Origin of the sequence: Variovorax sp. YR216, from assembly GCF_900107745.1 — a bacterium.
Taxonomy (GTDB): Bacteria; Pseudomonadota; Gammaproteobacteria; order Burkholderiales; family Burkholderiaceae_C; genus Variovorax.
This window is the reverse complement of sequence record NZ_FNRO01000003.1, coordinates 443,637-501,307: the sequence shown is the minus strand read 5'-3', so window position 1 is coordinate 501,307 and position 57,671 is coordinate 443,637. Positions and strand designations below refer to the sequence as shown.

At 64.8% G+C, this 57,671-nt stretch carries 47 protein-coding genes and 1 tRNA gene (2 of these 48 cut by a window edge); 20 read left to right on the top strand and 28 right to left on the bottom strand.

The annotated features are described in order from the left end of the window. The 8 genes from BLW05_RS12225 to BLW05_RS12190 form a co-directional block, all read left to right on the top strand. Positions 1-544, top strand: the 3' portion of a protein-coding gene (locus tag BLW05_RS12225) for an AAA family ATPase (protein WP_093162817.1). Its footprint begins 299 nt before the window's first position; 544 of the gene's 843 nt are visible here — the last part of the coding sequence; the start codon falls outside the window, past its left edge; its stop codon occupies positions 542-544. A 9-nt stretch (positions 545-553) separates the two neighbouring features. Further along, positions 554-1,162: a GNAT family N-acetyltransferase gene (locus BLW05_RS12220; protein ID WP_093162815.1), complete on the top strand. Its 609-nt coding sequence runs from the start codon at positions 554-556 to the stop codon at positions 1,160-1,162. Between the two features lie 6 nt (positions 1,163-1,168). Beyond that, complete coding sequence (locus BLW05_RS12215; RefSeq protein WP_093162814.1) at positions 1,169-2,356, top strand: vWA domain-containing protein; 1,188 nt, start codon at positions 1,169-1,171, stop codon at positions 2,354-2,356. Between the two features lie 77 nt (positions 2,357-2,433). Then, positions 2,434-4,287, top strand: a complete 1,854-nt coding sequence (locus BLW05_RS12210; protein WP_177142630.1) for an autotransporter assembly complex protein TamA — start codon at positions 2,434-2,436, stop codon at positions 4,285-4,287. Between the two features lie 2 nt (positions 4,288-4,289). Continuing rightward, positions 4,290-8,348, top strand: a complete 4,059-nt coding sequence (locus BLW05_RS12205; protein ID WP_093162811.1) for a translocation/assembly module TamB domain-containing protein — start codon at positions 4,290-4,292, stop codon at positions 8,346-8,348. A 22-nt stretch (positions 8,349-8,370) separates the two neighbouring features. Further along, positions 8,371-8,445: transfer RNA gene (locus BLW05_RS12200), tRNA-Arg, on the top strand. Positions 8,446-8,621: 176 nt separating this feature from the next. After that, positions 8,622-9,845: a tyrosine-type recombinase/integrase gene (locus BLW05_RS12195; protein WP_093162809.1), complete on the top strand. Its 1,224-nt coding sequence runs from the start codon at positions 8,622-8,624 to the stop codon at positions 9,843-9,845. Then, positions 9,845-10,399: a hypothetical protein gene (locus BLW05_RS12190; RefSeq protein WP_093162808.1), complete on the top strand. Its 555-nt coding sequence runs from the start codon at positions 9,845-9,847 to the stop codon at positions 10,397-10,399. Before BLW05_RS12195 ends, BLW05_RS12190 begins: the two co-directional genes overlap by 1 nt. Before the next feature lie 69 nt (positions 10,400-10,468). On the opposite strand, the gene BLW05_RS12185 is transcribed toward BLW05_RS12190, so the two are convergent. The 5 genes from BLW05_RS12185 to BLW05_RS12165 are packed head-to-tail and all read right to left on the bottom strand — an operon-like array spanning position 10,469 to position 13,605. Next, positions 10,469-11,827, bottom strand: coding sequence for a replicative DNA helicase (locus BLW05_RS12185; RefSeq protein WP_093162806.1), 1,359 nt, complete (start codon positions 11,825-11,827; stop codon positions 10,469-10,471). Further along, entirely contained in the window at positions 11,824-12,693 is an 870-nt protein-coding gene (locus tag BLW05_RS35380; protein ID WP_143044822.1) for a helix-turn-helix domain-containing protein, read from the bottom strand. The genes BLW05_RS12185 and BLW05_RS35380 overlap by 4 nt, the downstream gene beginning before the upstream one ends. Then, entirely contained in the window at positions 12,690-13,118 is a 429-nt protein-coding gene (locus tag BLW05_RS12175; RefSeq protein ID WP_093162804.1) for a hypothetical protein, read from the bottom strand. Before BLW05_RS12175 ends, BLW05_RS35380 begins: the two co-directional genes overlap by 4 nt. Continuing rightward, complete coding sequence (locus BLW05_RS12170; protein WP_093162802.1) at positions 13,115-13,366, bottom strand: hypothetical protein; 252 nt, start codon at positions 13,364-13,366, stop codon at positions 13,115-13,117. Before BLW05_RS12170 ends, BLW05_RS12175 begins: the two co-directional genes overlap by 4 nt. Continuing rightward, positions 13,366-13,605, bottom strand: coding sequence for a helix-turn-helix transcriptional regulator (locus tag BLW05_RS12165; protein WP_093162801.1), 240 nt, complete (start codon positions 13,603-13,605; stop codon positions 13,366-13,368). Before BLW05_RS12165 ends, BLW05_RS12170 begins: the two co-directional genes overlap by 1 nt. Before the next feature lie 577 nt (positions 13,606-14,182). On the opposite strand from BLW05_RS12165, the gene BLW05_RS12160 reads away from it, so the two are divergent. From BLW05_RS12160 to BLW05_RS12150, 3 genes are read left to right on the top strand one after another with little or no spacing between them, the layout of a single operon-like run. Continuing rightward, positions 14,183-14,956, top strand: a complete 774-nt coding sequence (locus BLW05_RS12160) for a hypothetical protein (protein WP_093162799.1) — start codon at positions 14,183-14,185, stop codon at positions 14,954-14,956. Further along, positions 14,949-15,467 (top strand): hypothetical protein, encoded by a 519-nt coding sequence (locus BLW05_RS12155; RefSeq protein WP_177142629.1) that lies wholly within the window; start codon positions 14,949-14,951, stop codon positions 15,465-15,467. The genes BLW05_RS12160 and BLW05_RS12155 overlap by 8 nt, the downstream gene beginning before the upstream one ends. Positions 15,468-15,499: 32 nt before the next feature. Next, positions 15,500-16,105: a Rha family transcriptional regulator gene (locus tag BLW05_RS12150; RefSeq protein ID WP_256330225.1), complete on the top strand. Its 606-nt coding sequence runs from the start codon at positions 15,500-15,502 to the stop codon at positions 16,103-16,105. Here BLW05_RS12150 and BLW05_RS12145 read toward each other — a convergent pair. Beyond that, complete coding sequence (locus BLW05_RS12145; protein ID WP_093162798.1) at positions 16,102-16,293, bottom strand: hypothetical protein; 192 nt, start codon at positions 16,291-16,293, stop codon at positions 16,102-16,104. The two genes, BLW05_RS12150 and BLW05_RS12145, sit on opposite strands and share 4 nt — an antisense overlap. Positions 16,294-16,467: 174 nt before the next feature. Next, the gene (locus BLW05_RS12140) at positions 16,468-16,902 is read right to left on the bottom strand and encodes a hypothetical protein (RefSeq protein ID WP_093162797.1); all 435 of its coding nucleotides are present in this window, start codon (positions 16,900-16,902) and stop codon (positions 16,468-16,470) included. A 267-nt stretch (positions 16,903-17,169) separates the two neighbouring features. On the opposite strand from BLW05_RS12140, the gene BLW05_RS12135 reads away from it, so the two are divergent. Further along, complete coding sequence (locus BLW05_RS12135) at positions 17,170-17,424, top strand: excisionase (protein ID WP_256330222.1); 255 nt, start codon at positions 17,170-17,172, stop codon at positions 17,422-17,424. Between the two features lie 240 nt (positions 17,425-17,664). Here BLW05_RS12135 and BLW05_RS12130 read toward each other — a convergent pair whose 3' ends face one another. The 3 genes from BLW05_RS12130 to BLW05_RS12125 all read right to left on the bottom strand — a co-directional run bounded on the left by BLW05_RS12130 (position 17,665) and on the right by BLW05_RS12125 (position 19,254). Then, positions 17,665-18,015: a hypothetical protein gene (locus BLW05_RS12130; protein ID WP_093162795.1), complete on the bottom strand. Its 351-nt coding sequence runs from the start codon at positions 18,013-18,015 to the stop codon at positions 17,665-17,667. Positions 18,016-18,065: 50 nt separating this feature from the next. Next, the gene (locus tag BLW05_RS35375; RefSeq protein ID WP_143044821.1) at positions 18,066-18,284 is read right to left on the bottom strand and encodes a hypothetical protein; all 219 of its coding nucleotides are present in this window, start codon (positions 18,282-18,284) and stop codon (positions 18,066-18,068) included. A 211-nt stretch (positions 18,285-18,495) separates the two neighbouring features. After that, positions 18,496-19,254, bottom strand: a complete 759-nt coding sequence (locus tag BLW05_RS12125) for a hypothetical protein (RefSeq protein WP_143044820.1) — start codon at positions 19,252-19,254, stop codon at positions 18,496-18,498. Positions 19,255-20,509: 1,255 nt separating this feature from the next. Here BLW05_RS12125 and BLW05_RS12120 point away from each other — a divergent pair. From BLW05_RS12120 to BLW05_RS12110, 3 genes are all read left to right on the top strand, one after another. Continuing rightward, a complete protein-coding gene (locus tag BLW05_RS12120; protein WP_093162793.1) occupies positions 20,510-21,037 on the top strand; it encodes a hypothetical protein in 528 nt (175 codons plus the stop codon). A gap of 337 nt (positions 21,038-21,374) precedes the next feature. Beyond that, positions 21,375-22,085: a hypothetical protein gene (locus tag BLW05_RS12115; RefSeq protein WP_093162791.1), complete on the top strand. Its 711-nt coding sequence runs from the start codon at positions 21,375-21,377 to the stop codon at positions 22,083-22,085. Between the two features lie 182 nt (positions 22,086-22,267). Further along, positions 22,268-23,143 (top strand): LOTUS domain-containing protein, encoded by an 876-nt coding sequence (locus BLW05_RS12110; RefSeq protein ID WP_093162790.1) that lies wholly within the window; start codon positions 22,268-22,270, stop codon positions 23,141-23,143. 52 nt (positions 23,144-23,195) lie between these two features. On the opposite strand, the gene brxL is transcribed toward BLW05_RS12110, so the two are convergent. From brxL to BLW05_RS35370, 10 genes are all read right to left on the bottom strand, one after another. Continuing rightward, positions 23,196-25,262: a BREX system Lon protease-like protein BrxL gene (brxL, locus tag BLW05_RS12105; protein ID WP_093162788.1), complete on the bottom strand. Its 2,067-nt coding sequence runs from the start codon at positions 25,260-25,262 to the stop codon at positions 23,196-23,198. A 4-nt stretch (positions 25,263-25,266) separates the two neighbouring features. Continuing rightward, positions 25,267-27,792, bottom strand: a complete 2,526-nt coding sequence (locus BLW05_RS12100) for a PglZ domain-containing protein (RefSeq protein WP_093162787.1) — start codon at positions 27,790-27,792, stop codon at positions 25,267-25,269. Further along, the gene (locus BLW05_RS12095) at positions 27,789-29,135 is read right to left on the bottom strand and encodes a type II restriction endonuclease subunit M (RefSeq protein WP_256330221.1); all 1,347 of its coding nucleotides are present in this window, start codon (positions 29,133-29,135) and stop codon (positions 27,789-27,791) included. The genes BLW05_RS12100 and BLW05_RS12095 overlap by 4 nt, the downstream gene beginning before the upstream one ends. A gap of 578 nt (positions 29,136-29,713) precedes the next feature. Then, on the bottom strand, positions 29,714-31,999 hold the full coding sequence (locus BLW05_RS36275) for an Eco57I restriction-modification methylase domain-containing protein (protein WP_218135164.1): 2,286 nt from the start codon (positions 31,997-31,999) through the stop codon (positions 29,714-29,716). Positions 32,000-32,001: 2 nt separating this feature from the next. After that, on the bottom strand, positions 32,002-35,640 hold the full coding sequence (brxC, locus tag BLW05_RS12080; RefSeq protein ID WP_093162784.1) for a BREX system P-loop protein BrxC: 3,639 nt from the start codon (positions 35,638-35,640) through the stop codon (positions 32,002-32,004). Positions 35,641-35,678: 38 nt separating this feature from the next. Further along, positions 35,679-36,254, bottom strand: a complete 576-nt coding sequence (locus tag BLW05_RS12075; protein ID WP_093162782.1) for a BREX protein BrxB domain-containing protein — start codon at positions 36,252-36,254, stop codon at positions 35,679-35,681. After that, positions 36,235-37,023: a BrxA family protein gene (locus tag BLW05_RS12070; protein ID WP_093162781.1), complete on the bottom strand. Its 789-nt coding sequence runs from the start codon at positions 37,021-37,023 to the stop codon at positions 36,235-36,237. Before BLW05_RS12070 ends, BLW05_RS12075 begins: the two co-directional genes overlap by 20 nt. Positions 37,024-37,025: 2 nt before the next feature. Then, positions 37,026-37,529, bottom strand: a complete 504-nt coding sequence (locus BLW05_RS12065; protein WP_093162779.1) for a BrxE family protein — start codon at positions 37,527-37,529, stop codon at positions 37,026-37,028. Between the two features lie 992 nt (positions 37,530-38,521). After that, positions 38,522-38,950, bottom strand: a complete 429-nt coding sequence (locus tag BLW05_RS12055; RefSeq protein ID WP_093162777.1) for a hypothetical protein — start codon at positions 38,948-38,950, stop codon at positions 38,522-38,524. Beyond that, complete coding sequence (locus tag BLW05_RS35370) at positions 38,947-39,177, bottom strand: hypothetical protein (RefSeq protein WP_143044819.1); 231 nt, start codon at positions 39,175-39,177, stop codon at positions 38,947-38,949. Before BLW05_RS35370 ends, BLW05_RS12055 begins: the two co-directional genes overlap by 4 nt. Positions 39,178-40,171: 994 nt before the next feature. On the opposite strand from BLW05_RS35370, the gene BLW05_RS12050 reads away from it, so the two are divergent. From BLW05_RS12050 to BLW05_RS12035, 4 genes are all read left to right on the top strand, one after another. Further along, on the top strand, positions 40,172-41,065 hold the full coding sequence (locus tag BLW05_RS12050; protein WP_093162775.1) for a DUF72 domain-containing protein: 894 nt from the start codon (positions 40,172-40,174) through the stop codon (positions 41,063-41,065). 347 nt (positions 41,066-41,412) lie between these two features. Beyond that, positions 41,413-41,772 carry a hypothetical protein gene (locus BLW05_RS12045; RefSeq protein ID WP_093162774.1) on the top strand — a complete coding sequence of 120 codons (360 nt, stop codon included), beginning with the start codon at positions 41,413-41,415 and terminating at the stop codon, positions 41,770-41,772. A gap of 132 nt (positions 41,773-41,904) precedes the next feature. Then, positions 41,905-42,444: an Rrf2 family transcriptional regulator gene (locus tag BLW05_RS12040; RefSeq protein ID WP_093162773.1), complete on the top strand. Its 540-nt coding sequence runs from the start codon at positions 41,905-41,907 to the stop codon at positions 42,442-42,444. Between the two features lie 86 nt (positions 42,445-42,530). Then, positions 42,531-43,589, top strand: a complete 1,059-nt coding sequence (locus tag BLW05_RS12035) for an NUDIX domain-containing protein (RefSeq protein ID WP_093163167.1) — start codon at positions 42,531-42,533, stop codon at positions 43,587-43,589. A gap of 243 nt (positions 43,590-43,832) precedes the next feature. Here BLW05_RS12035 and BLW05_RS12030 read toward each other — a convergent pair whose 3' ends face one another. From BLW05_RS12030 to BLW05_RS12005, 6 genes are all read right to left on the bottom strand, one after another. Next, positions 43,833-44,576, bottom strand: a complete 744-nt coding sequence (locus BLW05_RS12030) for a lysophospholipid acyltransferase family protein (RefSeq protein ID WP_093162771.1) — start codon at positions 44,574-44,576, stop codon at positions 43,833-43,835. Positions 44,577-44,595: 19 nt separating this feature from the next. Then, positions 44,596-45,876 (bottom strand): dihydroorotase, encoded by a 1,281-nt coding sequence (locus BLW05_RS12025; RefSeq protein WP_093162770.1) that lies wholly within the window; start codon positions 45,874-45,876, stop codon positions 44,596-44,598. Beyond that, entirely contained in the window at positions 45,873-46,835 is a 963-nt protein-coding gene (locus BLW05_RS12020) for an aspartate carbamoyltransferase catalytic subunit (protein ID WP_093162768.1), read from the bottom strand. The genes BLW05_RS12025 and BLW05_RS12020 overlap by 4 nt, the downstream gene beginning before the upstream one ends. Continuing rightward, positions 46,835-47,332 (bottom strand): bifunctional pyr operon transcriptional regulator/uracil phosphoribosyltransferase PyrR, encoded by a 498-nt coding sequence (gene pyrR, locus BLW05_RS12015; protein ID WP_093162767.1) that lies wholly within the window; start codon positions 47,330-47,332, stop codon positions 46,835-46,837. Before pyrR ends, BLW05_RS12020 begins: the two co-directional genes overlap by 1 nt. Then, entirely contained in the window at positions 47,329-47,751 is a 423-nt protein-coding gene (ruvX, locus tag BLW05_RS12010) for a Holliday junction resolvase RuvX (RefSeq protein WP_093162765.1), read from the bottom strand. The genes pyrR and ruvX overlap by 4 nt, the downstream gene beginning before the upstream one ends. Before the next feature lie 97 nt (positions 47,752-47,848). Then, entirely contained in the window at positions 47,849-48,448 is a 600-nt protein-coding gene (locus BLW05_RS12005) for a YqgE/AlgH family protein (RefSeq protein ID WP_093162764.1), read from the bottom strand. Here BLW05_RS12005 and BLW05_RS12000 point away from each other — a divergent pair. Next, entirely contained in the window at positions 48,447-49,931 is a 1,485-nt protein-coding gene (locus BLW05_RS12000) for a cryptochrome/photolyase family protein (RefSeq protein ID WP_093162763.1), read from the top strand. The genes BLW05_RS12005 and BLW05_RS12000 overlap by 2 nt on opposite strands. A gap of 117 nt (positions 49,932-50,048) precedes the next feature. Here the strand turns inward: BLW05_RS12000 and BLW05_RS11995 are convergent, their stop codons facing one another. Further along, positions 50,049-56,294 carry a hybrid sensor histidine kinase/response regulator gene (locus tag BLW05_RS11995; RefSeq protein ID WP_093162762.1) on the bottom strand — a complete coding sequence of 2,082 codons (6,246 nt, stop codon included), beginning with the start codon at positions 56,292-56,294 and terminating at the stop codon, positions 50,049-50,051. 16 nt (positions 56,295-56,310) lie between these two features. After that, on the bottom strand, positions 56,311-57,671 hold the 3' portion of the coding sequence (locus BLW05_RS11990; RefSeq protein ID WP_371126939.1) for a methyl-accepting chemotaxis protein. Its footprint extends 943 nt past the window's final position; the window shows 1,361 of its 2,304 coding nt (coding positions 944-2,304); its start codon lies beyond the right edge, outside the window — the gene reads right to left on this strand; the stop codon is at positions 56,311-56,313.

Here is a 57,671-nt window from a genome sequence, read left to right as displayed (position 1 = left end):
CTGGCAGGCGTTCACGGCCGACGAGCCGGTGGCGCTGCTGATCGACGAGATCGACAAGGCCGACATCGAATTCCCGAACGACCTCTTGCGCGAACTCGACCGCATGGAGTTCTACTGCTACGAGACGCGCGAGCTCGTTCGCGCCAGGCACCGGCCGGTGGTGTTCATCACCTCCAACAACGAGAAGGAGCTGCCCGACGCCTTCCTGCGCCGTTGCTTCTTCCACTACATCAAGTTCCCCGATGCGGAGACGATGAAGAGCATCGTCGCGGTGCACTTCCCCGACCTGAAGCAGCAACTGCTCACCGCGGCGATGAAGACCTTCTACGACGTGCGCAACCTGCCCGGCCTGAAGAAGAAGCCCTCGACCTCCGAGCTGCTCGACTGGCTCAAGCTGCTGGTCGCCGAGGACATCCCGCTCGAAGCGCTGCAAAGCAAGGACGACAAGGTCGCCGTACCGCCGCTCGTGGGCGCGCTGCTCAAGAACGAGCAGGACGTGACCCTCTTCGAGAAGCTGGTCTTCATGCAACGCCATAACCGCTGAGGCGTCGCGATGGCGTTCGTCGAACCGGTCACGCTGAAGGCGCGCGGCATCGCGCTGGTGCCGCTTGCGCTCGCGCATGAAGAAGGCCTGCGCGCCGCGGCCGCCGACGGCGAGCTGTGGAAGATCCGCGTGACCTCCGTGCCGGAGCCGCACGAGACGCGCACCTATATCGAGAACGCACTGAAGATGCGCGAGGACGGCAACCGCTTCGCCTTCGCGGTGACGGACGAGGCCAGCGGCACGGTGCTCGGCAGCACGAGCTACCACGACATTCTTCCGGCTGTGAAGCGCGTCGAAATCGGCTACACGTGGTACGCCAGGCGCTGCCAGCGCACGCACGTCAACACCACCTGCAAGCTGCTGATGCTCACGCATGCCTTCGATGCGCTGGGCTGCCATGTAGTGGGCTGGCGCACCGACAACTTCAACCACGCATCGCAGCGCGCGATCGAGCGCCTCGGCGCGAAGAAGGACGGCGTGATCCGCGGCCACGCGCTGCGCCGCGACGGCACGATCCGCGATACCGTGATGTACAGCCTGCGTTCCGGCGAATGGCCCGAAGTGCGCGCGCAACTGAATGACCTGCTGGACAAGCCACGGCCGCAGGCCCAGGAGTGATTCGCCATGCTGATCGACTTCTTCTACACCCTGCGCTCGGCCAAGCTGCCGGTGTCGGTCAAGGAATACCTGACCCTGCTCGAAGCGCTGCAGGCCGATGTCGTCGGGCCCAATTCCGACGACGCCTTCGGGCTCGATGACTTCTACTACCTGTCGCGCACCGCGCTGGTCAAGGACGAGAAGCACTACGACAAGTTCGACCGCGCCTTCGCCGCCTACTTCAAGGGCGTGGAGATGCTGGCCGACTTCACCAAGGAAGTGCCGCTCGACTGGCTGCGCAAGACGCTGGAGCGCGAGTTCACGGCCGAGGAAAGGGCCAAGATCGAGAAGATGGGCTGGGACGAGCTCATGGAGACGCTCAAGAAGCGCTTCGAGGAACAGAAGGAACGCCACGAGGGCGGCAGCAAGTGGATCGGCACCGGCGGCACTTCGCCCTTCGGCCACGGCGGCTACAACCCGCAGGGCGTGCGCATCGGTGGCGCGGGCAAGAACAAGAGCGCGGTGAAGGTGTGGGAACAGCGAGCCTACAAGGACTACGACGACAGCCAGGAGCTCGGCACGCGCAACATCAAGATGGCCTTGCGCAAGCTTCGCAAGTTCGCGCGTGAAGGGCATGAGGACGAGCTGGATCTCGACGAGACCATCAGCAAGACCGCGGCCAACGCGGGCTACCTCGACATCAAGATGCGGCCCGAGCGCCACAACAACGTCAAGGTGCTGCTGCTGATGGATGTCGGCGGCACGATGGACGAGCACATCCAGCGTGTGGAAGAACTCTTCTCGGCCGTCAAGACCGAGTTCAAGCACCTGGAGTTCTATTACTTCCACAACTGCGTCTACGACTTCATGTGGAAGAACAACCGCCGGCGCTACTCGGAGAAGTTCCCGACCTGGGACATCATCCGCAAGTACAACAAGGACTACAAGCTGGTCTTCGTCGGCGACGCGACGATGAGTCCGTACGAGATCCTCCAGCCCGGCGGCAGCGTCGAATACAACAACGAAGAGGCCGGCGCGGAATGGCTCCAGCGCCTGACGCACGCCTTCCCGAAGTTCGCGTGGATCAACCCCGAGCCGCACGGCGTCTGGCAATACCGCCAGAGCATTGCGGTCATCCAGCAACTGGTGTCGAACCGCATGTTCCCGCTGACCCTGCGCGGTCTCGAGGACGCGATGCGGCTGCTGTCGAAATAGGCCGGCCGGAACCAGCGCCCCTTGCTGTCAGAATCGGCAGGGTGCGTCGGGTAGTTCCATCTCTCACGCCGGCTTGGATGCCGGCGTTGTTGTTTGCAGCCATCCTTCTTTTGCAGGGATGCAGCCTGCTGCCGCAAAAGGAACCGGAGGAACGCGATGCCGCCGACAGCCCGGTGGCGAGCGAATCGAGCACCTCGGGACGCGAAGCGTTCACCGTCGACGTGCAGGCGCCCGATCCGGTGCGCGACTTCCTCACGCGCAACCTGGAGATCCAGCGCTACCGCAGACTCAACGATCTCGGGGCCGTCGAGCTTTCGCGCCTGATGGTCGCTGCCGAGGCGAACGCGCGCGAGCTGCTCAACACCATGGGCTACTTCACGCCCACGCTCACACTCGAGCTGCGCGAAACACCCGACGGCAAGGCGCCGCGCGAAGTCAGGATCACCGTCGTGCCGGGCGAGATCACGCATGTGAGCGACGTGCACATCGACTTCACCGGCCCGATCGCGCAGACGACGGAATCGGAGGCGCGACGCGACGCGATCCGCGCCGCCTGGCCGCTGCGCCAGGGGCAGGCCTTCAGCCAGCAGACTTGGGACAACGCCAAATCCACCACACTGCGCAGCCTCACGGCCAGGCGCTACCCCACCGGCACCATCGTCACGAGCCGTGCCGAGATCGATGCCGACCGCAGCGAAGCGCGGCTGAGCGCCACCTACGATTCCGGGCCGGCCTACCGCTTCGGCCCGCTGGTGCTGCACGGCTACCAGCGCTACGACCCCGACGCCATGCGCCGCATCGCGCGCATTCCGACCGGCTCCGACTACGACCAGCAGCAACTGCTCGATGCCCAGCAGCGGCTCGCGAGCAGCGGCTACTTCAATTCGGTCTTCCTCACGCTCGACACCACGCACGATGACCCCCTCAGCGCGCCCGTCATCGCGCAGGTGCAGGAGGCGCCCCTGCAGAAGGTGGTCGCCGGCGTCGGCTACACCACCGACAGCGGGCCGCGGCTTTCGCTCGACCACATCCACAACCAGATGCCGCTGCTCGGATGGCGCGCGGTGTCCCGGCTCTACCTCGATCGCGACACGCAGTCGCTCGGCACCGAGTGGAGCGCGGTGCCGCGCGACAGCGGATGGCGCACTTTCACATCGGCTCAGCTCAAGAGCGAAGTGTCCGGCGACTACACGGTCGACAGCGGCCGGCTGCGCGGCGGCGAGAGCAAGGCCAGCGACCATATCGACCGAAGCCTTTTCGTGCAGTACGACTACGCGTCGAACCACGGCTTCAATGCGCCGCCGTCGGCCTCGGCGCTGAGCGTCAACTGGAACTGGACCGGCCGCTACTTCGACAACGCCAATGCGCCGACCCGCGGCCAGGGCATCGCGCTGGAGCTCGCCGCCGGCTACACGCTGACCGGTGAACGCCTGCCCTTCACGCGCACCTATGCGCGCTGGGTGGGCTTCGTGCCCGCGGGCACCGTCTACAGCGACGACGGCACGCAATCGCGCGGTGCCCGCATCCAGTTGCGTTCGGAAATCGGCGCATTGATCGCCAAGGACACCGCGCAGATCCCGAGCACGCTCGCCTTCCTGACCGGCGGCGACACCACGGTGCGCGGCTACAGCTTCCGCTCCATCGGTGCGGTGCGACCGGGCGGCACCGTCATCGCCGGCCGCTACCTGGGCGTCGCGAGCATCGAGTGGCAGCGGCCATTCGTCTACAACGGAAAGCTCTCCGACTGGGAAAGCACCGTGTTCGTCGATGCCGGCTCGGTCGCGGACAAGGTCGGCGATCTCGAAGCCAAGGTCGGCGTCGGCGTCGGCGCGCGCTGGAAAAGCCCGATCGGGCCGGTGTCGATCGATCTGGCCTACGGTGTCGACGTGAAGGAATTCAGGCTGCATTTCCGCTTCGGCTTCACCTTCTGACCATGGCCGACGAAACACCTGAAACCACGCCAGGAATCGCGCCCACAGCGCCGAAGCGCTCGCGCCTGCGCCGCGTGCTGCGCGGGCTCGGCTGGTTCGTGGGTGGCCTCGTCACGCTGGTCATCGCGCTGCTGGCCGGCGCATGGTGGTGGCTCGGAACGGACGAATCGCTGGCCTTCGCGCTGTCGCGCACCGCGCGCCACCTTCCGGCGGACCAGTCGCTGGAAAGCCGCGATGTCTCGGGGTCGCTCCGCGCAGGCGGCCGCATCGGCTGGCTGCGCTGGCAAAGCCCGACGCTCGCCGTCGAAGTGAGCGACGCGCGCATCGGCTGGCAGCTCGCACCGCTGTTGCGGCGCCGCGTGCAACTGGGCGAAGTGCACGCCGGGCAGGTGGTGATCGAGCGGCGCGGCACGCCTGAAGACAAGCCGGTCGAGCCGCTCGAGCAGATCGTGCTGCCGGTGCAGATCGAGCTACCCTTTTCGATCGATGACCTGCGCTGGGCCGGCCCGCCGGCGCTGCAGGCCACCAAGCTCGCCGGCAGCTATCGGTACACCAGCGAACACCACCACGTTCTCGAGATCGTCGGCGTGGAGGTCGCCGACGGCCAGTACGGCGCGCACGTCGATCTGCAAGGCCCCGCGCCGATGGCCATCGAGGCGAAGCTGAACGGCCGCATCCGCGCTTCGCTCAACAAGGAGAACCCGCTCGATCTGCTGGCCAATGCCAGCGTGGCGGGCACGCTGTCCGGACCGGACGCGCGCCTTGCGGTCGCCGCAGAACTGCAGCCTGTCGATGAAGACACGGCGGCGCCGACACGCGCGCAGTTGCAGGCCAATATCGCGCCCTGGCAGCCGCAGCCGGTGATCGACGCCAAGGCGGAACTCGAGAACGTGGACCTCGCGCGGCTGTGGCCCGAGGCGCCGGCCACGCTGCTCACCGGGCACATCGAAGCCGGCCCCGACGGTGCGGCAGCCACCACCCGCTGGAAGGCGACCGCCGACATCCGCAACGCGATGGCGGGCCCCTGGGATGCAGGCAAGCTGCCCGTCGAACAGGTCGAGGCCGAGGCCGGCTTCGACGGCACGACCTGGACGGTGCCTGAAGCCACCGTGCACCTCGGCGGCGGCAGCATCGAGGCCGAGGGAAGCTGGAGCCCCGCACCCGAGCCCTGGCAGGCACGCGCCACGGTGCGGGGTGTGCAACTCGGGCAATTGCATTCCGAGCTCATCGGCGCGCCGCTAGGCGGAACCATCAAGGCCGACCAGGCGGGCGACACGATCCGCTTCGACGTCGCGCTGCGTGCCGAAGGCGGCGCAGGCTTGCAGGGCGTGCTCGTCGAACGCGCCATCGCTCAGGGGCAGTGGCAGAACCAGGTGCTCGATCTGCGAACGCTGCGCCTCGAGGCCCGGCAGGCGAGCCTCGAAGGCCGATTGCAGGTGCAGGTCGCCGAACAAGGTGGCAGCGGCAACTTGAACCTCGTGGTGCCGGGCGGCAGCGTGCAGGTGCAAGGCCGCATCGCGCCGGCCAGCGGCAACGGGCAGGTGCGCACGCAGATCGACGATGCCGCGGTCCTGCAGCGCTGGATCGAAGGCCTGCCGGAGATGGAAAAGCTCTTCGCCGGCGTGCGCATGAAGGGCAACGCACGGCTCGAAGCGAGCTGGAAAGGCGGCTGGCAGGCAGTGCAGCGGCGCCTTCAGACCGCCAACGAGCCGGCCCCGCGCGGGACCGCCGAACCGACGATCGACGCCACGCTGACGGTCCCCAAGCTCGACGTCGAGCTCCCTCCGCCCGAATCGGGCGAAACCACCGGCATCGCTTTCGCCAACGTCCGCGCCGAGCTGGCGGGCAGCCTCGCGCAATCCACATTGGCGCTCAAGGGCGAAGCCACCACCGGTACGCGCAAGATCACGCTCGATGCGCGCGGCAGCGGCGGCATCGATCGGGCCAATCAATGGCGCGCGGCGCTCGCCACTTTCCGCGCGCAGTACAAGGACAGCACGCGACCCGGACCGTGGACGCTCGCGCTCAATCGCGCCTTCAGCGCCACCATCCGCACGATCAACGGCAACACGTCGCGCCTCGAAGTCGAGGCATCGGGCGCCGGCGCGGAGGTGACCGGCCCCGTGCCGGGCACGCTGAAGATCGACTGGCAGCCGCTGCGCTTCAGCCAGAGCGGCTCCGGCACGACCCGCTCGACACGGCTGCAATCCAAGGGACAGTTCCAGGGCCTGCCCATGGCTTGGGCCGAGGCCTTCGGAGAGACCGACACGCTCGAGCGCATCGGCTTCAGCGGCGACCTGATGTTCAACGGCGAATGGGACATCGATGCCGCCGACATCCTGCGCGGCCACGTGCGCGTCAATCGCCAGAGCGGCGACCTCCGCGTGCAGGCGGGCGAGGCAGCGCTGGTCACGCGCGTGCACAGCACCGGCACCGGCGCGCGCAGCGAGATCACCATGGACGCGGCCGGCCCGGGTGTCAGCACGCCGGCCAAGTTGCGGCAGGCCGAATTCCGGCTCGACGCCGAGGGCGACACCGTCCGGGGCCTTCTGGCCATGGACAGCGAGCGCGGCGGCCAGGTGCGCGTGGAAGCCAGCACGCGCCTGCTGCAACGGCCCGGCGGCTGGCAATGGGCCGCCGACGCACCGCTCGCGGGTCGCGTCACGGCGACGATGCCCAACCTCGGGGTCTGGTCGATCCTGGCGCCGCCGGGCTGGCGTATCGCCGGGACGCTGCAGGCGGATGCCACGCTCTCCGGCAACCGGAACGATCCACGCTGGACCGGCACGCTCGGCGCCGACCAGCTCGCGCTGCGCGCATTGGTCGACGGCCTCGATCTCCGCGAGGGCCGCCTGCGCGCGACCTTGGCCGGCAATCACGTGGAGATCAACGAGTTCACCCTCAAGGGCGGGCTCGGCAGCCAGACGCGCATCCCCGGCCAGAGCGGCAACCTGAGCACGGCGGCCAGCGAAGCCGCGAGGGACGGTGGCACGCTGACGGTGCGCGGCGATCTGTCGTGGGGCCCTGCACCGGCCCCGGGGGCCGGCAGCGGCATCCGGATGGACATGCAGGCGCAACTGCGCTCGCTGCGCACGCTGGTGCGATCGGACCGCCAGCTCACGCTCTCGGGCGACCTGCAGGCGCGGCTGGAGAACGGCCAGTTCACCGTGCGCGGCGACCTGCGGACCGATCGTGCGGTCATCATCCTTCCGGACCAGACCGCACCCAGCCTCGGCAGCGACGTCGTGATCCGGTCGGCGGTCCGCGATCGCGAGGCAAAGGAAGAGGCCGAACGCCTTGCCGAGGCCACCGGACGCATCGGCGCGCGGCCGCAGACCGCGAAGCCGCCCGACGTGATGGTGACCTTCGACCTGGGCGAGGACTTCGCGGTTCAGGGCCGCGGCATCACGACACGCCTGACCGGCAAGCTCAATATCCAGAGCACCGCGCTGAATGCCCCGCCGCGCGTGACCGGCGAGGTCCGCACCGTCGCCGGTCAGTACCGCGCCTATGGGCAGCAGCTCAACATCGAAACCGGCATCGCGCGGTTCAACGGCCCCGTCGACAACCCGCAGCTCGACATCCTCGCCATCCGGCCCAACATCCAGCAGCGCGTCGGCGTGGCCATCACCGGCACCGCGCAGTCGCCGCGCGTGCGCCTTTATTCCGAGCCCGCGCTGTCCGACCAGGAAACGCTGTCGTGGCTGGTGCTGGGACGCGGCTCCGCGACCAGCGGCAGCGAATCGGCGGTGCTCCAGCAGGCCGCGCTGGCCCTGCTCGGCGGGCTCGGCAGCGGCGGCACGGGCGGCGGGCTTGCAAGCCGCTTCGGGCTCGACGAAATCGGCTTCCGCGGACCGAGCGACGGCGGCGAAGTGCGCGACTCGTCCGTCACCGTCGGCAAGCGCATCGCGCGCGACTTCTACATCACCTACGAGCGCAGCCTCGCGGGCACGCTGGGCACGCTCTTCGTGTTCTACGACCTCACACGCAACCTCACCCTGCGCGCGCAGGCTGGCCAGCCCAGCGGCATCGACCTGATCTACACCTTGCAGTTCGACTGAACTGGTAAAGTTGCGGGCCTTCGTCCTCGTAGTTCAATGGATAGAACGGGGTCCTCCTAAGACTCAGATACAGGTTCGATTCCTGTCGAGGGCACCAGAGACCCGAATCACCGAGTCTCACCAAGCCTCAAAGCCCGCACGTTTCCCCAGCGTAGCGGGTTTTTCTTTGCGTCATGCCGTCTCACCTCGTAGCATTGCATCGCGGAGAAATACCATCATTTTTGTTGGCATCTCTAAGCGACCGAAATCCTGATACCAACAGAAGAACGAGCCATGGCACTTACGGACACCCGCATCAAGCAACTCAAGTACAAGGGCGCCCCAACTGGCGAGAAGTACGCGGACGGGGGCGGCATGTACTTGCACGTCTCCGCAACCGGCAAGTACTGGCGCATGAGCTATCGATTCGCCGGGAAGCAGAAGACGCTTGCCCTTGGGATCTACCCCGATGTCTCGCTTGCCAAGGCCCGCGAACGGCGCGCCGAAGCACGGACACTGCTTTCGGACGGCATCGACCCAAGCGCCGCGAAGCGCGAGGAGAAGTTGGCCCGAGTCGCCGCGGCTGCAAATACCTTTGAAGTCGTAGCGCGCGAGTGGCTAGTCAAGACGGCAGCTAAGCGACAGCCGATCACCCAAGGCAAGGTCAAAACGTGGCTCGAAAAGGACGTTTTCCCATTCATTGGCAAGATGCCCATCTCCAATATCGGTCCGCGTGACGTGCTTGAGCGGGTTGTCCGCAAACTGGAGGCTCGAGGTGCAATCGATACGGCTCATCGGGTCAAGCAGCTTTGCGGGCAGGTGTTCCGATTCGCTGTTGTGTCCGGGCTGGCCGAGCGAGACGTTACCTCCGATCTACGCGAGGCCCTGGCGTCAAAGGCAGGCAAACACCATGCGGCGATCACCGATCCCAAGCAAGTCGGCAACCTGCTGCGCTCGATCTACGACTACACGGGACACCCCTGCACGGTCGCAGCGTTGAAGCTCTCCCCAATGGTGTTCGTGAGGCCCGGCGAACTTCGCACGGCGGAATGGGCCGAAATTGATCTCGACGCAGCGGAGTGGCGCATCCCTGGGGCAAAAATGAAGATGAAGGTCGATCACATCGTCCCGCTTGCGACGCAGGCCATCGAAATCCTTCGTGAGATGCAGCCGATTACTGGACATGGGCGCTATGTGTTTCCGAGCATCCGCACGGGCGAGCGCCCCATGAGCGAGAACACCGTAAACGCGGCCCTGCGCGGGATGGGCTACAGCGCGGAGGTCCATACAGCACACGGCTTCCGCGCGACGGCACGCACGATCATGGATGAGGTCCTGGGCGAGCGTGTGGACCTCATCGAACATCAGCTTTCCCACATGGTCAAGGACGCCAATGGCCGGGCCTACAACCGGACAGCGCATTTGCCGGCGCGGCGCGAAATGATGCAACGCTGGGCGGACTATCTCGATAAGGTCGCGGCTGGCGCGGACGTGATCCCGCTCCGGCCGACCGCCTGATGTTCGCGTCCATATTCCGTTCGATGGCGGACGAAGAGCTATTGCACTTCGTCGATGTCGCGGGCAGTGAGTGCAGTGCCCTCGTTCTCGAGCTCGCAAAGAGACTCGCTCAGCGCGTTGATGAAAAAGAGGAGCTTCGCGCGGTAGTTGCAGACCTCGAAGAAGACGCCGGCATCCGCGGCCTCAAGAGGCTGGCCGAGGTCATGGAGGAAGACTATGGCATCTTTGGCCTCACGAGGCTGGTAGAGCAACTTGAAGCTGACGTCGATGGAGGACGGGTCGCGGTCCCGCAGCGAATTGAACCTCTTAGAAGCGCCCACCGCCAGATCCGTAGGACTCCCATACCCCGCCGGACGCACAGAGATGTGGCGTTGGAACTGCTCCCCGAGGTCGGAGCCAGCATGCCGAGCCACAAGCTATCAAAAGTCCTCGCAGAGCGGGCGGACACCAGCGCCAAGGTGGCCGTCAACATCACCCGGCGACTCGTCATGGAAGGTGTGTTCAGCGCTCAGGGCCGCGGCGCAAAACGGATCATTGCCCGGGCGCGAATGTGATCGCATCAGCAAACCCGCGTACCGCTGCAAAGGCCTTCGCGGCACGCTTGGTGCGGATCTGATCGGTGTTCATGATGACATCCCTCGGCTGACCGGCTTGGGCGCCGCAGAGCGAGTCGGCACGGCACCATCCCAGTCGGTGATCTGTTGTCGCGCACCCTCGAAGCGAAGCGGCACGAGGCCTTGCGGTCCATTGCGGTGCGCAACGATCTCCAGTTCAGAAAAACCCTGAAATGCGGGTTCGCGCTTGCTCGACGGGTGCGCCCAGTCGGTGAAGAGCAATGCGATCTGGTCGGCAGCGGCCTCAATGGCGCCGGAGTCGCGCAAATGGCTCATGGTGGGACGCCCGTAGTGCTCGTCCGCCTTGCGTGACATCTGAGACAGCACCACGACTCCAATTTGCAGATCGAGCGCCAGCGCCTTGATGCCGTTGACAATCACATCGAGTTCGCGATTCCGGTTCTCTTCGCCTGCCCCCGCCATCAATTGCAGGAAGTCAACGAACAGGACGTCAAGGCCATGCTCGCGCCGCACCTTCAAGGCCTTGCGGCGGATTTCGAGCAGGGTGAGGCTCGATTGATCATCGTGGACGAGGTGGAGATCGCCCAGGCGTTGCGCCGCCTCCGAAACGGCAGACCACATGTCGTGGTCCTTGGGGTCGGCGCGCAGGATGCGCCCAAGGTCGAACGAGCCGGCCGCTGCCGTGTGCCGGTGCATCAACTGCGACACCGGCATTTCCTGCGACAGGAACAGCACGTTGTAGTCCCGCGCCATATTGCGGGCCAGCGCGAGCGCGAGCGCCGTTTTGCCGTTCTTCGGGCGGGCGCCGATCACCATCATTTCGCCCCGCCGCAGGCCGCCATTGAGCAGCCTGTCCAGTCCGTCAATGCCGGTCGCGATTGCGGGGTTCTTTCCCTCGCTGAGGTCATTCAGCAGCGAGAGATAGGCAACCAGCGATTCGTTGATGTGCTGCGGCTCACGCTTCGACTTCGCGGTCGCGAGCTTGGCAAGCATCATCTGCGCAGCATCGATCTGCTCGGCCGACGTGCCCGAAGACGCGGCGAGGTCGACGATCTTCTGCCCAGCGCGCATGAGTTCGCGTTGGCGATGACGCTCGGCGACGACGGCCGCATGACGGCGGATGGTGGTCGCCGACGGCACGTACTGGGCCAGGTCGTGGAGGCGCACAAGGTCGCCCTGCGCGGCCTTGCCATCTGCACGCATGGCGTCGAACGTGGCGATCACGTCGAAGGCCTGCCCAGCACCGGCCATCGCCCGGATCGTGCGGAATGCGTCCGCGTGGAACGGCGCGTAGAACATCGCTGGCGTGAGGTCGGCAACGTGGTTCAGTGCATCGTTGTCGAGCAGCACGGCGCCGATCACGGCCGCCTCAGCCTCCAAGCTGTGCGGTGCGGTCAGGGCGCTCATCGCGTGACCTCCGCAACCCGGTTGTCGTAGTTGCCAGCGACAACCTTGTTGAAGTTGCCGGACCTCATCAGCCAACCGATGTCACAGCCGCTCCACTTGCCATTGCGGCCCGTGAGGAAGTCGGACTTGGCGGCATGAGCGAAGAAGCTGTCGAACCACTCGATGGCCTCGGCCTTCGTGCTCGCGTAGGGAGCCCCGTCGTCCTTCTTGGCGGTCAACATCTGCCGCCACCGTGCTGTCATCTCGCGCGCCGCCGTGCTGTTCGCCCAGAGGCCCCTGCGCGGCTGGGGCAACATCGGCAGGTGCTTAGCGTACAGGTCGAGCAGTTCGCCGTGCGGGCACGAAGGCGTGGCGCCAGCCGCGCCGACAGAAGAATCGACAGATTCTTCTATTGACGGTTCCTGACGGTTCAGTGACGGTTTGTCTGCACCCGGTTGCAGGGGGTTGGTGCACTCCAGTGCAGGGGCGCGAGCACCTGGTTGCAGGGGTGCACTCGATTGCAGGACTGCACCCGGCTGCACCCCTGCAGTGGATTGCGAGGGTGCTACGCGGTTCAGGGGTGCACTCGATTGCAGGGGGGCTCCCGCGTTGCGTCGAGCGCCGAGGCGGTCGAGAAGGATTCGGTACAGGTTGGCCCCACGTGGACCGCACCCGACTTTGACCTCGAGCTCGCCGCTGTCCCGCAGATCAGCAATCGTGTAGTTCGCCGCGCGCGGCTTCACGCGGCATTTGCCAGCCAACGTGCCAACGGCCGGGTACGCGCGGCCCTGATCGTCGGCAAAATCTGCGATGGCCAGCATCATCAGCAGGTGTGCGCCGCTGTGCTGAGACTGCTCCCAAACGCGCTTCATGACAGCGATGCTCACGACACCGCCAGCGGGTCATCGAGGCCTACCGATGCACCCAGTTCGCCCATGCGCTCCGCCACGCGCAGCAGGCGCACCGCGTACCGCATCGACAATTCCTTGTCGTGCGTGGACGCGAGACGCGCGATGCCTGCGGAGAACGCATCCAGTTGGGCCTGCAGGCTGCGCACTTCGCGGTCGCGCGGGTCTTTCTTAGCCGGCCGGGTGCCGCTGGGCCCCCAGGCGAGGGCCACGCCCTTGCGCTTGCAGCCAAACGCACCGGCCGGGCGATCGCCTGCGCGCAGCACATACCACCCATCGCAGGGCGTGCCCTGACCATCGGGCGCGAACATGTGCACGCGACCATCGGCGAGCAGTTCGGCCGGCGGCTGCATGCCCGTGCAGGCGATGATGACCTTGAAAGACTTGATCGGATCGGTTGTCATTGAGAAATCTCGGTGACCTGACGGAGGAATGCCTCGACGTCGTTGAGATGGGAAAACATGTGAGATTGGCCAGAGCGGCTCACGACATACAGATTCCGGCCGGCGAGGTGCTCGATCTTCAATTCGTGGCCATGCAGTGCGAATTGGGCTTGCAGGGTGTCGACACGCTTGCTGCTGATACGCAGGTTTCGCCGCAGGCTTTCAGCTTGCTCCAGCACCTCGGCCGACTTTTGTTGCACAACCGACATCAGGCGGCGTCCTTTTCCAACACCTTCGCACGGTGGCGGCGCAAGGCGCCGACGTTCCAACGGGTGGTGCCGGGCCCGAGCTTTTCGGGCGGCGGCAGCAGGCCGTTGGCGCTCCATCGCCAGGTGGTAGGAACGGAAATGTCATGGATGCCCGCCACGGCGCGGACATCGATGTACGCCGAGTCAGGCAGCTTGTCGAAATCCAGCGCACGAGCGGGCGCAGGGGTGTTGGTTGCCATCGTTCCCTCCAATACACCCGGTCGAGTCCGTAGTCGCACCACGGCGTGGTGCCAAATAAAACACGGTGATCCGAGATGAGTCGATTGATTCTTCGGGCGCACCCCATCAAAAGCGAACCCTAGGGGGGGAGAAGTGGAAAGTGGAAATATGTAACTGAAAACTAAGGGCACCTCAGGCCGCCCCGCTCGCCCCATTGCGGACGAGGCAGTCTGGTCGGCATCGAGAGGCATTTGACCCCCCGTAGGGTTTCGATCGGAGCCTCGCGGCGAGGACTATCAAGTCTTCGCGTGGGGCGCCGCCGAACCACCCCAAGGCAGAGCACGGGAACACATAGGAAGGTGCCACGCCGCTGCCTAGCTGAAAGCCCTCGGCCCTAGCGGACAGGGATTGAACTGGCGAGTCGCGTTTCACCGGTCTCCCTGCTAGATCGCACCGTAGCGGAGCACCACCTGCCCCATACGAACGCGCCCACGCCGAAGAGTGCCAGCTTGACGAGCTTGTACGCGAGGTATCCAGACATGGGCGCGCTGTACCAATCAACGGCCGAGATGTGGGCCGGAATTCAAGGAGAAAACGATGGGATCGAAGTCTGTTTTTGAGAACCTCGCTGAGGGCGAAGTGAATCGCCAGCGCAGCACCTTCATGGTCGACATGATGGCCACTGAACGCCAGCGTCAGCGGCAGCGGGACGCCATGGCGCCGCAGCAGCACGCGGAAGCCACGGCACGCAAGTTGGACGATGGCCTCTTTGCTGACGACCCGGAGATCCAACGGTTGACCCAAGAGCACCAGACCATCGCCGCGCGTGTGGAGCGCCTGGGGCGCGCCAGCCGCACCGAGCTGCAGGCAGCTATCCAACGCATCGAGCAGGAGGTGTCCGCGGTTCAAGACCAGGTGCGCGGCGCGGCGGTCGATGATGTTCTAGCTGGCGACTTCGACTTCCCGCGTGGCGCAGCTCTCGTGCTTCGCGCGGAGCAGCTGCGCCATCAGCTTGAGGCCGCTCGGCGGGCCCTTGAAATCATCGTGAAGCCGCCACACGAGCGCACCCATTTCGATGCAGAGGCGCACCGCGCGAAGGAGGCCTTGGCTGTCGCATTGCTGGAGCGTAAGCGCGCCTACGTTGCTGCGCATCCCGAACTGCTCGATGGCCGTGTCGTCGTGCCGCAGCCGGTGCAGTCGGGCGGAGCGGATGTCGAATCCGTGTCCGACGCAGAGCTGCAGGACCAGGGCACGGAAGCCCCGAAGCTGAGTCTGGAGACCGCGGCGACCGATGAGGCGCGGGCAGAGACGGAAGCGCCCTCGTTGGGTAAGGGTGGAGGTGTCGAGGCGGAGGTTTCGATCCATGGATGATTCACTGCGCCGCAAGAGCTCGACGGAGCTCGTTCTCGAGGCCGTTGCGGATCTGCACGCCAAGGAGCAGCTGGCCACACGCGACACGATCGCCGAAGTCACCGGTCTGAAGAAGACCATCGTTGACGACCGCCTCAAGGTGCTCGTGAATGACGAGCGGATTCATCGCGTGCGCGATGGCGTATTTGTCCCGGTCGTCAAGCATCCGCCGGCACGCGCAATCAGCCACACCATGCTGCCTGACGGCATGTGCAAGCTCGAAGTCGGGGACGACGTGCTGATGCTCACACCACGAGAGCAGCGCATGCTCGGGGTGATGCTGACCGGCACAGCGATGCAGTTCTCGCAGATCGAAGCTGGGCACCAGTCCGCTGTCCTGGCGTCGGGCATCAATGAGCGCGTGCTTCGATTGGAGCGAATGGCGTCCGCCGCCGCGAACGAAGCCTCCGGCGATCGCGCTAAGAGGGATCTGCGCGCGATCGCGTCCTCGGCATCGGCCGAGCCAACATAGGGAGATCCGTCGTGCTGGGCGGGAGATCGATCTTGCAGACCAACGAACCGAACAACCTTGTGATCCTGGCCCGCGATGGCGAGCCTGCGGCAAGCACCGAGGTCATCGCCTCGGGGATGCAGCAGCAGCATGCGAGCGTCATCAAATTGGTGCGCAAGCACATGGCGACGCTCGAGACCTTCGGCTTGGTCAGATTTCAAATCCGACCAAGATCGGCCGGTCAGCACGGCGGCGGTGATGTGGAGTTGGCCGAATTGAACGAGCAGCAGGCCACTGTGCTCATCAGTCTCATGCGGAACAGTGAGCGCGTGGTCGAGTTCAAGGTGCGGCTGGTGTCGGAGTTTTATCGTATGCGCAGCGCGCTCCAGAACCGCGACATGTCGCTCTGGCAGCAGCTCATGCGGCTGGAATCCCGCGACAAGAACTCCCTCGAATGGGCCTCGTTCGGTTCGCGCAAAATGCACGAGCGCCGCCGCGAGCTGCCCGAGATCCGCAGGGAGCGAGCTCGGCTCGAGTCGGAGATTCAGCAGCCGCTCCCGGGTGTTCAGATGCCGGCCGGGCTACCTGCAGCGCCCAGCCTCACGGTTGTGAACAAGGGATGCGCCAGCAACGACGCAAGGAAGAAGCGCTCGGCCTAGTCGTCGGTGGAGTTGAGGATCCTGCGCTGTTCCTCTTGCCATTCCGGCGTGCCGCCCATGATCACGTCGCTCCAGGTGCCGTCCGCGTTGAAGACGCGCACTGCAAACCGGTCGAGCTCGCCCGCCTTTGCCTTCTCAAGAAGATATTCAAGCCGCGCGAGACAATCGCGCGCCAGCCGCGGCGCCACGAGAGCGTATGGAGGCCTACTACCGGCCTCGCTACCTTTGGCGGGCGATGAGGTTTTCAAGCACCTGATCAACTTGCTCCTTCGAGCCTGCGCCAGCAGATTGGCGCGACGCCGGGGGCGGTGGTGGTGCCGCTACCGACTTGGGTGGTGTCCTAACCCGATTGTGAACGGGCTCTAAGCCCGAAACGCATACAACCGGTTGAGGAACACAGTCACAGCAGCAAGGAGAAGGGATGCAACGAAGAGACCCAATCGGCTCCAAGAGTCGCGCGTCTCCTTTCCCACCGGGAAGAGCACACCCTCGAGATAGCGATCAAGCTTGCTGACCACATAGCCGGAGAGAAACGCCGAAACGACGCGCCAAATTTCCTTGAAATGCGTTTCCTCGCCGGCGAATGGCTCGAAGGCGACACCTATGATCCATCCGCAGAGCCCTCCGATGAGGGCAGCAAGGCGATTGGCGTAAATTGCTTGAGGGTCGTCTCTCGCGCCACCTACACGCCCGGTCAGGTGCCAGATGAGGGCAAGCAGCGTCAGAAAGGCCAACGCTGTAAGCAGGACGGTGCCTGGCGCTTCTGCGTGCAGAGCTTGTTTGAGCCAGTCGTACAAGGTACCTCCGACAGTGGGTTTGTTCAAAAGTACATGTCGGCTTCGGCGGGAACATCCCCACAAAGGAGGAGGAAGGTGGTACCGGGCTTCCCCAGCGACGGGCCACCTCGAAGGACTGCGCAGGAGGAGGCGAGCCGGCCCTGTTAACAAATGTCAAGGTTACCGACGCAATAGCCTGGCCTGCGCGTGCCCAGCTACCTCATAAAACCTCACTTCTGAACCACGATCGCCGATGCAGTAGACCGCTTCCTTTTTTGGAGATATGGCATGGATGCAGGTGCCTTGATGCGCTCCCGAGTCGCGGCGCGGTTCCGCGGCGACGAGCGCGTGATCGTTGTCAATGCGGCTCGATTCGTCACCGTCGAGCTCGCCGGCACGATCACCGGACTCGGCTCCAACGCGGTGCGCAAACGCATCGAGCGGGGCATCTGGCTCGAGGACGTTCACTGGCGCCGCGCCCACGATGGTCGTATCTGGATCGACATGAAGGCGGTGGAACGCTGGATCGAGCAGTCCCCGTGAGGGCCGGGGGACCCGACAAAACCTAACATCGCGGGCACTCTTGAACGTGAGAAAACCTTCGATCGGGCCGCGGTGCGGCGCCCCCCCGATCGCTAATATCCAAGCGCGCGGTGCCCATGCAGCTAGCTGCTGCCCGGCTGGCCGGGCTCGTTCGAGTTCGTGCAAGGGCATCAATGCGGTGCGCGAGATCAGCGCGCAGGCGAAGGCCGGCTATAGCGAAGGACGCGGCGGAGGTCGCGACTACTTCTTCGAGTAACTGCCGTCCATGCTGGTCTCAGCGCCAGCGCCGCAGTAGCCGGCGCATCCCTTCGTGGTGACGGCGAGCTTGCCGCCCTTCAGGTTCAGGACGGCAACGCAACGATCGGTTGCCGCGCCGTCGGTCCACGCGAATCGATCCTGATCGACCGCTTGCGCCGTGCCCTCAAGCTCGCACCGGGACTGCCCGGCAGTGCTCACGAGCGTGAATGCGGCCGTGTCGCCCGAGCGGGTGATCTCGGCTTGCGCTCCGCGCTTCGCGTAAGTCGCGGTCTGCGCGGAGGCGAGGGTGGATGCGAGGGCCAGGGTCAGTGCGGCGAAAGTCTTAATGGTCATCAGTGCTTGCAGTTGAAAAAGAGCGGCGATCGTACCCGGGCAGGCGGCGGTCAGTCGCGCGCGCGAGGTTCGACCGACGGGATGTTGCAGACCCGCATGCTGACGGTGTATCCGCGCTCGACGAGTCGCGGCGCGTCCTTACAGAGATGGCCCAAAACGGGCCGGGCACGACGCCCGGACCCATGTTCATGATCGTGGGGCCGGGCTTCACTGCGAAGCACGTGCTCGCGGCGATCCGGGTCCGCGAAGGCGGTGACGTTCGCCTTCATGACGCCTTCGCTAGGCCGCCGCCTTTGTGGAGGGATGAGATGGCATGCAGCCGCCTTGACCCGCTCCCGGCTCCCTGGTCCCGGCTCCCTGGTCCCGGCTCCCTGGTCCCGGCTCCCTGGTCCCTGGTCCCTGGTCCCTGGTCCCTGGTCCCTGGTCCCTGGTCCCTATGGGCAAGTTTCTACGCTTGCCGCGACGATGCCTCGGCTGAGATCAGATCGCCCAGCCCGTATCGCGCAGCGCGAATCCGAGTGCATGCACGGCGAGCTCGGCGTCCCCCTCGACGGGGTCTCGAAGGCTTTTCGTATGGGCCTCATTGCCTTTACCTCGAGCGTGCAGGCGAGCAACCAGCTGGGCCAGCCAGGCCACACCAGTTTTCTCGTGTGGCGCCTTGGCGACTTCGGCTGCCACCCTCCCAAGGTCCGCGCTGAGGATCGCCCGGTCGTGCCCCTGGGAGACCATCCAACGCGACAGCAGCATCGTCAGCGCGTTGCGGCAATGGTCGATGACGGAGATCGGCGTCTCCCTAAAGGCCGAGTTCAGCACCCGATCCATGGCCTCCGTTACCGACTTCCGGAATTCCTCGGGAATCTTGGCCGTATCGATGCGCGGCATGATGCCGAAAGCCGACAGAGACTTAAGCGTCACCAAGACGTCACCGCTGGCAAGGTTCTCGGTCTGGACGATTCGCCAGGCCGATGGCGCTCGCGCCGTTCCGAGCGCGAGGATCGAGCCCTCGCCGCGTCGCGGCATGGACAGTAGAGCGACACATGCGCTGTAGACGTTGAGGGACTTGGCGGGTTGGCCGCTGATCCCGATAGCGCGGGTGAAAGGATTTTCGTAGGGATGCGGAGCAACGGAGCGAATAGACGGCTGGGTGGCTTCCGCCTGGTAGAGCCTTCCGCGCCGCGTGCGCGTCACCGCGTCAAAAGTGTCCTCGCGGAAAACCCATGAGAACGGGCTTTGCACCATGCCGCCTGGCATGGTTGTCCCAATCTGGCTGTGCCTCGATCAGCTTGGCCTGCGTCACGCTCGGAGTAGGTACCGCCGGCAGCACAGGGCCGTCGCTTCCCTCGTAGAGGAGACCCTTTTGCTGATCGATTCCCAAGTACATGTGCCGCTCTGATGGAAATATGAACGCCGCAATTGTGGGGCGTCTAAGCGCGTCACATCGCCTGAATCCAAGAGCGCGGTATCCACGCAGGTATCCATCGGATTGGTGGCTTCCCCGGCCCATGGTTACCAGCGGGGTAACCATGAAAACCGGGGCTTCACGATCGGGCCTCGATTGTTGGCAAATGTTGGCATTCAGATTGCCAGCTGCTCCAGAAAGCTCCAGTTCAGTCCGCCATAGAGGCCGGCGAAGACCCCCATCTCCCTCGAAAGCCGGCACAGGATCGGCCCGGTCGCCTGTTGTGAAATGTTGTGGAGCAGCCGCGGATCAGCGGGCCAAAAGGATCAGCTGCCTGCTATCAATTGTTATGGTTCGCGAGGGATCGAGAGGTCCCGGCCGAAGCGCGCCGGACCTGACAAAACCTTACATCGCGAGCAGGCGTTGGACCTGAACCTGAGATCCAGCGCCGCGCCGGCATTGACAAAAGTTGACATCGCCGACCGCGCAATCTGCGTCGAGCAACCTCATAAAACCTCAGCTCGGCTGGGCGCCGCGTGGAACGGATAGGTGGTTCAGAAAACTTCAGGTGCGGCGGGCGTCGCCGAACGGGTTACCACGGCTGCGGTTACCAAGCCGGTTACCACGGAAACCAGGGCCGACCGCAGCCGCAAAACAGATCAAGAATTGGTCGGCCGCCACGGGTACGCACCGGCTCGGTACGCAGCGAGGTACGCACGGAATCCCAGAGCAAGGCGAAGACCGGAACTGCTGACCTCCGGGCTCGGCTTCCGCACCCGGCGCCTTTTCTTCGGGGTCCATTCCATCCCGCGCCGCATCTCCGCGATCAGGGCGCCAGGGATGTAGCCCTTCTCGTCGACTGTGAACAAGCCTTCCAGCTGCCCGCCGCAGCGAGCTGCTGCAGGAGCCCGCGAACGGCGTCGCCCACCTCGATCGATCGTGCATGGCACAGCTTCTGGCATTCGACATAGATGTTCCGGTCGAGCCGAACGTTGAGCACGAGGGGCTGCGCGGAAGATGTGATTTGCTTCCCGCCCAGATGGTAGGCCGCGTACGCCGTACTAGCGCCTAAACGCCACCAGCTACGATCGCTGGATGCGCTTCGCCCTGATCTCGGCCGTTCTGCTCTTGGCTGCCGGCACTACCCACGCTCAGCAGGTTTACCGCTGTGGCAACCAGTACAGCAGCGAGCCCTGCGGCAAAGGGAAGCTGGTCGACGTGTCGCCACCCGTTCGGAATCTGGATGCGCGCGGATCTGCGGAGGTCTACCTTTGCGTCAGCAACAGCGGCGGCAGGTTCTGGTCCTCGGAGCATTGTCGTGAACGCAGCGCGCAGATCGAGCGGATCGAGTCGGTGCCCGGCGGCCTTCCCTGGGCCGAACAGGTGCAGATCGCGGATCAGCAAACGCGGCAGGGCTACGCTGTGCAGAGGCAGGCCATGGAGCAGCGAGGCGCCAGCACGGCGGGGACCACTGGCCGCGATCCGTCACGCTGCGCTGACTTCAACCAGCAGGTGGAGTACTACGATCGAATGGCGCGACAGCCTCAAAGCGGAGCATCCCAGTCGTGGATCGCAGAGCGGCGTAAGGAGGTACGAGATCAACAATTCCGGGCCGGATGTTGAGTCCGCGTGCCCGTAAGGGATCGCTGCAGCGCATTCATTTGTCCCCGCCCAAGTTCGTGTTCATTCCGGGGATCGAGAACCTGTCAAAACCTGACATCGAGACCGCGTTGACGCAAAGCCCGAAGCGGACGTGACCAGCTGGCGTCCACTCCGTGGTTGATGTCCCGGGACGGAGTGTAAGTCTACTTTCACCCGCTGCACGGCAAAGCGCGTAGGGCGTAGCCCGAAACGCTTTGCCCTGTCAAAGCCGCGAATGGCGCTAATGGAGGGAGTACGGAATCCGACGTGAGAGAGATGCGCCAAAATGCGGGCTATCTTTTGACGCGGAAAGGCTACAGTGATCGACGACGAAGACTCCAAAGTGAGGAGGAACCTAGTCGTGATGAGCTCGGCGATTGTTGTCTTTGCGTGGCTCAGAATTCCAGAAGGGCTCATCACCGAGCGCCTGCTCGGAAGCAGGGATGCCTTTGAGCTTTCCCAGTGGCGACTATGGCTAGCGGTCCTCGCTGTTCTCGTCTATCTCACGCTGAGGTATCAGTTCAACAATGAAACCACCGCTCAATGGGCACGCTTTCAAAGCGAAAAGGCCGAGGGCCGGAATCAACTAAGGCAAAGCTTCGTCCGAAAGCAAATCGAACACTGTGCTGCAACGGGCACAGACAAGACGATCTTCGGCAACACACTCACCGCTACCCTCAGACATGCCGCCGCGTATTACATCGAAAACGGAGACAAGATTTGGGGCCCTGGGCGATGGCGCATTGAGCAACTCACGGTCATCCCCAAAGGTCCGAGGAATCGAGAAGGCGAGGTGCGATTCCTCTTCCTACCTCAAGACGATGGCGACGGCGGAACGTTCCCTGAGCGCACACTCGGCTACGTGTTCACTCGGCGCCGCGAAGCGTGGTGTTGGCTCGCCAGCGCGATCCGCACCACATTGCATTCGCAAGGTACCGCCGATGTCATTTGGCCGGCGGGTGTCACATTGGTCGCGGCGGCGATTGTCGGTTGCCGACTTGGATCTGAGATAGCGCGGCTGATTCTGTAGGTGCGACGGAACGACAGCGGGGCAATGCGCCCCGCTCACTGGGTTACAAGACGATTCGCCGCAGGTGCCCACGTAATGCTCGCATGCGTTGCTGATCGGGGTAGAGGGGCTACTTCCAGTTCCGTAACGCCTTCGCTTGAGGAGCGGGGATATCGATTACGTCACGAACGTGGGCCAAAATCATGAGCAAAGAAATAGAGCCGCGGACGTTTGAAAGAACGCCTGCGATCGACGAGGTGCTGAGGCGTATCGGCCGCAACCTCGTTATCTTCCAGCAGATCGAGCACGTGCTGAAGTTTCTCATGACGCACGCTCACTTTCACGCTCCGGCGAGACAGTTCGCGGAGCACTTCGCCAAGCACGCCGAGTCGATCGCGAAGAAGTCCATGGGAGACTTGGCGGGCAAGCTTACGGGCACGGTCCTCCTCCAGCGCGAAGGCGACGCGACGCCAGAAGTGATCGACGAGGCCTGGTTCGGTTTTCGCTTCACGATCGAGACCGACGCCGAATCCGTCGCGCGACACGAAGCGGAGCTGAGGGAACTGGTCAATCGCCGCAACGAGCTCGTGCATCATTTTCTGCCGCGGTGGCAGTCGGCCATCGCAGGCGACCTCGAGGCGGCTCTCGCTTGGCTAGAGGGGCAGCGAGAAGCCGCGGTCGCAATGCTAGATCGCCTGCAGGGCTGGGCGCGAACCATGGAGATGGCGCGCAAGGAACAAGCAGCCTTCTTCGCTTCCGCCGACGGCCATCGGCAGATGGAGTTGCTGATATTGCGCAGCAGCCGACTGGTCGTGATGCTTGGGCAGGTTGCGATGGCGACGCCGCGGGCGGACGGGTGGACCGTCCTCCAGACCGCCGGAAACCTGATTCGTCGCGACGCGCCCGCGGAGCTGTTGGACATGCGTACGCGCTTGGGGTACTCGACCCTCAAGGCCGTGCTACAGGCAACGGAGTTGTTCGACCTTGCCGAGGAAACGACGCCGGGCGGCAGCACCCGGACAATCTATCGCATCAACGAACGGTGGCGACTGGACATCGCACAGCCCAAGGACACGTGATTGGCTCGCTATCAGGATTGAACCTGCCCCAGCGAAGACGGCCGGCGCCAGGTCAAGCCCGGAAGATGTCGACCTTGGTTTCCAGGCACTTGCGCAAGTGAAGGTCGTTGGCACCAACCTCGAACCAGCCGCCCGGCTTCTGATAGAAATCCAGCCCCCGCCCAATCTTGATGATCCAGCCGTTGTCGAGCCGTATCTCTCGGTCGTGGATGTTCGGGTTCAGCTTCACGTCCAACTCCACGTCCAGTTCAAGGAGGCTTTGTTTCAGCTCTTCGAGCTTCTCGGCCATTTCGGCCAGCGGCGTCTTGTCGTCGTGGCCGGTGATCAAGGTGATCTTCTTGACCGTACCGGCGCGCAGCACCGTCTCGCAGAAGCGTACGAAGTTCTGAATCTGGTGCTGAAGCCGGATGTACGGGTCCTCGATCACGAGGGACTTGGCGCCTTTCAGGTACGGGCCGATGATGAACTCATAGCTGTAGCCGGTATCGCCGTACAGGATGGTGAAGTGCTGCTCCTTTGGCTCGGGATCAATCACTGGCGGCGGGACGGCAACGGGCGTGGGAACGGGGGCAGTCGCAGTAGCAGACACGGGTGCTGAAGTAGCCAGCGCCACGGCTTGCGAATTGCCCGCGGACAGCCTCCGCCGCGCCGGCTCCTGAGTCGCAATCGCATCCTTCGACTCGGGGCACCACACCACCACCTCTTCGCCGCCCGCCTTGAAGTATGACAGCCCAATTCGCGCAAATTCGTCGTCCGGCTTGCGCTTGTTCATCTGCTCCTTCACACGGCGCCGGCACTCGACCGCGTAGGACACGTACTCCTCGAACTCTTCGTCTGTGGGCGCGCCATTTGGGTGAAGGATCTTCAGGAACGCGCAGACCGTCTTCTTGATGCCTTTCTCGTCACGCCCTTCAATCGCCTTGCCCAGCTTGATGCGCTTGCTAACTTCCTCGTACCGGTTGGTGTGCTTGAACTGGTAGTGGAAGGCCTCTGCCAGGTAGTCGGTGATGAAGCCGTAGCTCGCGGTCAAGAACTCGCTGCTGTTCTTGGGCATCTCCCAGCCAGGGATGTAGGCGGCAAAGCGGTCCATGACCGCCAAGTCCAACTCCGGCGGCAGCGGCTGAAACAGGTCATGCTCGTTGGAGTTGACCACCTGCTGCACTGAAACGTCGATGTTCCCGACGAAGCTCAAGCTCGCGTCGGCAATGACCTCGGCGCCGCGCGAGAAGCGCCCGTTGGCCATGAAGTCCTTCATGATCTGGATCGTGTCCGGGTCGCGGACCTTGATGCCGCCAACCTCGTCGAACGCTACCGTATCCCAGTACCCGACCAGGCCCACCTTGCGGCGCGCGTTGTTGTAGAAGAGCGTGGCCTTTGTCGCCTGGCCGCCGGAAATCAGCGTGGCGTAGGGCGAGAACTCGCTGAAGAAGTACGACTTGCCCGTGCCGCGCGGCCCCAGCTCGATGTAGTTGTAGTTGGGCTCCACCAGCGCTGCCAGGCGGGCGATGAAGTGCAGTTGCACGCGCTTCGACAGTTTCGTGGGCTCTAGGCCGACGGAGCGGAGCACGGCCGCCAGCCATTCATCGCGCGTGAACCCCGCGCGCCCTTCGGTGTAGCGGGTGAAATCGAAGCGCGTCAACTGGATAGGCCGCAGGTCTTCGATCGAGAACGCATAATCGTCGTCCTCGATGTCGTTGTGCGCCAATGTCACCTCGGCCCAGATGCCGCCTTCCAGCAGGCGGTCGTTGTCGCGATAGAACTTCTCGCTGATTGCAATGCGCTGCGAGTTGAAGTTCTCCAGCGAAGCCCAGTGCCGCTTCTCCTTCTCGACGTAGCGCACATGCACCTTGTCGATGAACTTGTGCTTGCCCTTGGTCGCCACCCTGGACTGCGCTGCATTAGCCTCGTCCGGCCGCACGTAGTTCTCTTGTAGCGTGGAGAGCACGGCTTCCATGCCTGCGTCCAGCTCGGCCTGATCGCTGCTGGCGCAGTAGCGGGCCAGCAGGAACTCCAGCACGAAGGTTGGGACGTTGGTTCCCTTCTTGATCCGGTGCAGCAAATCCTTGCGCAGCACCTTGCCGTCGAAGGCGGCGTTTAGCTTCTGGTCCAGTGCGTCCATCGGGCTACTCCACGTAGTCGGTCTCGAGCGGCAGGCTGGCAAGCGCGGCCAGCGTCGTCGGGTTCAGCGCCTTGACCGTGAACTTGCCTCTGAATTCGTCATCCATTCGCAGCGCAATCTGCTTGCGCTGGCTGGGCAACAAGGTGATTGTCCGCGTTGCCGGGTTCACGTCGGAGCCCGTGCGGGGCTCGCCCACCACATTGCCCTTGCCGTCCTGCGCTTCCAACAGGATTTCGACCGCGGTCTCCTGGGTGAACATGTCGTCCGAGAGCAGCGCCACTTCCACCACCGGCATCCGCGTCGTGATTCGCTTGGCTCCGCTCTTGTAGTTGAGTTCGACCTTCACCATACCGCGCTCGGCCGGGCCGCCGGAGTCCAAGCGAGCGACGAGCACTGGCACCACCGCCTCGGCGAGCGACGCGCCGCCATGGAAGTAGAGGTGCCCCTTGCGATACGGCGCCATGCTGCGCGGCAGCGCCACTTGCTTGAAGTCGCCGCGGATGCCCAGCTTCTGGGCCGCCATCACCAGGCTGTGTGAGTCGGCCGTGCCGTCGCCCAGCATCATGCGGTCATGCGCGTTGGTCCACTTGCCTTGCGGCTTGACGCACACATCGCCGGCCTCGGCCTGCGCGTTCAGGAAGAAGCCGTGGTCGGCCACGATCACCGCGTCCTTGAAGCCCAGGCCGCGCAGCTTGTGCAGGGCGGCGCGGATGAGCTTCAGCGTGCCTGGGATGAGGCCCAGCGTGCTTTCGGGATTGCTCTCCAACTGGCTGTCGATCTCGGTCGAACGAAGCACCAGCAGGTCGATGGTGTCGGCCGGCTTGATCTTGCTGCGCACGAAGTCGCCCAGCGGCATCTCGCCAAAGCGGTCGCCGTAACGCTTGGCGATCACGCCCATGCGCTGCGGCACGCCCGCGGCCGGCATTCCGTCCACCTTGGGGACCAGCGTGTCGCCCTCCAGCGCCAGGCTCAAGCCTGCGCCCGCGCCGGGCAGCAGGCTCGCCATGCCGACAATGGTGATTGTCGGCAACTGAGCGTAGGCGGCGTGCAGTTCGACCGGTCCATCCTCGGCCAGCATCTTCTCCAGTGCCACGCCTAGCTCGTAGCGAAGCGCATCGACCATCAGGTAGGCCACCTTGCGCCCGCTGTCCTTCAGGCGCGAGCCGACCAGCTTGTCGAAAACGTCGGCATTTGCTAGCCGGCCCGCCGGCGGCCAGCCCGTAGTCTCGATGTGCTTGACGAAGACGCCTTGCACCTTCTCGGCCAGCCGCCGATAACGCGCCCGCGCCTGGATGCTGACCTCGTGCATCAGGCCGTGGGGGTCCAAAAAGTCGCCCATCGCCTGCTCGAACTCGCGCTGCAAGCGGTCGGCTTCACGCAGACTACCAAGGTAGAAGTCGAGCAGTTCCGACTGGCTACGCGCGTGGTCGGGCAACTGGCGCTCGAAGTCGTCACAAGCCTCGATCAGGCCCAGGCCGGCGCGCACCAGCTCCCACTGCGCCTGGCTCTCGCCCTTGCCCAGCCAGACCGAACTCTTATGGCGCGCCAGCGCGCGACGGGTGGCATCGGCGTCGCCTGAGGTGATGCCCTTAATGGCGCCGCGAAGAAAGGTGCGTTCCTCGAACGGGAAGGTATCCCGCTCGCCCAGGTCGTCGATGGTGCCGCACAGCTCAACCAGCTTCAGGTCCTTCTCGATGCCCTCCGCGCGCTCGATGTAGGCGTCGCGCGACTTCGGGCTGTTACGCAGCTGCTCGCAGACATGCTCGATCACCGGCCTGGCCTCCGGCGGCGCGTGCGGCACGCCCTTCAGAGGCTCGGGCAGCGCGACCGGCAGGTCGAACACGAACTCGCTGAAGAGCACGTAGCGCCACAACTCGTCGGCCAGCGCGCCCCAGGTCTTGCCGCGGGTCTTGACGCTCATCGCCAGCGTGGCGCGCAGGAACTCCGTGGACTCTTGGACCCAGCCGTCCTTGGCCTTTAGCGCATCCTGCTGTGCTGGGCCCGGCGCCAGCAAGCCGACCAGAATCTCGCGGCCGGACTCCACACCCAGCGTGGCACGCAGCTGGGGCCAGCTCACGCCGCCGCCGATCGCGTCAATCACCGCGAAGCTGGGTCCACCGGCGGACGAGGCGAACACCTGCCGAATCTCGGTCGCATGATCTGGCTTGGCGCGCAAGCAGAGGCTGAGGTAGTCGTCACCGTCGTCCTGCGGGAAAACCGCACCGCACGCCGCGAAAATTGAGAACGGGTCGGCCTGCTTGTCTTCGTCGGTTTCGGGGCGCTTGGCCGGGACGTAGATCAGCGCGCCTTCGAGCTGGTGCTTGGGCCTCCCGAGTTGCTGTAAGGCTCGCAGCGCGGCCTCGCGGCTTTCGATGCTGCTTTCGGCGGTGTCCACGAGTTGCAGCTTGTCGGTGGCAAGGGCTAGGCAGAGGTCGCGGTAGCGCTGCTGGGGGTCATAGACGACCAGGCAACCGGCCTTCACCAGGCGAGGACGAAGCACTTGCTCGCGCACGTACTCGGCAATGCTCATTCGTCGGCTCCCTTCTTCTTCCGCCCGCCTGTTTTCTTGGGCGCTCCTTCAGACTCGACATACAGGCTCTCCAGCCCATGCCCGATGGCCAGGGATTTGTCGGTTTTGCACTTCTCGCGCACGCGCAGTGGCCAGTAGTTCATGGCCAGGTGCGCCCAGTCATACTTGGCGGCCTCCAGATCGGCCCAGGTGTCCTTCAGCAGCTTCTGCCACGGGCGGTGGCGGAACAGCGACCACAGGGGCGCTGCGCAGATCAGCACGCCATCGTCGTGGTTTGGCTTGTAGGCCGAGGCCAGCTTGAGCAAGGTGTCGCGCAGTTCGATAAGTTCCAGCTCGAAGGCTTGCAGGGACTCGAACCGCTTCTCATCTTCCCGCCTGCGGGCGGAGCCCTTATTGCGCAGCGCGCTCACCTGCTCGGCGACCAGTTTGAGCTTTGGTTCGACGAAGTCGTTGACGGCGGTGTAGAGCGTCTGGCTGGACAACTGCGGGTAGTAAACCCACAGCGTGTAGCTGCCCGACGACGTGGCCAGCGGCCAGTAGATCGGGGCCTTGCGGCGGCTCTTGGAATAGCGCTGCAAGTGGAAAGGGAAGAACTCGCGTTGTAACCAGCGGCGTGCGTCGTCGGGCGCGCGCAGCTTGACGCGGGCGAAGACCTCCTCGATCAGGTGCGGCAGGTCATGCGGATGGCCCGGGTCGTCCGGCAAGATGCCCGTGTGGACGAGGAACGGAGCGGCGCCGTCGGGCAACATGCCGGGGCTCTTCGTCGGCAGCGGATCAAAGGGCTCCGGTTCAGCCGACGCAGCCCGCTCGGCCGTGGCCAGGCGAACGTCGAAGCGGCCGAAGGCGACGCCCACGGCCCAGGACAGCAGCCCGTCGGCCGACGGCACCTCGGTGGCGTCATCCTCGTCGCCTCCTTCATCATCATCATCGGTCGCCTGTTTCTCCATATCATCGCTGCCCGACTGTGCGCCGCCCAGAGCAGCCGCTCGGTCGGAATCGGAAAACTCGTAGAGGTCAAAGGCGATGTCGTCGATGTCGGCCTGGATGCGTGCAAGTTCGGCCTCGATAGCGGGCGGATCGAACTCCCCCGCCCGTGGCCGCAGCGCGGCCGGGAGCAGGAAGGCGTGGGAGGTCTCGTTGACGGTGTCGAGGTTGCGCTTCAGGGACCACGCGCGGCGCGCGAGTTTGGCCAGACTGGCGCGTTGCCCGGCTGTGAGGTCAGGAACTGGCGATTGCCTGATAAGACCGACTTCAAAGGACTGCGCCAACTCGACACGCGCAAGCTGTACCGAGACCAGTAGGCCGAACGCCCGACTGTTGAGCAGACTGACCAGTGCGAGCAATTCCTCCGGATCGTCGTTAGGGACAAACGCAGCGGGTCCCTTGTGGCCAAAGATGCAGTCCGAAGGTAGGACACGAAAGCTAAGCCCATTTGTTCGGGACGGCCAAGTTAGACCCGGATGAAAGTATGGGTTGTTCCTGTGGAGGACAAACTCCGCACTATCTCCTAAGTATGGATACTTGATAAGCAACTCCGCCTCGATCTCTCTCGCATCATCAGCCCAATCTACGATCAGGTAGACATCTGCATAGAAGCGCGAGAAAGATCCACCCTTGGCGAAGGGTAGCCATTCTTGACTTGAGCATTCCCAGTTGAGTCGTAGGAATCTGAAATCATTCTTTGTTGAGCCACCCAGATATGCATTTCGTCCCCCACTATCGAACGATGCGAATCGGCGGTATGTTTCCCGCACTGCCGGGCTAACCCAATACGCAAACGGCTTGCCAGGCACGGCATCGAATGATGCAGGCGGCACTACGAACAGCCGTTCCTCAGATTCACCCAGACGTACACGGGTGCAACTTTCAAGCAATGCAGTGCCTTTGTCGGCCTCGACCAGCAGTCGCAAGAATGTTGTCATCAGACTTTCTCCAGCACGTAGGCCGCTGCTTCGACTGCCGCTTCATCCATGACACCGTGCCCTAAGTCAGCCATGACCCCGGGTTGCGCGATCCCGAGCACCACTTCCTCGCGCCACTTCTGGAAGGTCGAGAGAAAGAAACAAGTCCGGGAGGTAATCGCTCCGACCCTGCCGCCACCGCGCAACAGCCCGAGACCACGCTCAACGAAGATGGCGAGCAAGTCGTTCTTGCTGCGCGGGTAGGCTTTGGAGAGTTCGGCCTTGGTCCCCAGGGTCAGCGCCCCGAACGGCGGATTCATCACGACGACGTCGAATACCTCACGGCACAGGTCGATCAGCCGCAAGCCCTCCAGGGCATCCAAGGCAAAGAGACGGCCTTGGTAGGTTGACTTCGCCGCCTGCGTGAACTCCTCCAGCGCCTTTCGCAGCCGCCCCTCGGCCTGCTGCCAAGCTCGCTGTTCTTCTTCGGCAAACAGGCCTGTGCCCTGGCCGAGATAGACCTTGCGAATCATGGCCGGCAGCTCGCGCTCGGCTTGCAGCAGCACGCCCAGTTCTGGCAACCCCTTCAGCAGTTGCAAGGTCCTCTCGAACAACTCGGCATCGCGCTTGTCGAGCGTGGCGGCAAGCTGCTGCCGCAGGTCTGGCTCGGCCGGCGGTGCGACTGCCGCGACGATGTGGCCGCGGCCGATCAAGGGGCGGTCCTTGGCCTTGACGCCGGCCTCATGCCAGGCCCGCTGTGCCCGCAGCCACAGCGCCAGCGATGCGATCTGCGCGGCGCGCGGGTCGATATCCACTCCGTAGATGTTGTGCTCGACGATCAGGCGCGGCACATCGCGCAGGAAGGTGGCTTCGTCCGCATAGGCCTGCTGCAAGGGCTTCAGCTCGGCCTTGGGCTGCGTGGCACGGTCCAGCGCACCTGGCCCATGCTGCCGCTCCCAGGCCCAGGCTTCGCGATAAATATCCAGAAACAGGTCGAAGGCATACAGGCCGAAGTGCATGGAGCCGCAGGCCGGGTCCAGCAGCTTCAGGGTCCGCGGGTCGCGCAGCTTGTGACGGCGAATGATGGTGGGTTTGCGCTGCGGCACGTAGCCCTTGAGGCGAGCCAGTATTTCCCTGCACGCGGCGACAAACCAGCGCTCGTGGTACACGCCGCCGTCTCCGCCATGACGGTCTGCACGGCAAATGAGAAAAATGCCGTCCCATAGCTCCTGGGTGGTCAACGCATCCAGGCGCTGCTCCTGCAGGGCTTGTTCAAGCCGCTGAAAATAGCCACCCCAACTGTCGTCATGGAAACGGTCATAGGTGTTGACGCAGTGGGCGAACTCGATCATCGCCTGAATGCCATCTCTGCTGGTTTCAAAGGCCGGCAGGTCCTCCCATCGCCCGGCCAGTACCAGTGCGGCGATAGCGCCGGGGCGAAGCTCATCGGCGTCGAACCCGCGAAGAAACACGTCTTCTGGCGTGCAGAGCAGATATTGGCAGCGATCACGCAAGGCGGCCTTGCCTTGGGTGGCTTCGTACCACAGGCGGCCCAGGGTGTTGTCCACCAGGAACTCGACCACATAACGCGGTGTGAAGAACTGGTTGCGCACGGCCAGCTCGCGGCTGTTGCGCGGCGCCTGCGAACCGCCGCGCTTGGGGTCTCGCATGCGCTTGCGTTCTTCGGGGTCGTTGAAGTACTGATAAATCCAGCCGATGGTCTCGTCTTCGGCCCAGAGAGGATCGATCTCCGGGTCGTTGACTAGCTTCAACACGGCCAGCAATGCCGCTTCCCGCGGGAACAGTCGGCCCTGCGGCGCAAAGCGGTTGAACAAACCGGGCAGGTCCTCGGCCAGCTCGTCGAAGACGCTGAACAAATAGGTGCGATAGGCGTCGCCGGTTTCGCCCAGGCCGGTGCCAGCTAAGCGCGCATAGAGCTGGAAGCCGCGCGCCTGGAAGCCTTCGCCCACGGACTGCGTCAGTAAGCCGCGCGCCTCCGCCATGCGCAGCGCGGCCAAACGGTTGAGCACAGTGAAGGCCTGCTCGCGTACGATGCGATCCAGCCCCTGGGTGGGTGGGGCGTCACCGGCGGCGCAATAGTGGGCCAGCGTCTCGCGCAGGATGCGCGCAGTCTCGCGTTGGGCATCGTTGATGTGGCGCAGGCTTGCCAGTTCGGTGATGGCTCCAGAGTTGGGGTCCATGCCGTAGTCGTTCTGCAACTGGCGCGTGAACTCTTCTTCGAGCACGCGCCTCGCTTCGTTGACGAAGCGCTGGAGCCGGTTGCGGGTTGCTTGGTCGAACGCCATGCCTAGTTTCCGTCGCCTTCGGCGCCCAGGGTGAAGGTGAGCTCGACCTCGGCATACAGGGCGAGCAGCGCCTTGACCTCGTTGAGCTGCTGGATCAGTTGCTCCAGGTCGGCGCGGTTCGTTAGCTTGGCGGGCACCGCGATGGATTTGGCGAGCCTGTTGCTAACCTTATCGCCGGCCTTGGCGCGCTCTTCCTCGATGCGCTGGCGAATGCGTTCCTGACCCTGGCGCTGGATGGAGCGGCGCAGGCCATCCAGCGTGCTGGTGATCTCGTAGTCGCGCACCAGCAGCTTCTTCAGTCCGGCCAGATCGGGCGTGACGGTCAGCGCCAGGCTTTCCAGGCGGCTTACGGCGTTGCTCCGCTCTTCCTGAGTATGTTCTTCCCATTCGGACAGGCGCTGCAAGTCTTCGACGCCATCCTTGATGCGCTGCTCCAACTGCTTGGACAGTGTTGCGGTGGCCTCGCGCACGCGGCCCTTCAGGTGGGTGAGCCGAGAGTTGAAGTCCGCGGTGTGCTGGTAGAAGTCTTCGGTGCCCAGGCGTTCGGCCAGGGCTTGCAGGTCTTCAGCCACCTCGGCGCGCAGGGTGGCCGGCACGCCGGTGTCGGGCAGCGCTTCGATCTCGCGGCGATGGGCTTGCAGATCGCGCAGCGTGGCGTCCAGTCCATTGTCCAAGGCCCGCTTGATCTCCTGCGCCCACTTCAGGTCGTTGTAGATGGCTGAAGATTCGGCGCCTAGGCGCTTGGGGGCGTCAGATGCATCGGTGAACAGGACATCGGCGATGTCCTGGTTGAGCGCACTCACGCGCTCCGCGCCGGCCAATCCGATTCCGCGCAGCCGCTCGGAGAGCGAGCCATAGTCGTGCTGGAAGCGTGGGAAGTGCTTGGCAGCAGCCTTGCTGATCTCCTGTTCCAGCGGCAGCACGGTTTCGCCCGCCAGTTCCGAAAGCCGCTCCGCGGCGCGCGCCAAAGTCTCGATGGACGGCCGCTCGTCTCGCAAGGCCACGCCGATCTGCTTGAACGAATTGTTGGTCTTAAGCGCGTCGATGGCCTGCTGGCCGGCAGCGGTGACTTGGCGGCCGGAGACGTTCAGCTTGATCTCGCCGGCCATCAGCATGGCGGCCAAGATGTAGCGTGTAGTGTCGGGCGACCAGCCGAAGGGGTCGTTGCTGAAGTCGTCCAGCAAGCGCTTGCCATCGACGGTGCCGCGCTTGTCGATGTAGTCGCGGATGCTCACCATCGCCTTGTGATCGGTCTTGAAGGTGGCGCGGCCGGCGACGGACTGCACGAAGCCCAGCGGGTCCAGTGCGCTGGTGATGGCGGTGGGGTTGGCGACTTTCAGGAATTTCTCGGCGGTGTCGGTTGCGGCGCGCACTTTCGCTTCGACATAGCGGTCGAAGACCTGGGCGGCCACGTCGTTCAACAGCTTCTTAGCGGCTTCCAGCAGGTCGGTATGAAGTGCGGTGACAGCTGTGGGATTGCCACGGAACACGAAGGAGCCGCCCTGCAGGGTTTGTTTGATACGGCTCTTCAGTTCGGTGGCGAGCTTGGCGGCGCGGTCGAGCTGGCCGCTGCAGTAATCCTTGACCTCCTGGTCAGGCTCGTTGCGGTGCAGTTCGGCTATGCGTTGGCAACGGTAGATTTCGCTGGCCACGTCGTCCACGTCGGTGCTGCTCTTGGCGACCAGGTTGATGGTATTGCGCGCCGCGCGGCTGCGGGAATCATCCAGCGCACGGTTCTTGGCGGCCTCGTAGTCGCTACCAGGGACTAGTTCGACGACGGTCTGGATGGCGCTGCCGTCACCCGCCAGGCTGGTGACGCTGCTACCGGACTGCACCTTCAGGCCGGTGGTGACAGCCATGGTGCCTTCCACGCTAACACGGGGCAGTGGGTCGAAGGCGTCGCGCAGTGCGTCGTTAAAGATGCGCCTCACATCGACCGAACGCAGTGCGATGGCGCCACGCTCCTGCTCGATGTCGCGCAACTTCTCGCTCAGGAAGACGAGGTTGCCATCCTTTTCTCCGAGGGGGACAAGCTTGTCCGCCAGCATCTCGTCCACAGCCTTCTTTACTGCGTCGAGCTGCGACGGTCCTGTAATCGAGGGGTGCAACAGGCTGGCGCAGTTCTGCACCGTAACTGGCAGGTTGCCCAGGATTTGCAGCACGGCCACCGTCTTGCCGATGTCCCTGTGGAGCTGCGAGTCGGGGAAGCGGATGTTGACGCTGCCCACTGCGTGGTAGATGGATGGAAACGCGCGGCGGATGTCCTTCTCGAGTTCGTCGTACAGCGTGACGGTTGTCGCCAGCCAGCCCACCGGCTGGTCGGCCATGGCGGTGGAGCCGCCTTCGCCCTTGAGTACGTCCTGGATCACCTTGATGGCGGAGCGCAGCCCGATGCCACCGGTGGACTTGGCAAGCGCGCCCAGAAGGTGCAGCAGGATGTCGAAGTGCGCTGGCAGAAAGGGGTAGAGGTTGGTGAAGCTCTCTTTGCTGAAGTCGGCGTCGTAGTACTTGGCGTCTTGCAGCTTTGTGTTGTGGCGCAGCGCCTGGCCGTGAGCGTCGAACAGCTTGCCAAGTTCGGCCTGCCCGGCCGGCGACTTGCCGAGCAGTCGGCGGTAGCAGATTTCCTTGATGTCGCTCGATTCAAGGTCGATCTGGATCGGGAAGCGATCCTTCAGCTTATAGAGCTTGTCGGAGTTGAGCGCAGCGCGGGGGTCGTCTTCGGTCAGCGTCTGCTGGGCGGTGGAGATGATCCAGACCTTGCCGTCGCCCAGGCGCTTGAGATTCTTGGCCAAGCCGTCGAGGTTGAGGATGAGATTGTCGCGCGAGGCCACGTACTGACCCACTTCATCCACGATGAAGACGATGTGCTGCCGGCCGCTCTTCTCGCGGACGATGTCGATCATCTCCTGGACACGCTTGTCCTCGAAGTTGAAGAAGCCTTCGGTGCTGGACGAGAAGGACTTGGCCTCGGGGAACAGGCCAGGGTACATCTCGTGCGCGATCTTGGGGATCAGGCCATCGATGGCGAGCGGGTTGTTCTGGATGCGCGCCCAGGTGGCGCCCGGCAATGCGCTGGTGATGCGCTCGTGCAGCTCGGCGGTACGGCCGTCTTTCTCGACCATGCGCTCGAAGGCGAAGACCTTGAGGTTGTTCGAGTACCCGGCCCAGGCGAGCACCTTGAAGTACAGCACCGTGGAGACTTCTGCCATCGTGGCGCCGGCCAGCATCTCGCTCGCCAGGTCCAGCATCACGATCGCGGCGGGGAAGCGCTGTGCCACTGTGCTGAGCAATGCCTTGGTCTGCGGCTTGTGCAGTCGGTCTTGCAGGTGCTTGATGAAGGGCACGCCGTCGATGACGCGCTTGTCGTCGAAAGCAAGGCCCAGGTACTTGGTGAACGAACTTTTACCTGAACCGTAGAAGCCAGAGACCCACACACCGACTTCGTTCTCGCCGCCGGTTTCCATGGCGAGCTGCATGCGGTCGAGCAGCTTGTGGAATTGCTCTTCGATACTGTCCGTGACCACGTACTCCGAAATTTCGGCCTTCAGGCGCTCGTCTTGTGAGACGCCGTATGTGATGACCTTTTCGATCGTGCGGTAGATATCTTTGCTCGGGTCGAAGAGCGAACGGATCGTCGTCATGTCACGGTCCTTGGTTCTTTGATAGTGTGTGGATCCGGTCAGCCGCCCACGTGGGCGGAGCGGTAGTTCCCGTCTTCCGGATAGAAGCCCAGGAACTTGAGGCGCGTCTTGCCTGTGCGGACGCCGGGATATAGGAAGACCGTGGTCACGTGGAAGCGACCGTGTAGCTTGCTTTCGACGGCGCCGATGCGCAGGAAGGGATGCAGTGCTTCAAGGTCGGTGACGAGGAGCAGTGCATCCTTCTTGCCTTCCAGCGGCTGGAGGGCGTCCTCCAGGCGCTTGAGCAGGCCGTCTTGCCCGGTCAGGATGTCGGCCAGGGACTCGTTGGTGCGCGCCCAGTTCAACGGCGCAGCCTTGTCCTCGGCGACACACAGCGGCCACAGCGGGTCGGCCTTGAGCAGGTCCCACACGTGCTCGGCGATCGAGAACGTGGTGACAGTCCATCCTTCTTGATGCAGCTTGGCGATCCAGGCCGGTGTCTGGCGCTTGACTTCGAGAAGCTGCTCCGGCGGGAAGACCAAGTAGAAAATGGGCTCGGAGCTGGCGTGGCCCAGTTCGCGCCCATGGCGGATACGCTCGCGCAGTTCGTCGAAGTCAGCCTTGAGCGAGGACATCGCAGAGCTCCTCCATATTCTGTTGCTTCCAGCTGATGCGGACCACGTCTCCCGCCGCTTGGACGATGAGCAGGCCCTTGAGAGAAAGCCGCTTCAGCTCTTCGAGCACATCTTCGCGGGTCAGGCCGAAGAGCTTCCAGTCATCGTGGTTCAGGAGCGCGTTGTCGCCAACTCCCGCGAAGTGCAGTTCGTGGGCGAGATAGGTCGCAGCGGCGGGAGTGATTCGGAAAGAGTGGATGCGGCGTTTGGTGCGCAGTCCCCGCTCCAGCAAACCGTAGTCGGCGCAGCAGCCGGTGAGGTAGGCGGCCACGCGGCGCACGGTGCTGGCGGACCAGCGCTTGGCCGTCTTGCCGTCGTCGATGCCGCGTACGACGAAGGCACGCGCGTCTTCGTTGGCAATGTGCGTGTAGCCGCCCGCGTAGCGCGCCCAAAAGACGCTGCGGATGAAGTCCCCCAGGATAGCGTTCGCGCGGCTGGTGTAGAGGAACATCAGTTGCGCCAGCTCGGCCGTGGGCAGTGCATTGCCCAGCCGCTTGAGGTGCAGCGCTGGGCGACCACCATCGACCAGGTAGCGCGGCGCGAAGCACTCGCCCACGATGTTGCGCAGCCGGCGTGCGGTGACGGCTGGGAAGCGTCCCGAATCGAGTGCTGCCTGAAATAGCTGCGAGGTGGACATGCCAGGCGACCAGAGTTCAAGAAGCAACTTGGTTTCGTCGACCAGTCCAAGGCCCGCCTGGAGCTGCGTCGTGTAGGGTTTGCTGACTGCCACGATCAGGGCGCAAGGTACGGGTAGCTCTTGAGTTGGCGCCTGAAGGCCGAGGCATAGATGCCTGCAATCTTGCGCAAGGCCCCGCCGCTTGCTGTCACGTCTCGGACGCTCCCCACGGCCACCGGACCTTCACTGTCGGAGTCGATGGTGTCCGCCAGAAGCGTGAGGGCTTCTAGCGCCGCGGCCTTGGTTGTCGGCAGTTGGGACGCGATTTCGCCGCCTTCGGGCGTGCGAACCAAGGCGTGAAGGTCTTGCTCGATCTCTTCGGGCAGGCGAAACAGGTGATAGCTGCCGACGCTGAGGTGTTCGTCGTGCTGCCGGCGCGCCGCTTCGACGACACCGTGGTACTGCGCCAGGCGGGCCGACTTGGTGAAGACGGGCTCCAGGAACAAGCGGCTCGAAGATTCGTAAAAGGCAGTTGGCCACCAGCCATGTTGGGCGCGCTCGCCTAGGTAGCCGGTCACCACACGGAGCTGCAGAAGAGTTGGTAGGTTAGGTCGGCTCATTCAATTGGTTCTTATTTTGTTTGGACCGATCAGGAGGTGTGCGACCGCAACTATATCGAGACGCGAGGCGCTATCGGGCGGAGAGAGAGCCGAGCGTCGTGGCCAAAATTCTGCGACGTGCATTCGATCACACGCGCTCGTCCTATCGTGGCGCTAGACGCTGTCGCCGGCATGGAGGTCTTAGCGCCAGAACGTGCTATCCAGACGCTTGATCGAAAAAAACTTGTCGTTGCGTTTGACCAACACCTGATTGTTGCCGACCAAAACTGAGGAAATCTTTCATGCAGCCGGATAGCCTCAAAAGCTCCTGAAAGGAGCTCCGATGCATACAACCCCTGACCGAAACGCCGAGCCGACGACCGTGACGAGGGGAGACCATGGCCAAGGTGGTCACTTGAGCGGTTCCGACTCCGATTACTTTGAACTCGCGATCGTCCGCGTTGGCCGTGCTCTCATTGACGAGAATGGCCCCCGTGGGTTTGAGGATTCGCCGCCGGCGATCTCACGCGCGATGAGCAGGGACGGCCAAGTCGCTTACGGAACTGCGAGCTACGGGCACGGTTTGCGCCCGCCCCGATCTTTAGGGTCCAGTCCATCCCGCGGCGCACTTTCGCGATACGGCGCCAGCCATGTAGCCCTTCTCGTCGGCCGTTAACAAGCCTTCCAAGGTGCCCGTCGCGACGCTGCTGCAGCAGCCCGCGTACTGCATCCCCGTCTCAATCGAGGGAGCAAGGCACAACCCCTGGGAAGTGGCGTCGATGCTCCGGTCGAGGCGAACGTCAACCACGAGGTATGAGTTCGGTCCTCGCGCCGACTGCGTTCAGCGCAGCAGCGTCGTCGAGCTGGCAAAGTGGATGGATATGGCGCGCGACCGTCTGACCGAGGGGGACTGGCTCGCCTTGAAACGATCGATGCCGTGCTCCATCAGGAGGAGCTGCGCAGGAAGGGGGAGCAAGCGCACCGGACAGCCTGTAGGCCAGGCCGTCGCATGGTTAGGTGGCGTCTGACTGGTCAGCGCCAACCGGAGCACCAGCGCCCACGAGGTTCTCGGGTGGTGGCAAGTAAAACTCACCCGTATAGGTCGTGTGATAGCACACATCGACGACGTGAATGTGGGTGCCCTTGTCGATCCACTGGAAGTGCAAAACCCAGTCGGAAGTCTTATATTTTTGCTTCTGCGTATAGACGGGGAGCCCGATGTGGTAGTGCCAAAGGGCGTTGTCGCGCGTGTACCTGTACCGGGGGTCGGTAGCCATAAGTCCCGACCAAGAAGGCGTTAGCTTGCCGGGGAACTTCGAGAAGTCCGACAGCCCGTGCTCCTCATACGCATCGAGAAAATCAAGAATCGCATCCTGCTGATACTCAGGGTAAATCTTGAACTCTTTGGCGAAAAGGTTCGTGAAGCTCCAGCTGAAACTCATTCCTGACCGTCAGCAACCCGCAGGATGAGTTTGCGCTTTTCTTCGCGAGAAAGGCCGCGAGGGGCCTCGTGGCACTTCGACGCCAGAGCGGCAGCTAGCCGCTTCACGTTGACCTGAAGCGGGGCTCTTCCTAGCTGGGTTCGGAAAGCCATTTCACTGGGTTTGGCTTCTGCGCTCACGGAAAGCGCCATCCCAAACTGCGAAACGTTGAAACGTTGTCGGGTCATGAGTTGTTTTTAACAGCGGCTTCAAATGGTGTCAATGTGTGAGTTTGTGGTAGGGGTTCCCCTGCGAACGGCCGCCCGAGCCCTGCTTCTACTTTCGAGGCTCGGCGCATACTGATCAGGCCTAACCAACGACGCCATGATAGACACGAAACTTCAGTGTCCGGTGGGGACTGGTGGGGCTGTTGGTTCGCCGGGTTCTTCGGCCTTGGCGATAAGGCTTCGCTGGCATGGGCGTTCTGGTGCACGCCTTGCACCCGCCGGCATGACCTCAGCCGTGATCGCGCCCGTTGCCGAGTGAGTGCGCGACCTGATGGTCGAGCACCCAGGCGCTCAAGCGCGCAAAGACCGAAGGGCGCCCCTGCCAGCGCAGCGCCCCGAGCGTCGCAGGCGGATCACTGGCCGGAACGCCGCAGGACCTCATCCATCTCCTTGTTTGAGAGGTCGCGCTCAGGGTCTTGCTCTTCTGGTGCCTGCAGGAGCGGGATGCTGCAGAAGCAGCAGCCTCCATCACCGCGCTGAAGGGCTGGGCATAGCAGGATCGTTCAGAATTGCCACAGGCGGGTGACACTCTGTCTTTTGTCGGTATTTTTGTCGGTATCTTCCCGCAGAAAATCGCACGAATCTAGCATTCATGGGGCCTACAGCCTGATTTTCGATTCCTGTCGAGGCACCAAAAGGCCGTCTTGGCGCTGCGATACCCCGCAGAGCCATTCGGCACGCCAACACAGCGGGCCCTGATCCGCATCAAGGACCGGCATCGGCCGCTCGCCACAATGCCTCCATCCGGCGAGACCTCGGCAGGATCCCGACTCCGCCGCGCGCAGACCCAAAAAAAGAAAACCCGCCGAAGCGGGTTCAAAACAGCCGAGACATGGAAGGCCGTTAACGGCGAGCATCGCAGAACGGGCTGACCTGGGCCTGAGTTGCGCATGTTTCAAGGCGAATCCGGGTCCTCCGGGGTCCGTCGGCGGCAACGCGCCGGTAGCATGGCGGAATGAGCTTCCTCGTCGGCACCGCCTCGTGGACTGACAAGACACTGATCGAGTGCGGGCGCTTCTACCCTCCGGAGTGCAAGACGCCCGAAGCGCGCCTGCGCTACTACGCGTCGATCTTTCCACTGGTGGAAGTGGACAGCAGCTACTACGCCATCCCGACGCCGATGACCGCGCACCAATGGGCGCTGCGCACGCCCGATCACTTCGTCTTCAACGTCAAGGCCTTTCGCCTGTTCACCGGCCACTTCACCGAAACCAAGGTGATGCACAAGGACCTGCAGCAGGCGCTCGGCGCGGGCCGGAAGCTCTACTACAAGGATGTGCCGGAAGAGATCCGCGCCGAGCTCTGGAAACGCTTTGTCGAAGCCCTGGAGCCGCTGCGGCTGGCAGGCAAGTTGGGCCTGGTCCACTTCCAGTTTCCTCCGCGATTGAGGTACAGCGAGGAAGCGCTGGCGCACATCGAGCGCTGCATCGGATGGATGCCGAACTGCACGCTGAGCATCGAGTTCCGGCACAGGTCATGGTGGGAGAGTCCGGCGCGCGTTGCGAGCACGCTGGCCTTCCTGCGGGAACACGGCCTGGTGCACACGATCGTCGATGGCCCCCAGGGCGCCGACAACAGCGTCCCGGCGGTGTGGGAGATCACCCATCCGGATTTCCTGCTGCTGCGGCTGCACGGCCGCAATGTCGAAACCTACAACGCTCCGGCTCAGACCGCGGCCGAGCGCTTCGACTACAACTATCCCGATCGGGAACTCCGGGAGCTTGCGGCGGAGCTGGTACGCATCGCCTACAGCGTGCGCAACAAGCACATCATCTTCAACAACTGCGACGAGGATAAGGGCCAGCGCAACGGCATCACTTTCCTGAAGATGCTGATGGCGCATGGCTGAAAGGGCGGGGCCCGAAAAGAATTCGCTTCCTTCGCTGCGACGAGTGCTACGGCTCCGAGATTTCTCCCAGATGGACCGGCAGACTGCGTTTCGCGGCCGGAAGTCTTCACAGACCCCTCCACTCCCTCCACCATCCGGCTGTTTCAACCCGCTTCGGCGGGTTTCTTTTTGCCTGCTCGTATTCATCGCTCGCGGGTTTTCCCTGCCTATTGGGGACAAGTTTGGGGAAAACAGCACTGGATTCGCATCGGATCGACATCTGGAGCGGCTCGGAACACGATGCTCATGAAACAGGCAGCGGGCCGTTGGAGGGGCCGCGCGGGAAGCGCGGCTAGAATTCAACGCTCATGCCCCGCTGGCTCGTTGCCTCTTTCATCGTTTTCGTGCTTTCCTGCTACGGCTTTGCGGCCGCCGCGCAAGGCAGGACGAGCGGAATCGACCTGGCGGACGCCTGCAAGGCGGCGGTGGCATCGATTCAGCAAGACACCCCCCCGGCCGGCGATGCGTCTTCGCAGGATGCGAGCGACGAGTTCGCGGATCTCGACGAGGCCGGGTCCGACTTCACCGAATTCCTCACGGGCGTTCGCCCGCTCCTCGTGCCGGTCGTCGCCGCGGCGTGGCCTCCACGCCTTGCGCCGCTGACCGTGCCCCCGCCCCTGCTCGAGCGGCCCAAGCGGCCGCCTCGGGCCAGCCTCTTCCTCGTCTAGCTCGCCGCTTCGGAGGCCATTCGGCTTTCGATTTCCCGATGCGAGCACCCCGCATCGTGGCGCCACGCGCGCGATGCGATCGATCCGGCGGTCCGCCGCCGACCCCGTCAGGAATGTAGGAAGGAATCAACGATGCGTCTCACCACCAAAGGCCGTTTTGCTGTGACGGCCATGATCGACGTGGCGCTGCAAGGCCCCGCAGGGCCGGTCAACCTGGGCTCCATCAGCCGGCGCCAGCGGATTTCGCTGTCGCATCTCGAACAACTCTTCGCCAAGCTGCGTCGCCACGATCTGGTCGAATCGACGCGCGGCCCCGGTGGCGGCTATTCGCTGAGCCGCAAAGCCGCGGATATCACCATCGCGGACATCATCCAGGCGATCGATGGCGATGGCCAGGAAAAGCCGATCCCCCGGCTCCCGGCAGTCCCGGGCGCAGTGAACCGGCACGCCACCGACGAGCTGTGGGCCTCGGTCAGCCGGCGCGCGCTGGAATTTCTCGACACCGTCACCCTGCAGAGCCTGGTGGAGGAGCAGATCGCGCGCGGCGTCGAGGTCGAACGCGAGCGCAGTCCGCGCCGCGAACCGCTCCCCACGACGCGTGTGAAGCCCGCTCCGGTCAACGCGCCAAACTCGGTCTTCGCGTTGGGGGCGATGCTCGCGAAGCGCTCCTGACGCGCCAGAGGGCGGTTTCCGGAACGCGAAGCCGAAAGGCCAAGGCCGGGACTCCGGCCGGCCAAGCGCCTATGCTTCGCATCCTGATGACCGCTTCCATTTCCAACCCTCACGATCTCGCGGTCCTCATCGGCCGCTTCCAGCCGTTTCACAACGGCCATCTCTCGCTTCTGAAGCAGGCACTCGTTCTGGCGCCGCGCGTCGTGGTGGTCATCGGCTCGGCCTTCGGCGCGCGCTCGCCCAAGCTGCCTTTCGACTGGCAGGACTGCGCCCGCATGATTCGCGCGGCTGTCCCCGAATCCGAACGTGCACGCATCCTCTGCGTGCCGGTGCGCGACTACTTCGACGAAGCGCGCTGGGTGGCCACCGTACGCCGCGCAGTCGCGCAAGCCCTGGCGGAACACCATGTCGCACCGCCCGCATCGACGGTGCTGCTCGGCCACTTTCGCGATCCGACTCGCGACTACCTCGGCGCTTTTCCGGACTGGACGCTACACACGCTGGAGGGCACACCGATCCGGCGCGCGAGCGCACTTCGCGATGCCGTCTTCGCGCACGGCGAGGCGGGGCTGGCCGAGATTTCCACCGAGGTGCCTCCCGGCACCGTCGATTTCCTGCGTGAATGGAGCGCCCGCCCCTCGTTCGAGAATTTGCGTCAGGAAGCAGCCATCCTGCGCGAGTACGACATCGCGTGGTCCGTCGCGCCCTATCCGCCGGTCCTGGTCACCGTCGATTGCGTCGTGAAGTGCGGCGACAGGGTGCTGGTGATCCAGCGGGGACACGCGCCCGGCAAGGGCCTGCTCGCCGTGCCGGGAGGATTTCTGGAACAACGCGAAACCACATTTCAGTCGGCCTTGCGTGAACTCGAAGAGGAAACGCACCTCGACGTGCCGCACGCAACGCTACAAAGCTGCCTCAAAGGTAACGACGTGTTCGACCGCCCGGACCGAAGCCAGCGAGGCCGCACGATCACGCACGGCTTCTTTTTCGATCTGGGCGACCGCGAACCGCCATCCATCCGCGCGGACGACGACGCAGCAGCAGCAAGCTGGATGCCGATCGATCGGCTCTGCGCGAGCGAAGAACGCTTCCTGGACGACCATTTCCAGATGCTCGACCACTATCTTGCGCTGCTGCCGCGCTAGGCCGCCCTGTAGGCACGCGCCGACGCCGTCCTCCCCATTTCTCCGGCAGCGGGCACGCCGACGGGCGCCTATTCTGTTTTCAAACACATACGGGGCTCTTGCCGATGAAGGGCATCATCCTTCCGGTTGCCCGGTGTGCCGACCGAATTGATGTGTTGAGCGACGATTCCTCCTCCCGGCGCTTCCCTGCGCCGTTCTACAGCGCCCCCCGGGGCGCTGTTTTTTTGGTGGATCGCGAAATGGCTACTTCAGGTCTCGCCGCAGCGCCTGGACGTCGGCGTGCAGACTCTTCGCCCAGGCCCGCCGGTCGCGGCCGTGCGAAGACTGCGCTTCGCCGAAGCGGACGATCGCCAGCAGCGGCGGCGACTTGAGCGTGTTCCACACGGACGAGAGCAGGTTGTCCTCGCCGATGTAGCGCGGCGCATAGCTCGTCTCGCCCGATTCCGCATCGGCAAACCGCAGCGCGGCCGGCTGAATCGGCGCACCGGAAGAAATCGCTGCCTGCAGGAGGTTGGCGTGAAAGGGAAGCAGCCCGTGGCCGTCGCTGGTCGTGCCTTCGGGAAAGACCGCGATCACATCGCCATCACGCAGCGCTTCCGCCATGTGATGGACCACGCGCATGGCGTCGCGTCGACGCTCGCGCTCGATGTAGAGCGAGCCGGCGCCGGTCGACAGCGTGCCGATCACCGGCCAGTGCCGCACATTGGATTTCGACACGAAGCGCACATGCCGCGCCGCGTGGATGGTGAGGATGTCGAGCCAGGACAGGTGATTGCAGATCAGCAGCACCGGCCCGTGCGCCGGCGGCGTCCCCTGCACCGTGAGTCGGATGCCCATGAGGTTGAGCATGCGCTCGGCCCAGCGCTGCACATGCGCCTCGCGGTCGGCGACCGGCAGCGACGGGAACTTCGTGCGGATGATCCACCAGCCCCGGGCCACATGCGCAACGGCGCGCAGCAGTTTCAGGCTGGCGGACAGTGCGTGCATCGTATTGGGAAAGGCCCGCTCAACCGTGCACGACGCGACCACCGACCACGGTGAAGCGGGCGCGTCCGTGCATCGCGTAGCCGCCGAATGGCGTGTGCTTGCCCTGGCTGCGAAGCGCATCGGGCGTGACCTGCCATTCATGCGCAGGATCGATCACGCACAGGTCGGCCGCGCCGCCTTGCGACAGGCGCCCCACGCCCGCGGTGCCGATCAGTTCCGCAGGCGCGGACGTGACGACCTCGATCGCGCGCATCAGCCCGGCGCCGCTCTGCTCGCCCCATTGCAGCGCCAGCGGCAGCAGCAGTTCGAGACCCGTCGCGCCCGCTTCGCTTTCGGCGAAGGGCAGCGTCTTGGCATCGGTTTCCACCGGCGTGTGGTCGGACACCAGCGCATCGATGGTGCCGTCGGCCAGCCCGGCCGACAGTGCGTCGCGGTCGCGTTGTTGCCGCAATGGCGGGTTGAGCCGCGCGCGGCTGTCGAAGTAGCCGATGTCGGTGTCGACGAGATGCAGCGAGTTGATGCTGACATCGCAGGTCAGCGGCAGGCCTTCGGCCTTCGCCGCGCGCACCTGCGCCACGCCAGCCGCGCTCGAAAGCCGGCACAGATGCACGCGCGCGCCGGTCGCGCGCACGAGTTCGACGATCGTGAAGATGGCGATCGTCTCCGCCGCCACCGGCACGCCGGTGAGGCCGAGACGCGTCGCGAGCGGCCCACTCGCCGCAACACCCTTGCCGAGATCGCGATCCTGCGGACGCAACCACACCGTGTAGCCGAACGTGCTCGCGTACTGGAGCGCACGCAGCAGCACCTGCGTGTTGCCGAAGGGAACATCGGCCTGCCCGAAGCCCACGCATCCGGCCTCGGTGAGCGCGACCATTTCGGTGAGCACTTCGCCAGCCAGCCCGCGCGTGAGAGCGCCCTGGGCAAACAAGCGCGCGCGCTGGAGCTTCTCGGCGCGGAACTTGAGCATCTCGACGAGGCCCGGCTCGTCGAGCACCGGGTCCGTGTCGGGCGGACACACGAGGCTGGTCACGCCACCGGCCACGGCTGCGGCCATTTCGCTGTCGAGCATGCCTTCGTGCTCGTAGCCGGGCTCGCGCAGCCGCGCCGCGAGGTCGACCAGACCCGGCACGACGAGGCACCCTTGCGCATCGAGCGTGCGCTCGGCGCGGAAGTCGCTGCCGACATTGCCGATGGCGACGATCCTGCCGTCTGCGATCGCGATGTCGGCCTGCCGGTCGAGCTTGGATGCGGGGTCGACGACGCGCCCGTTCTTGATCAGGACAGTGCTGCTGCTCATGCTTCGTTTCCTGCGACGATGCTCATCACGGCCATGCGGACCGCGATGCCGAAAGTGACCTGCGGCAGGATCACGCTCTGCCGGCCATCGACCACGGCGGAGTCGATCTCGACACCGCGGTTGATCGGCCCCGGATGCATCACGATCGCATCCGGTTTCGCGAGCTGGAGCTTGTCCGGCGTGAGTCCGTAGGTCTTGAAGAATTCCTGCGACGAAGGCAGCAGCGCACCGCTCATGCGCTCGTTCTGCAGGCGCAGCATGATCACCACGTCGCAGTCCTTGATGCCTTCTTCGAGCGTGTGGCACACGCGCACGCCCATTTGCGCAAGATCACTCGGCACCAAAGTCTTGGGCCCGACGACGCGCACTTCCGCACAACCCAGCGTGGTCAGCGCATGGATGTCGGAGCGCGCCACGCGCGAATGCAGCACATCGCCGACGATTGCAACGGTGAGGTTCGCGAAGTCCTTCTTGTAGTGGCGGATCGTGTACATGTCGAGCAGGCCCTGCGTCGGATGCGCATGGCGCCCGTCGCCGGCATTCACCACGTGCACATGCGGCGCGACGTGCTGCGCGATCAGGTAGGGCGCGCCCGATTCGCTGTGCCGCACGACGAAGAGGTCGGCGGCCATCGCGCTCAGGTTGGCGATGGTGTCGAGCAGCGATTCGCCCTTGGAGGCCGACGAACGCGAGATGTCGAGGTTGATCACGTCGGCCGACAGCCGCTTGGCCGCGATCTCGAAGGTGGTGCGCGTGCGCGTCGAGTTCTCGAAGAACAGGTTGAACACGCTCTTGCCGCGCAGCAGCGGCACCTTCTTGACCTCGCGGTCGCTCACGCTGGTGAAGTTCGCGGCGGTGTCGAGGATGTGGGTGAGGATGTCCTTCGGCAGGCCTTCGATCGAGAGCAGGTGGATCAGCTCGCCGTTCTTGTTGAGCTGCGGGTTTCGTTTGTAGAGCATTATTTGTTTTCCTCCACCTGGAAGCTGAACGCGCCGGACTCTGCACGCGCGAGCGCGAGCAGCTGGGTCGCCGGCAGCTCGAGCTTCTGCGCCGCGAAGTCGGCCGCCACCGGCAGCTCGCGGCCGCCGCGGTCGATCATGACGGCGAGGCGCACGCAGGCCGGGCGACCGAAGTCGAACAACTCGTTGAGCACCGCGCGGATCGTGCGGCCGGTGTAGAGCACGTCGTCGAGCAGGAGCACGTCGGCGCCGTCGACATCGAAGGGAAGAGAGGTCTGCGCGCTGACAGAAAGTCCGCGGCGCGCGAAATCGTCGCGGTGCATCGCCGACGAGATCACGCCGGGTGCACCGGCAAGGCCCAGGTCTTTCTGCAGGCGCTCGACCAGCCAGGCGCCGCCGGAGGTCACGCCGACGAGGCGCGTGTCGGCGCGCATCAGGGATTTCACGCCGCGCAGCAACTCGACGTAGAGCGCTTCGGCGTCAGGGATGGAGTTCACGGAAGGCTCCTCAGGAACTGTTCAAGAATGATGCAGGCCGACGCGGCATCGGCGTCGCGCGCGCCCGAGGCGAGCGCCTCGGTCGTGCTGTAGCGTTCATCGACCTCGTACACCGGCAGCTTGAAGCGGCCATGCAGCTGCCGCGCGAAGCGCTGCGCCGCTCGGGTGTTGTCGTGCGGCGCGCCGTCGGGATGGCGGGGCACGCCGACGACCAGCGCGTCGGGTTGCCACTCGCGGATGCGGGCTTCCACCTGCGCAAAGCGCGCATCGCCTTCGGCCTTGATGGTGGCTTGCGGCGTGGCGGTCTTCAGCAGGCGATTGCCGCTCGCGACACCGGTGCGCTTCTGGCCGTAGTCGAAGGCCAGGAAGCTTTGAAAATGGGCAGGAACGGAAGGCGAAAGGGCTGCGCGGTCAGGCATTGCCAACCCGGTCACATTGGCCCCCACGCGCGGCACTGCGTGTGCTCGCTGCCCGCCGAGGGGGTGCGAGCTGGCTCGGGGCGGCGCGTCCCGGCGCTCATGCATGCCCCGCGTCAGGCGAGAGCGTCCAGGCCTGCAGGCCCAGCAGCGACAGCGCCTTGTCATAGCGCTGCTCGACAGGGGTATCGAAGATGACGGCCGGGTCGGCGCCGACCGTGAGCCAGCTGTTTTCCGCGAGTTCGGATTCGAGCTGGCCTTCACCCCAGGCCGCGTAACCGAGCGAAACAAGCACCTTGCGTGGCCCCCCGCCGGTCGCGAGCGCCTCCAGCACATCCTTGGAGGTGGTCATTTCCAACCCGCCTGGGATGGTCATGGTCGAGGCGTAGACGGATTCGTTCGGCTGGTCGGCCCGCGCGAAGACCGGCTCGTGGAGCACGAAGCCGCGCTCGGTCTGCACCGGGCCGCCCTGGAAGACGGGCGCCTTGCCGATTTCGGGACTGGAGAGGTGCAACTCGATCTTCTCGAAAAGCACGCCGAGGTTGATATCGCTGGGCTTGTTGATCACGAGGCCGAGCGCGCCGCGCTCGCTGTGCTCGCAGAGATAGACCACGCTGCGGCTGAAGGCCTTGTCCTCCAGACCCGGCATCGCAATCAGGAAATGATGCGTCAAGTTCATCGGGGCAGAATCGGAGGCCATGCCACCGATTTTACTGGCCGTCGACAAGATCTATCCCAAGGGCCTGATGTGGTTTCGTCGCGACCTCCGTGTCGACGACAACGCGGCGCTCTACCAGGCGCTGCGGGCGTGCCGTCAGGTGGTCTGCGTGTTCGTCTTCGATCGCGCAATCCTCGACCCGCTGCCGCGCGCGGACCGGCGGGTGGAATTCATCCGCGAATCGCTGGTCGAGCTCGATGCGGAGCTGCATCGCCTTGGCGGTGGGCTGATCGTCCGCCATGCAGTGGCCGAAGACGAGATCCCATCGCTGGCTCATGCGCTGGACGTGCAGGCAGTGTTCGCGAATCGCGACGACGAGCCCGACGCGCTCGACCGCGACGCCAGGGTGCTCGGCGCTCTGGCCAATGCCGGGGTTGCCTTCCACACCTACAAGGACCAGGCCGTCTTCGACCGCGAGGAGGTGTTGACGCAGGTCGGTCAGCCCTACACGGTCTTTACCCCGTACAAGCGCGCGTGGCTTGCCAAGGTCGATGACTTCTATCTGAAGGCCTACCCCGTGCGGACGCATGCGGAGGCGCTCGCCCAACCACCCGAAAAATTCAGGGGCGCGGTTCCATCGCTGAAAGACATCGGCTTCGAGAAAACCAATCTTGCCGACCTGGAGATTCCCACCGGCAGCCAGGGCGGTACGGCGCTGTTCAACGCCTTCTCCCAGCGCATCGACCGCTATCAGGAAGCGCGCGATTTCCCCTCGGTGCGTGGGCCGAGCTATCTGGGCGTCCACCTGCGCTTCGGCACCGTGTCGATCCGGCAGCTCGCGGGCGCGGCCCATCAGTTGTCGCAGCAGGGCGACCCGGGCGCCGCGACCTGGCTCAGCGAATTGATCTGGCGCGACTTCTTCTTCCAGATCCTGGCGCACCATCCGCACATGGTGGAGGGCGGCAAGAGGCGCAGCTTCAGGCCCGAGTACGACAGGATCCAGTGGCACCACGGCAAGCATGCCGACATGCTGTTCGACGCGTGGTGCGAAGGACGGACCGGCTACCCGCTCGTCGACGCCGCGATGGCGCAGATCAACCAGACCGGCTACATGCACAACCGGCTGCGCATGGTGGTCGCGAGTTTTCTGTGCAAGGACCTCGGGTTGGACTGGCGGCGTGGCGAGCGTTACTTCGAAATCCATCTCAACGACTTCGAGCTGTCGTCGAACAACGGCAATTGGCAGTGGGCGAGTTCGAGCGGCTGCGATGCCCAGCCCTACTTCCGGATCTTCAACCCCGTCACGCAGAGCGAGCGGTTCGACCCCGAAGGCAAGTTCATCCGGCGCTACCTGCCGCAGCTTGCGAAGCTGCCCAACGCGTCGATCCATGCGCCGTGGACGGCGACGCCAGTGGAGCTGGAAGCAGCGGGCGTCAAGCTCGGCGAAAACTACGCCAGGCCGATCGTCGAGCACGCCGAAGCGCGGGAGCGCACGCTCCAGCGCTACGCCGTAGTGAAGCAATAACCCGCGCGCACCCCCGGCGGGAGCAGCCGCGGAACCGGCTTAGCCGGCCCGCTGGCTGCGCCCCCTGCAAGGGGGTGGGCGGCTACACGAAGTGAGCAAGCCTGGGGGTGTGCCTCATCACGCCACGAGCGCGACCGGCAATTCGACGCCCGTGTAGCTGCGCACGAGTCGCAGCAGTTCTTCTTCCGAATACGGCTTGCCGAGGTAGTGATTGACGCCCAGCGCACGCGCATGGTCGTGGTGCTTCTCGGCGATCCGAGAGGTGATCATGATGATCGGCAGGTCGGCCAGCGATTGGTCCGCGCGGATGTTGCGCGCCAGGTCGAAACCGTCCATGCGTGGCATCTCGATGTCCGACAGGACGACCGCGGGGCGCTCCTGCTGCAGTCGTTCGAGCGCCTGCAGGCCATCGGCCGCCAGCGCCACCCGATAGCCTTCGCGCTGCAGCAGACGCTGCGTGACGCGCCGCACGGTGATCGAGTCGTCCACCACCAGCACCAGCGGCACCTGCGCGGGGACCTGAACGACCGGCGTCTGCGGCGCTGTGCCACCAACATCCGGGGTCGCCCTGCCGCGGTTTGCCGAAGCCTGGAAGGCGCGAGCCTTGTCGCTGTGGACCGCCGCAAGCGCGACCGGGTTGTAGATCAGCGCCACGGCGCCCGAAGCGAGCACCGAGATCGCCGCCATGCCCGGCAGCCGTGAAAGCTGCGGGCCGAGGTTCTTCACCACGACTTCCTGGTTGCCCAGCACTTCGTCCACGTGCAGCGCCACGCGCTGCGCGGCGCTTCGCACGACCACGATCGTGTTCGCCTTGCCCGGCGCGCGTTCGCTGCCCGGAGAGGACTGCAGCAGCGCACCGGCCCAGTAGAAGGGCACGTCCTCGCCACCGAATGGGTAGTGCTGGTCCAGATAGGCCTTCTCAAGCTCGGACGCACCGGCGCGCAACACCAGTTCCACAAGATTGGAAGGCACCCCGATGTTGACCCCGCCGGCGCGCATCATCACGACGTGCGTCACCGCCGTGGTGAGCGGCAGGACCAGCTTGAAGGTCGTCCCCTGCCCCGGCTTGCTGCGGGTCTCGATGCGGCCGCCGAGGCCGGCGACCTGCGCGCGGACCACGTCCATGCCGATGCCGCGGCCCGCCAGTTCGGAGACCTGCTCGGCCGTCGAGAAGCCGGGCTGATAGATCAGCTCCGCCGCCTCTTCATCGCTGAGCTGCTGGCCCTCGGCGACGAGGCCGAGCGCACGCGCGCGGGCGACGATCCGCTCGTACTTGAGACCACCACCATCGTCCTGGAAGCTCACCGAGACGTCGTTGCCTTCCTGGTGCAGCTCGATGACGATCAGGCCGCTCGGGTCCTTGCCGGCCTTCTCGCGCACCGCCGCATCTTCGATGCCGTGCGCGACGCAGTTGCGTAGCAGATGCTCGAAGGCGGGCGTCATCCGCTCGAGGACGCCACGGTCCATCTCGATCGAGCCGCCGGTGATGTCGAGTCGCACCTGCTTGCCGGTGTCCTTCGACGCCTGCCGAACGACGCGATACAGACGGTCCGAGATGCCCTCGAACTCCACCATGCGCGTGCGCAGCAGGCCGCGCTGCAGTTCGCGCGTCTGCCGCGCCTGCGCGCTCAAGTCGTCTTCCGTGGCCTGGACCGTCTTCTGGAGCGTGCGCTGCACGGTGGCCACGTCGTTGACCGACTCGGCCATCATGCGGGTGAGTTCCTGCACGCGGGTGAAGCGGTCGAACTCGAGCGGATCGAAGCCCTGCTGCGAATCCTTGGCCTGCGCGAGGCGCGACTGCATCTGGCTCTCGGCCTGCACCTCGATGTCGCGCAGCTGCTGGCGCAGGCGGTCGAGGTTTCCGGTGAGATCGGTCAGCGAACTGCGCAACTGCCCCAGTTCGGCTTCGAGACGCGAGCGCGTGATGATGACTTCACCTGCCTGGGCCACGAGACGGTCGAGCAGGTGAGTGCGGATGCGGACCGCCTGGCTCGACACCGCACGCAGCGGCGTGAGCACCGACGGCGAGGGCGCGGCGATCGTGGCGCGCCCCGCGAGCGGTTCGCCGGCGGGCTCGGCGGCAGCCGGCGCGGCTTCCGCCTCGGCTTCGTGTTCAGGCGTAGCCGCCTCGACAACCGGCGGCGTCGCAGGCGCCTTCGCCTCCGGTGCGACCGCAAGAGCGACAGGCGCCGGCGGCGTCGCGGCACGCTGGACCAGTTCGGCCTGCGTCGCATCGTCCGCAGCCCGCAGCGCATCGAAGTTGGCCTGAAGGGCATCGAAGCGCGTCAGCACCTGCTCGATCGCTTGCCGGTCGGCACCTTCGGCGCCAATCGCCTCGATGTCCGATTCCATGCGATGGGCGCGCTCGCCCAGACGCATGGCACCCGCCAGCCGTGCGCTACCTTTCAGCGTGTGGAGCGTACGGAGCGACGAGGCGCGCGAAGCACTGCTTTCGGGGTTCTGCACCCAATCGCGCAACGCGGCGCCGAGCTGCGGCAGCAGCTCGTTGGCTTCTTCCTCGAAGATCGGGAAGAGGTCCATATCGACCGCATCGACGACATCCGAAGCGTCGTCGGAATCGTCGAGCGACACGTCGGACCCGACATTTCGCACCAGGTGAAGCGGGGCGGCGGCCGGCTCGACCGTCTCCACGGGCAGCTGCGACGCCTCGACGTTGCGCAGCGCTTCCACGGTGTCTTCAGCCGGCTCCCGCAGGAACCCGGCTGCGAACTGATGCAGCAGGCGCCGGACTTCCTCGGCTGCAGCGACCAGCACCGCGCCCTGCTCGGGCGTGCCCCGGCCCTGTGTGTGCAGATGCTGGAGCGCGGCCTCGAACAGGCGCGCCATGCCCGAGAGGCTTTGGAACCCCACCGTGGCGGAGCTGCCGGCCAGCGAATGCGCAAGGCCGATCGCGGACATCGGGACGCGCTGGTGCGTTTCGAGCGCCCATTCGCCCACCTCGGTCGCAAGCTGGCGCGACCATTCGTCGGCTTCGTTCAGATAGACGTTGTAGAGCGCGATGCCGATGCGCAGAGGGCCGATGACCTTGACCTGCTCTTCGGCGCTCAAGACCGGCGTGCGCTCCGGCTGGGGTTCTTCGGGCGCTGCCGCAACCGCCTCGACCGGCGGCTCCGCCACGTGGACGGGCGGGATTTCCGGCGCAGCCATCTCGGCCCGCACTTCGTCGTGCGCAACCGGCAACTCATCGATGACGGGCGTTTCAGCGGGGGCAGACGCCTCGACTTCGACCATCGGCTCGGGCACAGCCGGGACTTCGGGTTCGAGACCCAGTGCGAATGCGAGTTCGGCAAGCTCGGCAAGCTCGGGCTCCGGGGTGGGTGCCAATGCCGGCTCGGCTGCGACCTCCTCGACCCTCGGTTCCGGTTCGGCCTCGGGCTGCAGGACCGCGGCGACTTCGCGCTCGAGTTCCAGCGGCGGCAGCTCTTCGGGCTCAGGCTTCGTCCGCGACGCAGCCGACACGAGGGACGGCTCGAGCGCCGTGTGGACGGTTTCCAGGAAATCGCCGTCGTCGTATTCGCCCAGCGACGCAGCCTCCTCGGGCGGCGGTTCGGGTTTGGCATCGAAGTCGAGGAAGTCCGTCGACGCAAATCCTTCGTCGGAACGCGGAGCGTCCGAGGGAAGTTGTTCCGGTGCAGTCTGCAGGGACTCGTCCGGGGTCCCGTCCAGGCCCGACCAGACGGTGGGTTCTTCGGCGTGCGCGACCGCGGAATCCATGGAAGGCGCTTGCGCCGGCACATCGGCCGGCTGCGCTTCTGCGCCTTTCAAGTCCAGGTCGAGTTCAAGCTCCAGATCACGAAGATCGGGCAGGTCCGGCAGCTCAGGCAGCGGCACAGGCTCCATCGGAGCCGGCGGCACTTCGGCTGCGGCTTCGGCGGCAATGTGGCGCGCCGCGGCGACCAGCGCCTCGGCATCGGCAACGCGCGCCGGAGTTTCCAGCGGCTCGCCCGTACGCAGCGATTCGGCGATCGCGAGGAAAGGCGCAGACTTCCAGCCGTGCGAACCACCCGCGGCGATCGCCTCCACCCACTGGGCGAAGTCCTGGAGCGTGTTGCGTGTACCGGTGAGCAGTTCGGGCGTCGCCGGGCGCTGGTCGGCCAGCCACGTGTTCAGCACCTGCTCGAGCGACCATGCGGCTTCGCCGAAATCCATCAGCCCGACCATGCGCGAGCTGCCTTTCAGCGTATGGAAGGCACGGCGCAGAACGGTCAGCTCACCTTCGTCATCAGGACGCGCGCCGAGCGCCGACACAGCCGCCAGGCCGTTGTGCAGGACCTCGCGGGCTTCGTCGAGGAAGATGTTCTGGAGGTCGTCTTCCTCCAGTTCGGTCACCTCGGTGTCGGGCAACGCCTCGAGCGGTGCGGGGCCGGTGATCTTGGACGTCCAGCTCGTGGCCGCCTGACTGAATTCCTCGATCGGCGATGGCGGCGGCGACTTGCGCGCGCCGGGTGTTGTGGCGAGCGCAGCGAGCTTGGCGGCGATCTGCGCATCGACCTGCTCGACGCTCATGACCGCTTCGGTCACCGCGACCGGACCGGACGCCGATGCAAAGGCCGCTGGCGCAGCCGCGTCCGACGACGCATCGCTGGCCTGCCGGCCCATCAGAGGCTTGAGTTCGCCGATGTCGGCGTCGAACACGAACAGCCGTTTGGCCAGCGCAGGCTGGTAGCTGAGCATGTCGATCAGGAAACCCAGCGCGCCCAGGTTGTTGCCGAGCGAGTCGAAAGCACGGATCTCGTCGGTCGGCGACTCTTCGGCAAGCAGCTGGTCGACGTTCTCGCGCATGCGCTGGACGGTCTGCGCGGCCTGATCGAGGCCCAGTACCGAAAACACTCCGCGCATCTGCAGAAGCTGCGACGGCACGTTGCGCAGAAGGCCCTTCTCTGTCGGACGGCGGAAGAACTGGTCGAGCGATTTCTCGAGCTCGGCCAGATGGCTGCGCAGCTCGCCGACCACGGTGCCCATGGTCTGACGGTCGCTCACGCGGCGGTAGAGCTCCTCCATCCAGGGCTCGAGCGGCTCCGAGCGCCCCCCGTCGCGAGCGCGTTCGATGCGTCCGGCGAGCTGAATCGTGCGCGCGGTGAGTTGCCGGTCCTGCGGATCCAGATCCTCGAAGGCGGCTTCGAGGTAGAGCACCGAGGTGGCGACTTCCATCGCGAGTTCGGTGGCGGGCGGCTGGCCGGAGCGGACCGAGGCGTCGACCGCATTGTTGAGCGCCTGCACCATCGGCAGGCTGGGCGGATGCAGCTTCTGGAGCGACTCACCGAGCTGCGCGAAGGTCTCCACGACCTGCCGCGTGCGGCCCACGTCGCCGCCGGACAGCGCCGACCACATTTCCTTCGAAGTCTCGATGCGCTTGCGCGCCTGCGCGAGCACCAGCGGATCGAAGCGGCCGAACTGCTCGATCGTGTAGTCGACCTTCTGCTCGTTGGAAATTCCCCATGCCGCGCGCACCGCGCGCAGCGTCGCGGCTTCGTCGCCCGTTCCGGGAACGGCCTGGGCGCAGAAGAAGAGAAGGTCCTGGCCGAGTCGGTCGGACACGGTGTTGTCACCGCGCGCCAGCGTGGCGTACTGCAACAACACGCGCGAAGCGGCGCGCTTCACGTGTGAATCCGCAGGAATGAGCGCCAGCGCCAGTGCCTCGAAAAAACCGGCAGCGAGCGTCCAGAAGCTCGCGACCCTCGGCACCGAGGCGCCACGGCCAAGCCCGAGACACAGGGCCTGCAAGCGGCGGGCTGCATGGTCATCGCCACTCTTGACGACCTGCAGGACCTCGCGGTCGAGTTTCGAACGCACCGCAGGGTCGTACACCAGCGCGGTCTGGGTCGGCGCCGGCTTGATCTCGACCCAGCGCCAGGTCATGTTCCAGAGATCGGCCGGATGGACGCGCTCGTTGCCGACCAGCTCGAGGACCTCGCGGTACTGCGGGAACAGCGCGACCGACGAGACGGTCTTGCCCGCGACCACCGCGTTCAGGAAATCGGCGACCGCGAAACCGGCGCGCTCGATCTTCTGGACCGCGGCATCGTTGCAGCGCAGCGGCTCGGTGACGAAGCTCTGGACCGCGAACTCCATCGCGCCGAGCACGAGGGCGGGCGCGGTGTGACCCACCATCTGTAGCGCGCCGACAGCCTGGTGCAGTTGCTGCCGGGCCTGACGCACCGGCATGCTGTCGATTTCGGAACCCGGCAGGGCCGACGCGGCATCGCGGGAGAAGCGCCGCAAGGTCTTGCCCACGGCATCGAGCGATTTCTGGATTTCTCCGAGAACCCAGGCCAGCGGCCCAAGATCTTCCGTTGCCGGCGCATTGCCGGCGGTGTGGGCGGCGGGACTTTGAATCGACACGTTGGGCGCTCGGCGTTCAGGAAATCTTGAAACGAGCCACCGACTGACGCAGCTCCTCGGCCATATGCGAGAGCTCGCGGACCTGCTGCGCCGTGGTGCGCGTGCCTTCGCCGGTCTGCTCGGTCACGGCGAAGATGTGCTGGATGTTGGCCGCCACCACGTTGGCGGAGTCGGCTTCGCGGGACGCAGACATCGAGATCTGCTCGATGAGGTCCGCCAGACGGCGCGACACGCGGTCGATCTCGGACAGTGCGGTACCGGCGTTGTCGGACAGCTTCGCGCCCTCGACCACACCCTGCGTGGAACGCTCCATGGCGCCCACCGCATCCTGGGTGTCGGTCTGAATCGCCTTCACGAGCGCCGAGATCTGGCGCGTTGCATCCGCGGAACGCTCGGCGAGTCGCTGCACTTCTTCCGCCACCACCGAGAAGCCGCGGCCGGCTTCACCGGCAGATGCGGCCTGGATGGCGGCGTTGAGTGCGAGCACGTTCGTCTGTTCGGTAATGTCCGAGATCAGCTCCGTGATTTCACCGATCTCCTGCGACGATTCGCCGAGGCGCTTGATCCGCTTGGAGGTTTCCTGGATCTGGTCGCGGATGGCGTTCATGCCTCCGATGGCGTTCTGCACCGCCTGCAGGCCGGAAGAGGCCGCTTGCAGCGACTGGCGCGCCACGGTCGCCGATTCCTGCGCTTGCGAGGACACGCCATTGATCCGTTCCGCCATCGTGAGCACCGACTGGCCGGTTTCGCGAATCTCGCGGAGCTGTTCCGTCGAAGCGGCGAGCAGCTCGGTCGATGTGCTTTCCACCTGCGACGTGGTGTGCGCCACGCGGGTCGCCGTGTTCTGCACGTTGCCCACCAGGAGGCGCAGTTCTTCCACCGTGTAGTTCACCGAGTCGGCGATGGCGCCGGTAATGTCCTCGGTCACGGTGGCTTCCTGCGTCAGATCGCCTTCGGCAACGGTCTGCAGTTCATTCATGAGGCGCAAGATGGCCGCCTGGTTGGCGGCATTGACGCGTGCGGCATCTTCGCTGGCGCGCTCGGCCTCGACACGCTCGCGCTCGGCGGACGCCGCACGTTCGCGGCCTTCGCGGACCTGCACGAAGCCGATCGCACCGGCCAGCGCCAGGGCGGCCAGCGACAACACGAACAGCATCACGACGGTGCCGGCGCCCAGGCCGGTGCGTGCCGAGAGCTTTTCCTGCAGATCGCCCAGCGCGTTGCGCAGGGGCTCGCTGTCGGCCAGGATCGCGGCCTGCGCTTCGCGCGCGGCAACCAGGCCCTGCAGGTTGCCCAGAATGGCGCTGGCCTGCGTGCGGGTCTGTTCGTAGGTCTTCAGGATGGCTTCGAGTTGCTGCCGGGTCTGCGCGTCGCGGG

Coding starts and splice junctions, on each gene's coding strand:
- BLW05_RS12220 (WP_093162815.1), top strand. CDS start 554: ATGGCGTTCGTCGAACCGGTCACGCTGAAGGCGCGCGGCATCGCGCTG.
- BLW05_RS12215 (WP_093162814.1), top strand. CDS start 1,169: ATGCTGATCGACTTCTTCTACACCCTGCGCTCGGCCAAGCTGCCGGTG.
- BLW05_RS12210 (WP_177142630.1), top strand. CDS start 2,434: ATGCCGGCGTTGTTGTTTGCAGCCATCCTTCTTTTGCAGGGATGCAGC.
- BLW05_RS12205 (WP_093162811.1), top strand. CDS start 4,290: ATGGCCGACGAAACACCTGAAACCACGCCAGGAATCGCGCCCACAGCG.
- BLW05_RS12195 (WP_093162809.1), top strand. CDS start 8,622: ATGGCACTTACGGACACCCGCATCAAGCAACTCAAGTACAAGGGCGCC.
- BLW05_RS12190 (WP_093162808.1), top strand. CDS start 9,845: ATGTTCGCGTCCATATTCCGTTCGATGGCGGACGAAGAGCTATTGCAC.
- BLW05_RS12185 (WP_093162806.1), bottom strand. CDS start 11,827: ATGAGCGCCCTGACCGCACCGCACAGCTTGGAGGCTGAGGCGGCCGTG.
- BLW05_RS12175 (WP_093162804.1), bottom strand. CDS start 13,118: ATGACAACCGATCCGATCAAGTCTTTCAAGGTCATCATCGCCTGCACG.
- BLW05_RS12170 (WP_093162802.1), bottom strand. CDS start 13,366: ATGTCGGTTGTGCAACAAAAGTCGGCCGAGGTGCTGGAGCAAGCTGAA.
- BLW05_RS12165 (WP_093162801.1), bottom strand. CDS start 13,605: ATGGCAACCAACACCCCTGCGCCCGCTCGTGCGCTGGATTTCGACAAG.
- BLW05_RS12160 (WP_093162799.1), top strand. CDS start 14,183: ATGGGATCGAAGTCTGTTTTTGAGAACCTCGCTGAGGGCGAAGTGAAT.
- BLW05_RS12155 (WP_177142629.1), top strand. CDS start 14,949: ATGGATGATTCACTGCGCCGCAAGAGCTCGACGGAGCTCGTTCTCGAG.
- BLW05_RS12135 (WP_256330222.1), top strand. CDS start 17,170: ATGGATGCAGGTGCCTTGATGCGCTCCCGAGTCGCGGCGCGGTTCCGC.
- BLW05_RS12130 (WP_093162795.1), bottom strand. CDS start 18,015: ATGACCATTAAGACTTTCGCCGCACTGACCCTGGCCCTCGCATCCACC.
- BLW05_RS35375 (WP_143044821.1), bottom strand. CDS start 18,284: ATGAAGGCGAACGTCACCGCCTTCGCGGACCCGGATCGCCGCGAGCAC.
- BLW05_RS12125 (WP_143044820.1), bottom strand. CDS start 19,254: ATGGTGCAAAGCCCGTTCTCATGGGTTTTCCGCGAGGACACTTTTGAC.
- BLW05_RS12120 (WP_093162793.1), top strand. CDS start 20,510: ATGCGCTTCGCCCTGATCTCGGCCGTTCTGCTCTTGGCTGCCGGCACT.
- BLW05_RS12110 (WP_093162790.1), top strand. CDS start 22,268: ATGAGCAAAGAAATAGAGCCGCGGACGTTTGAAAGAACGCCTGCGATC.
- brxL (WP_093162788.1), bottom strand. CDS start 25,262: ATGGACGCACTGGACCAGAAGCTAAACGCCGCCTTCGACGGCAAGGTG.
- BLW05_RS12100 (WP_093162787.1), bottom strand. CDS start 27,792: ATGAGCATTGCCGAGTACGTGCGCGAGCAAGTGCTTCGTCCTCGCCTG.
- BLW05_RS36275 (WP_218135164.1), bottom strand. CDS start 31,999: ATGGCGTTCGACCAAGCAACCCGCAACCGGCTCCAGCGCTTCGTCAAC.
- brxC (WP_093162784.1), bottom strand. CDS start 35,640: ATGACGACGATCCGTTCGCTCTTCGACCCGAGCAAAGATATCTACCGC.
- BLW05_RS12075 (WP_093162782.1), bottom strand. CDS start 36,254: ATGTCCTCGCTCAAGGCTGACTTCGACGAACTGCGCGAGCGTATCCGC.
- BLW05_RS12065 (WP_093162779.1), bottom strand. CDS start 37,529: ATGAGCCGACCTAACCTACCAACTCTTCTGCAGCTCCGTGTGGTGACC.
- BLW05_RS12055 (WP_093162777.1), bottom strand. CDS start 38,950: ATGAGTTTCAGCTGGAGCTTCACGAACCTTTTCGCCAAAGAGTTCAAG.
- BLW05_RS35370 (WP_143044819.1), bottom strand. CDS start 39,177: ATGACCCGACAACGTTTCAACGTTTCGCAGTTTGGGATGGCGCTTTCC.
- BLW05_RS12050 (WP_093162775.1), top strand. CDS start 40,172: ATGAGCTTCCTCGTCGGCACCGCCTCGTGGACTGACAAGACACTGATC.
- BLW05_RS12045 (WP_093162774.1), top strand. CDS start 41,413: ATGCCCCGCTGGCTCGTTGCCTCTTTCATCGTTTTCGTGCTTTCCTGC.
- BLW05_RS12040 (WP_093162773.1), top strand. CDS start 41,905: ATGCGTCTCACCACCAAAGGCCGTTTTGCTGTGACGGCCATGATCGAC.
- BLW05_RS12035 (WP_093163167.1), top strand. CDS start 42,531: ATGACCGCTTCCATTTCCAACCCTCACGATCTCGCGGTCCTCATCGGC.
- BLW05_RS12030 (WP_093162771.1), bottom strand. CDS start 44,576: ATGCACGCACTGTCCGCCAGCCTGAAACTGCTGCGCGCCGTTGCGCAT.
- BLW05_RS12025 (WP_093162770.1), bottom strand. CDS start 45,876: ATGAGCAGCAGCACTGTCCTGATCAAGAACGGGCGCGTCGTCGACCCC.
- BLW05_RS12020 (WP_093162768.1), bottom strand. CDS start 46,835: ATGCTCTACAAACGAAACCCGCAGCTCAACAAGAACGGCGAGCTGATC.
- ruvX (WP_093162765.1), bottom strand. CDS start 47,751: ATGCCTGACCGCGCAGCCCTTTCGCCTTCCGTTCCTGCCCATTTTCAA.
- BLW05_RS12000 (WP_093162763.1), top strand. CDS start 48,447: ATGCCACCGATTTTACTGGCCGTCGACAAGATCTATCCCAAGGGCCTG.
- BLW05_RS12005 (WP_093162764.1), bottom strand. CDS start 48,448: ATGGCCTCCGATTCTGCCCCGATGAACTTGACGCATCATTTCCTGATT.